This is a genomic window from Pseudobutyrivibrio ruminis AD2017 (genome assembly GCF_000424305.1).
Lineage (GTDB): Bacteria > Bacillota > Clostridia > Lachnospirales > Lachnospiraceae > Pseudobutyrivibrio > Pseudobutyrivibrio ruminis_B.
On the sequence record NZ_KE384162.1, the window covers coordinates 346,030 to 403,700 of the forward strand.

At 37.8% G+C, this 57,671-nt stretch carries 55 protein-coding genes, 1 tRNA gene and 1 other annotated feature; of the genes, 1 reads left to right on the plus strand and 55 read right to left on the minus strand.

Annotation, left to right across the window (positions count from 1 at the left end):
* Nucleotides 1-158: 158 nt before the first annotated feature.
* The 33 genes from G611_RS0111825 to G611_RS0111985 all read right to left on the minus strand — a co-directional run bounded on the left by G611_RS0111825 (nucleotide 159) and on the right by G611_RS0111985 (nucleotide 32,551).
* Nucleotides 159-1,166 (minus strand): NAD(P)H-dependent glycerol-3-phosphate dehydrogenase, encoded by a 1,008-nt coding sequence (locus tag G611_RS0111825; RefSeq protein ID WP_028243794.1) that lies wholly within the window; start codon nucleotides 1,164-1,166, stop codon nucleotides 159-161.
* 120 nt (nucleotides 1,167-1,286) lie between these two features.
* The gene (locus tag G611_RS0111830) at nucleotides 1,287-1,946 is read right to left on the minus strand and encodes a glycerol-3-phosphate acyltransferase (protein ID WP_036949208.1); all 660 of its coding nucleotides are present in this window, start codon (nucleotides 1,944-1,946) and stop codon (nucleotides 1,287-1,289) included.
* Nucleotides 1,946-3,271, minus strand: coding sequence for a ribosome biogenesis GTPase Der (gene der / locus G611_RS0111835; protein ID WP_028243796.1), 1,326 nt, complete (start codon nucleotides 3,269-3,271; stop codon nucleotides 1,946-1,948). Before der ends, G611_RS0111830 begins: the two co-directional genes overlap by 1 nt.
* 234 nt (nucleotides 3,272-3,505) lie before the next feature.
* Nucleotides 3,506-4,825, minus strand: a complete 1,320-nt coding sequence (locus tag G611_RS0111840; RefSeq protein WP_028243797.1) for a DUF512 domain-containing protein — start codon at nucleotides 4,823-4,825, stop codon at nucleotides 3,506-3,508.
* A complete protein-coding gene (locus tag G611_RS0111845; RefSeq protein WP_028243798.1) occupies nucleotides 4,819-5,178 on the minus strand; it encodes a YraN family protein in 360 nt (119 codons plus the stop codon). The genes G611_RS0111840 and G611_RS0111845 overlap by 7 nt, the downstream gene beginning before the upstream one ends.
* Nucleotides 5,179-5,191: 13 nt before the next feature.
* A complete protein-coding gene (locus G611_RS0111850; protein ID WP_028243799.1) occupies nucleotides 5,192-5,479 on the minus strand; it encodes an EscU/YscU/HrcU family type III secretion system export apparatus switch protein in 288 nt (95 codons plus the stop codon).
* An 8-nt stretch (nucleotides 5,480-5,487) separates the two neighbouring features.
* Complete coding sequence (locus G611_RS0111855) at nucleotides 5,488-7,368, minus strand: flagellar hook-length control protein FliK (RefSeq protein ID WP_028243800.1); 1,881 nt, start codon at nucleotides 7,366-7,368, stop codon at nucleotides 5,488-5,490.
* Between the two features lie 10 nt (nucleotides 7,369-7,378).
* Nucleotides 7,379-8,149, minus strand: coding sequence for a ribonuclease HII (locus G611_RS0111860; protein ID WP_028243801.1), 771 nt, complete (start codon nucleotides 8,147-8,149; stop codon nucleotides 7,379-7,381).
* 1 nt (nucleotide 8,150) lies between these two features.
* Complete coding sequence (gene lepB, locus G611_RS0111865) at nucleotides 8,151-8,765, minus strand: signal peptidase I (RefSeq protein ID WP_051195273.1); 615 nt, start codon at nucleotides 8,763-8,765, stop codon at nucleotides 8,151-8,153.
* A 72-nt stretch (nucleotides 8,766-8,837) separates the two neighbouring features.
* Nucleotides 8,838-9,677, minus strand: a complete 840-nt coding sequence (gene ylqF / locus G611_RS0111870; protein WP_028243803.1) for a ribosome biogenesis GTPase YlqF — start codon at nucleotides 9,675-9,677, stop codon at nucleotides 8,838-8,840.
* A 16-nt stretch (nucleotides 9,678-9,693) separates the two neighbouring features.
* Nucleotides 9,694-10,293, minus strand: a complete 600-nt coding sequence (lepB, locus tag G611_RS0111875; protein ID WP_051195246.1) for a signal peptidase I — start codon at nucleotides 10,291-10,293, stop codon at nucleotides 9,694-9,696.
* Nucleotides 10,294-10,392: 99 nt separating this feature from the next.
* The gene (gene rplS, locus G611_RS0111880; protein ID WP_028243805.1) at nucleotides 10,393-10,743 is read right to left on the minus strand and encodes a 50S ribosomal protein L19; all 351 of its coding nucleotides are present in this window, start codon (nucleotides 10,741-10,743) and stop codon (nucleotides 10,393-10,395) included.
* Between the two features lie 106 nt (nucleotides 10,744-10,849).
* Nucleotides 10,850-11,548 (minus strand): tRNA (guanosine(37)-N1)-methyltransferase TrmD, encoded by a 699-nt coding sequence (gene trmD / locus G611_RS0111885; protein ID WP_028243806.1) that lies wholly within the window; start codon nucleotides 11,546-11,548, stop codon nucleotides 10,850-10,852.
* Nucleotides 11,549-11,552: 4 nt separating this feature from the next.
* Entirely contained in the window at nucleotides 11,553-12,074 is a 522-nt protein-coding gene (gene rimM, locus G611_RS0111890) for a ribosome maturation factor RimM (RefSeq protein ID WP_028243807.1), read from the minus strand.
* A gap of 13 nt (nucleotides 12,075-12,087) precedes the next feature.
* A complete protein-coding gene (locus tag G611_RS0111895; RefSeq protein WP_028243808.1) occupies nucleotides 12,088-12,477 on the minus strand; it encodes a hypothetical protein in 390 nt (129 codons plus the stop codon).
* Between the two features lie 17 nt (nucleotides 12,478-12,494).
* Nucleotides 12,495-13,478, minus strand: a complete 984-nt coding sequence (locus tag G611_RS0111900; RefSeq protein ID WP_051195247.1) for an ABC transporter ATP-binding protein — start codon at nucleotides 13,476-13,478, stop codon at nucleotides 12,495-12,497.
* Nucleotides 13,471-14,616, minus strand: a complete 1,146-nt coding sequence (locus G611_RS0111905) for an ABC transporter ATP-binding protein (protein WP_028243810.1) — start codon at nucleotides 14,614-14,616, stop codon at nucleotides 13,471-13,473. Before G611_RS0111905 ends, G611_RS0111900 begins: the two co-directional genes overlap by 8 nt.
* 9 nt (nucleotides 14,617-14,625) lie before the next feature.
* Entirely contained in the window at nucleotides 14,626-16,173 is a 1,548-nt protein-coding gene (locus tag G611_RS15490; RefSeq protein ID WP_028243811.1) for an ABC transporter permease, read from the minus strand.
* Between the two features lie 13 nt (nucleotides 16,174-16,186).
* Entirely contained in the window at nucleotides 16,187-17,173 is a 987-nt protein-coding gene (locus G611_RS0111915) for an ABC transporter permease (RefSeq protein ID WP_028243812.1), read from the minus strand.
* A 188-nt stretch (nucleotides 17,174-17,361) separates the two neighbouring features.
* Complete coding sequence (locus G611_RS0111920) at nucleotides 17,362-19,623, minus strand: ABC transporter substrate-binding protein (RefSeq protein WP_028243813.1); 2,262 nt, start codon at nucleotides 19,621-19,623, stop codon at nucleotides 17,362-17,364.
* Between the two features lie 517 nt (nucleotides 19,624-20,140).
* Nucleotides 20,141-20,377, minus strand: coding sequence for a KH domain-containing protein (locus G611_RS0111925; RefSeq protein WP_028243814.1), 237 nt, complete (start codon nucleotides 20,375-20,377; stop codon nucleotides 20,141-20,143).
* 29 nt (nucleotides 20,378-20,406) lie between these two features.
* Nucleotides 20,407-20,649, minus strand: a complete 243-nt coding sequence (rpsP, locus tag G611_RS0111930) for a 30S ribosomal protein S16 (RefSeq protein ID WP_015549838.1) — start codon at nucleotides 20,647-20,649, stop codon at nucleotides 20,407-20,409.
* 41 nt (nucleotides 20,650-20,690) lie between these two features.
* Nucleotides 20,691-22,031 (minus strand): signal recognition particle protein, encoded by a 1,341-nt coding sequence (ffh, locus tag G611_RS0111935; RefSeq protein WP_028243815.1) that lies wholly within the window; start codon nucleotides 22,029-22,031, stop codon nucleotides 20,691-20,693.
* A 3-nt stretch (nucleotides 22,032-22,034) separates the two neighbouring features.
* A complete protein-coding gene (ylxM, locus tag G611_RS0111940; RefSeq protein ID WP_028243816.1) occupies nucleotides 22,035-22,370 on the minus strand; it encodes a YlxM family DNA-binding protein in 336 nt (111 codons plus the stop codon).
* A gap of 121 nt (nucleotides 22,371-22,491) precedes the next feature.
* Nucleotides 22,492-23,703 carry a threonine ammonia-lyase gene (ilvA, locus tag G611_RS0111945; RefSeq protein ID WP_028243817.1) on the minus strand — a complete coding sequence of 404 codons (1,212 nt, stop codon included), beginning with the start codon at nucleotides 23,701-23,703 and terminating at the stop codon, nucleotides 22,492-22,494.
* Between the two features lie 25 nt (nucleotides 23,704-23,728).
* A complete protein-coding gene (ftsY, locus tag G611_RS0111950; RefSeq protein WP_028243818.1) occupies nucleotides 23,729-24,658 on the minus strand; it encodes a signal recognition particle-docking protein FtsY in 930 nt (309 codons plus the stop codon).
* A 2-nt stretch (nucleotides 24,659-24,660) separates the two neighbouring features.
* Nucleotides 24,661-28,221, minus strand: a complete 3,561-nt coding sequence (smc, locus tag G611_RS0111955; protein WP_028243819.1) for a chromosome segregation protein SMC — start codon at nucleotides 28,219-28,221, stop codon at nucleotides 24,661-24,663.
* Between the two features lie 181 nt (nucleotides 28,222-28,402).
* Nucleotides 28,403-29,107 carry a ribonuclease III gene (gene rnc, locus G611_RS0111960; protein WP_028243820.1) on the minus strand — a complete coding sequence of 235 codons (705 nt, stop codon included), beginning with the start codon at nucleotides 29,105-29,107 and terminating at the stop codon, nucleotides 28,403-28,405.
* An 87-nt stretch (nucleotides 29,108-29,194) separates the two neighbouring features.
* Nucleotides 29,195-29,431, minus strand: a complete 237-nt coding sequence (gene acpP, locus G611_RS0111965) for an acyl carrier protein (RefSeq protein ID WP_028243821.1) — start codon at nucleotides 29,429-29,431, stop codon at nucleotides 29,195-29,197.
* Nucleotides 29,432-29,434: 3 nt separating this feature from the next.
* Nucleotides 29,435-30,457, minus strand: coding sequence for a phosphate acyltransferase PlsX (gene plsX, locus G611_RS0111970; protein WP_028243822.1), 1,023 nt, complete (start codon nucleotides 30,455-30,457; stop codon nucleotides 29,435-29,437).
* A gap of 95 nt (nucleotides 30,458-30,552) precedes the next feature.
* Complete coding sequence (rpmF, locus tag G611_RS0111975) at nucleotides 30,553-30,732, minus strand: 50S ribosomal protein L32 (RefSeq protein ID WP_028243823.1); 180 nt, start codon at nucleotides 30,730-30,732, stop codon at nucleotides 30,553-30,555.
* A gap of 1 nt (nucleotide 30,733) precedes the next feature.
* Entirely contained in the window at nucleotides 30,734-31,264 is a 531-nt protein-coding gene (locus G611_RS14855) for a YceD family protein (RefSeq protein WP_051195248.1), read from the minus strand.
* A gap of 90 nt (nucleotides 31,265-31,354) precedes the next feature.
* Complete coding sequence (locus tag G611_RS0111985; RefSeq protein WP_028243824.1) at nucleotides 31,355-32,551, minus strand: acetate/propionate family kinase; 1,197 nt, start codon at nucleotides 32,549-32,551, stop codon at nucleotides 31,355-31,357.
* 141 nt (nucleotides 32,552-32,692) lie between these two features.
* On the opposite strand from G611_RS0111985, the gene G611_RS14860 reads away from it, so the two are divergent.
* Entirely contained in the window at nucleotides 32,693-33,862 is a 1,170-nt protein-coding gene (locus G611_RS14860) for a nucleotidyltransferase family protein (protein WP_051195249.1), read from the plus strand.
* A gap of 32 nt (nucleotides 33,863-33,894) precedes the next feature.
* Here G611_RS14860 and G611_RS0111995 read toward each other — a convergent pair.
* From G611_RS0111995 to rpsB, 22 genes are all read right to left on the minus strand, one after another.
* Nucleotides 33,895-33,966 (minus strand) — tRNA-Glu (locus G611_RS0111995).
* 129 nt (nucleotides 33,967-34,095) lie between these two features.
* Nucleotides 34,096-35,112, minus strand: coding sequence for a UDP-glucose 4-epimerase GalE (galE, locus tag G611_RS0112000; RefSeq protein WP_028243825.1), 1,017 nt, complete (start codon nucleotides 35,110-35,112; stop codon nucleotides 34,096-34,098).
* 201 nt (nucleotides 35,113-35,313) lie between these two features.
* Complete coding sequence (gene rplT / locus G611_RS0112005; protein WP_028243826.1) at nucleotides 35,314-35,673, minus strand: 50S ribosomal protein L20; 360 nt, start codon at nucleotides 35,671-35,673, stop codon at nucleotides 35,314-35,316.
* 43 nt (nucleotides 35,674-35,716) lie between these two features.
* A complete protein-coding gene (rpmI, locus tag G611_RS0112010) occupies nucleotides 35,717-35,914 on the minus strand; it encodes a 50S ribosomal protein L35 (protein WP_028243827.1) in 198 nt (65 codons plus the stop codon).
* A gap of 17 nt (nucleotides 35,915-35,931) precedes the next feature.
* A complete protein-coding gene (infC, locus tag G611_RS0112015) occupies nucleotides 35,932-36,429 on the minus strand; it encodes a translation initiation factor IF-3 (protein WP_028243828.1) in 498 nt (165 codons plus the stop codon).
* Between the two features lie 27 nt (nucleotides 36,430-36,456).
* Nucleotides 36,457-36,578 (minus strand) — a sequence feature (ribosomal protein L20 leader region).
* A 51-nt stretch (nucleotides 36,579-36,629) separates the two neighbouring features.
* Complete coding sequence (locus tag G611_RS0112020; RefSeq protein ID WP_028243829.1) at nucleotides 36,630-37,448, minus strand: Cof-type HAD-IIB family hydrolase; 819 nt, start codon at nucleotides 37,446-37,448, stop codon at nucleotides 36,630-36,632.
* Nucleotides 37,441-39,606, minus strand: coding sequence for an RNA degradosome polyphosphate kinase (locus G611_RS0112025; protein ID WP_028243830.1), 2,166 nt, complete (start codon nucleotides 39,604-39,606; stop codon nucleotides 37,441-37,443). The genes G611_RS0112020 and G611_RS0112025 overlap by 8 nt, the downstream gene beginning before the upstream one ends.
* A gap of 8 nt (nucleotides 39,607-39,614) precedes the next feature.
* Nucleotides 39,615-41,138 (minus strand): HD domain-containing protein, encoded by a 1,524-nt coding sequence (locus G611_RS0112030; RefSeq protein ID WP_028243831.1) that lies wholly within the window; start codon nucleotides 41,136-41,138, stop codon nucleotides 39,615-39,617.
* A 16-nt stretch (nucleotides 41,139-41,154) separates the two neighbouring features.
* Nucleotides 41,155-42,291 carry a prephenate dehydratase gene (gene pheA / locus G611_RS0112035; protein ID WP_028243832.1) on the minus strand — a complete coding sequence of 379 codons (1,137 nt, stop codon included), beginning with the start codon at nucleotides 42,289-42,291 and terminating at the stop codon, nucleotides 41,155-41,157.
* A 7-nt stretch (nucleotides 42,292-42,298) separates the two neighbouring features.
* Nucleotides 42,299-43,318: a DUF5050 domain-containing protein gene (locus G611_RS0112040; protein ID WP_028243833.1), complete on the minus strand. Its 1,020-nt coding sequence runs from the start codon at nucleotides 43,316-43,318 to the stop codon at nucleotides 42,299-42,301.
* 18 nt (nucleotides 43,319-43,336) lie between these two features.
* Nucleotides 43,337-47,770, minus strand: a complete 4,434-nt coding sequence (locus tag G611_RS0112045) for a PolC-type DNA polymerase III (protein ID WP_028243834.1) — start codon at nucleotides 47,768-47,770, stop codon at nucleotides 43,337-43,339.
* A gap of 121 nt (nucleotides 47,771-47,891) precedes the next feature.
* Nucleotides 47,892-48,944, minus strand: a complete 1,053-nt coding sequence (gene ispG, locus G611_RS0112050; protein ID WP_028243835.1) for a flavodoxin-dependent (E)-4-hydroxy-3-methylbut-2-enyl-diphosphate synthase — start codon at nucleotides 48,942-48,944, stop codon at nucleotides 47,892-47,894.
* 49 nt (nucleotides 48,945-48,993) lie between these two features.
* Nucleotides 48,994-50,028: an RIP metalloprotease RseP gene (rseP, locus tag G611_RS0112055; RefSeq protein ID WP_028243836.1), complete on the minus strand. Its 1,035-nt coding sequence runs from the start codon at nucleotides 50,026-50,028 to the stop codon at nucleotides 48,994-48,996.
* Nucleotides 50,029-50,030: 2 nt separating this feature from the next.
* Nucleotides 50,031-51,182 carry a 1-deoxy-D-xylulose-5-phosphate reductoisomerase gene (locus G611_RS0112060; protein ID WP_028243837.1) on the minus strand — a complete coding sequence of 384 codons (1,152 nt, stop codon included), beginning with the start codon at nucleotides 51,180-51,182 and terminating at the stop codon, nucleotides 50,031-50,033.
* Nucleotides 51,183-51,206: 24 nt separating this feature from the next.
* Complete coding sequence (locus G611_RS0112065; protein ID WP_028243838.1) at nucleotides 51,207-52,010, minus strand: phosphatidate cytidylyltransferase; 804 nt, start codon at nucleotides 52,008-52,010, stop codon at nucleotides 51,207-51,209.
* A gap of 12 nt (nucleotides 52,011-52,022) precedes the next feature.
* Nucleotides 52,023-52,721 carry an isoprenyl transferase gene (locus G611_RS0112070; protein ID WP_028243839.1) on the minus strand — a complete coding sequence of 233 codons (699 nt, stop codon included), beginning with the start codon at nucleotides 52,719-52,721 and terminating at the stop codon, nucleotides 52,023-52,025.
* 68 nt (nucleotides 52,722-52,789) lie between these two features.
* Nucleotides 52,790-53,344: a ribosome recycling factor gene (gene frr, locus G611_RS0112075; RefSeq protein ID WP_028243840.1), complete on the minus strand. Its 555-nt coding sequence runs from the start codon at nucleotides 53,342-53,344 to the stop codon at nucleotides 52,790-52,792.
* 9 nt (nucleotides 53,345-53,353) lie between these two features.
* Nucleotides 53,354-54,049 (minus strand): UMP kinase, encoded by a 696-nt coding sequence (gene pyrH / locus G611_RS0112080; RefSeq protein WP_028243841.1) that lies wholly within the window; start codon nucleotides 54,047-54,049, stop codon nucleotides 53,354-53,356.
* Nucleotides 54,050-54,072: 23 nt separating this feature from the next.
* Nucleotides 54,073-54,846, minus strand: coding sequence for a polymer-forming cytoskeletal protein (locus G611_RS0112085; RefSeq protein WP_028243842.1), 774 nt, complete (start codon nucleotides 54,844-54,846; stop codon nucleotides 54,073-54,075).
* A 20-nt stretch (nucleotides 54,847-54,866) separates the two neighbouring features.
* The gene (locus tag G611_RS0112090) at nucleotides 54,867-55,781 is read right to left on the minus strand and encodes a polysaccharide deacetylase family protein (RefSeq protein ID WP_028243843.1); all 915 of its coding nucleotides are present in this window, start codon (nucleotides 55,779-55,781) and stop codon (nucleotides 54,867-54,869) included.
* A 110-nt stretch (nucleotides 55,782-55,891) separates the two neighbouring features.
* The gene (gene tsf, locus G611_RS0112095; RefSeq protein ID WP_028243844.1) at nucleotides 55,892-56,815 is read right to left on the minus strand and encodes a translation elongation factor Ts; all 924 of its coding nucleotides are present in this window, start codon (nucleotides 56,813-56,815) and stop codon (nucleotides 55,892-55,894) included.
* A 4-nt stretch (nucleotides 56,816-56,819) separates the two neighbouring features.
* Entirely contained in the window at nucleotides 56,820-57,551 is a 732-nt protein-coding gene (rpsB, locus tag G611_RS0112100; RefSeq protein ID WP_028243845.1) for a 30S ribosomal protein S2, read from the minus strand.
* Nucleotides 57,552-57,671: the final 120 nt, after the last annotated feature.

Genomic DNA, 57,671 nt, shown 5'->3' on the forward strand with positions numbered 1-57,671 from the left:
AAAATAACGTTATTTTGGGTTAATATTCTGTCAATATCTAGTCTAATCAAAATAAAAAACTACTAGATATTGTGTTGATAGATTTATACTACCACCACATTATCTAGTAGTCAATAGGTTCACAAACCACTAAATAAAGTTTAACAATTCAGACACATTTACCACTCTAATTCACTAGTCTCATCTTTTTTAGAACGTGTCATAAGCTCATAGCCCGCAGCCTTAACATCCATGCCATCAAATAATACTGCATTAACAATTTCTACAATTGGCATTTCAATATTATATTTATCAGCAAGCTTTTTAGCTGCCTTTGCAGAATAAACTCCTTCAACAACCATTGCAACCTTTTCCATAGCTTCATCTTTGGACATGCCCTGTCCTATATAAAAGCCTGCCATTCTGTTACGTGAATGCATAGATGAGCAGGTAACAATAAGGTCGCCTACACCTGTAAGACCTGATAATGTCTCTGCCTGGCCTCCCATAGCAACTGCAAGTTCAGAAATCTCTTTGATACCACGGGTAATGAGCGCGGCTTTAGCATTATCTCCAAAACCAAGGCCATCTGACATACCAGCAGCAAGTGCTATTACATTCTTAAGTGCTGCACCAACCTCAATTCCCTTAACATCAGGTGATGAATATACTCTGAAATATTTGTTCATAAAAAGGTTCTGAACAAATAGTGCTGTCTGTCTATCTTTAGAGCCTGCCACAACTAAAGTAGGCTTGAATACAACTACCTCTTCTGCATGGCTTGGACCTGATAGAACACATATCTTCTTATCAGCTCCGAGTACATCTTCTAATATCTCTGTTTGAGTATATAAGGTATCCTCTTCAATACCCTTTGTTACAGTAATAAAAATCTGATTTGAATTAACAAAATCTTTAACCTTTTCTGCAGTCTCTCTTGTAGCCTTTGAAGGAACTGAGAACAAAATAACATCTGCTGATTTAGCAGCAGATTCGATGTCGGCAGTAAACTCCATAGACTCTGGAAGCTTTACGCCCTTTATTTTATCACTGGTATGGGTATCGTTCATCTGGTCTACCTGTGACTGACGATGTGACCATACCTTTACCTCATGACCATTCTTATTAAGCATAACAGCCAGGGCAATGCCCCAGCTACCTGCACCAAGTACACTAATTCTTGCCATAAATTACCTCTAGTCTTTATAAAAATTACGCTGGTTACGGCAACAATCTCTATATTACTACGTCGCGAGATTTGCTCCTTTAGTAATATAGAGATTGTTACCTACCAGCTGCCCGTTATTTTACGCTCTTGTCTCCGGATGAAATGAAAATTTATTTTCGTTTCCTGCTAAAAGACGACCGATGTTCGCATGATGAAGCGCAATTGAAAGTGCTGATACTATACAGCAAATAATTACAACTTCTTTAAGCTGTCCACCTGGGTACTTTTCAGATAAAAGTCCAAGGCATGCTGCAACGATTATTTCAATTGCAAACGAAAGCTCACCTATAATAGAACCAAGTGATACATATCTTGTTAAAGCAACAAGACCAATAAATACAACTGCAGGAATAGGAATTCCCATTGGGAAAAGTGCAATAATAAAGCCTAAAGTAGATGCAACACCCTTGCCACCCTTAAAATGTAAATAACAAGGAAAATCGTGTCCAAGTACACAGCCCAAACCTGCATATACCATATAAATGTTTACGTTTTCTACGAATCTTCCAAATGTAAGCCAAACAAAAAATACAGCTACAACACATTTAAAGCAATCCCATGCAAGTGTAATAAGACCTGCAGGAACACCTAAGTTTCTCATGGTGTTAGTAGAACCTAAGTTACCACTACCAACCTTTGTCAAATCGATGTTCTTTGATTTACCGATGAAATATCCCATCAGAACCATTCCAAAACAATACCCAATAATAAGTGCTAAAATTCTCCCCACTACAGCCATTATTCATTTTCCTTTCTTTCTCTAATTATAAATTTTAAAGATGTACCTTCAAAACCAAAGGCATCTCTAATTCTATTTTCAAGATAACGAACGTATGAAAAATGCATTAAGTATTTTTCGTTAACGAAAATTACAAAAGTAGGTGGCTTAACTGCAACCTGAGTTGTGTAGAATATCTTAAGTCTCTTACCCTTATCTGTAGGTGGCTGCTGAAGTGCAACTGCCTCAGATACGATTTCATTTAGGACACCAGTTGCAACACGCATAGAGTTGTTCTCAATAACAGCATCGATAGTCTCGTAAATCTTACCAAGACGTTGACCACTCTTAACAGAAATAAATAAAATTGTTGCATAAGGCATAAATGAAAGAATCTGGCGAATCTTTGTTTCATGCTCCTTCATAGTCTTATCATTCTTTTCAATGGCATCCCATTTGTTTACACAAATAATTATACCCTTTCCACGTTCGTGAGCAATACCGGCAATCTTTGCATCCTGCTCTGTTACTCCTTCAGTGGCATCTATCATAATGATAACAACATCTGCTTTTTCAACAGAAGCTACAGCTCTAACGATTGAATAACGCTCTAAGTCCTCTTTGATTTTGCTCTTACGACGAAGTCCTGCAGTATCAATGAAGATATAGTCCTTGTGATTATAGCGAACCTTTGTATCTACCGCATCACGAGTAGTACCAGCGATATCAGAAACGATAACTCGGTCCTCACCACAAAGCTTGTTAATAAGAGATGACTTTCCTACATTAGGCTTACCGATAACGGCAATCTTTGGAGTATCATCCTCTTCCTCAGCACCTGTAGGCTCTGGGAAATAGCTACATACAACATCAAGCATATCACCAAAACCAAGACGTGAAGATGCGGAAATAGCAATTGGGTCACCAATTCCCAGATTATAGAACTCATAAACATCTGCCATATCTCTTTCAAAGCTATCTACCTTGTTAACAACAAGTACTACAGGCTTATGGCTGCGTCTAAGCATATCTGCAACCTTTGAATCACTATCCTGTAATCCCTGCTTAACATCCACAAGGAAAATAATAACATCTGCAGTATCGATGGCAATCTGAGCCTGTTCTCTCATCTGGGACAAAATGATGTCCTTTGAATCTGGTTCAATACCACCTGTATCAATCATGGTAAAATCATAGTTAAGCCATGAAATATCTGCATAAATTCTATCTCTTGTGACACCTGGTGTGTCTTTTACAATTGAAATACGCTCTCCAGCAAGTGCATTAAAAAGCGTAGATTTTCCAACATTTGGGCGGCCAACAATAGCCACAACTGGTCTTGCCATATCTTACCTCTTTCTTTCCTAGTCCGTAATCAGTTACGTTCACAAGCATTATAATTCTCCGTTCAGCAGAACGCTTCTCTTGAGAATCATAATAGCTTGTGAACTACTGATTACTCATCTATAAACTGTAGAACAAAATCTAGTTAACAATGTATTTCAATTCTGAAGGAGACATCAGTCGACATAAGAATTCGGAATCATTGTTAACGTGAGATTTTGAACACAGCGTAAATTTTATCGTCCGATTATCGCGTATACGAAGTCGCGACCGTCTGATTGTACTATACGTGTTTTAACTTGTAAAGTTTCCTCAAGCTCAGAAAGGGTAATATCATCAAGAAATACTTCTTCACCGCTTCTAAGCATTGTGCAGGATAAAAGAAGATTATCTCCCAAGTTTTTATCCTTAAGCTGTTTTATTAAATCCTGTCCAGTGATTAGTCCAGAAACTGTAATTTCTTCTCCGAAGAATTCATTTGTGATTGGAACAACATCAACAGTGACTTTATTAAACTTTTCAGTAATAATATCTGCTAGCTGTCTCATGAAAGGAGCTGCAAGCTTTCCTGTTGCAATAGTAACATGACGTTTTCTCATGAAAAGCGGCTTTTTGATGTCCTCTAAAGCGTCCAAAACCTCTTCATGCAAAAGGCGAAGCATTCCAACACCATTTTCAAGCTGGATAAAACCATCATATCTATCGGCTTCTGGAAGTGGTCTACCTGCTAAGATATACCATTCGTCAGATGCCTGAACAAAATGATTGCCGACACGTTGCATAGCAACGTCCTGCCAATGCTCAATCTGATCAATAACTTTTCCTGCTTCTTCAGCTGTATATGTTCTAAGTGGAAACAAACCATCTCTAAATTTAGTTATTCCAACTGGAACTACTGACATAGAGCCCATTACAGGAGCAAACTGAAGCAAATCAGATATAGTTCTATCTAATTCTTCACCGTCATTTAATCCAGGACATGCAACAACCTGGGCATTCATAGGAATCTCTGCTTCATAAAGCTTACGAATCTTATCTAAAATATCACCTGCAAATCTGTTGTGCAAAAGCTTTACTCTAAGCTCTGGATTAGTAGCATGAACAGAAATATTGATAGGCCCAAGCTTGTAGGCAATAATTCTATCTAAATCAGCCATCTTCATATTTGTGAGAGTTACATAATTACCCTGCAAAAATGAAAGTCTGGTGTCATCATCCTTGAAATACAGTGTATCTCTCATGCCAGGTGGCATTTGATCGATGAAACAAAAGGCACATTTATTTGAGCATGATTTGTAATCATCCATAAGACCATTACAGAACATTACTCCTAAATCCTCTCCCTCTTCCTTTTCAACAAAAACTGACGAAGTAGTGCCATCCTCATGCAACAGCTCAACAGTGATATTTGCATCATCCGAATAATAATGATAATCAAAAATATCAACTAAAGTAACATCATTTATTTTTGTAATTATATCGCCAGGAAAAAGGCCTGCTCTTTCAGCTGGGCTGCCTTCCATAACACTGGCTATTTTATGACTTGAATTTAACATACTGGTATATATTCAAAAGCATTCTTAAGATGCTTTAATTGTCCTTCCTCTATAACAACAACATCAAACCTAACATTAGTAGAACCACCATAGTGATTACTATACAAGTAATAATCAGCAACACGGCTGATTTTTCTCATTTTATTGAAATTAACAGCTTCAAAGCCGGAGCCTTTATTTCTGGAGCTTCGATATTTAACCTCAACAAAAACCAGATATTCATCATCCTTTGCAATGATATCTACCTCACCCATTTTACAATAAAAATTTGTTTTTAATATAGTCATTCCATTGGATTTCAAAAAATCTGCGGCAAGCTGTTCAAAATCATTACCTTGTCTTCTATTATTCAAATAAACCTCTATTCTAACCTAACTTTGCTTTAATCTTTTCCATGTCATTAACAAAAACTAAGATTTCAGCAACAACTTCATATAATTCAGGTGGAATGGCGTCACCTATATTAAGCTTGCTAAGGGTTTGAGCAAGCTCATTATCCTCATAGAAAGGTACATCCGCTTTTTTTGCTTCCTCTATGATTTGTTCTGCCACATAGCCCTTGCCTGAGGCCAGGATTCTAGGCGCAGAATCACCTGCTTCATAGGAAAGAGCAACTGCAGTTTTATTTTTATCAAAAGCTTTTTCCTCTGCCATAATTCACCTCATGCTCGCATATCAAAGCTGTATCTGTGAACGATTCCCTCTGTTTTATCATTAACATCCACGGGAACCTCCCCAAGGAAATCCTCTACAAAGCTTGTCTTTGGTTCACCACAAACCACCTCTGAAGAAACATTAAAGCCCTTTTTAGCAAGACGCTCAGTTAAAATATCAAGATTATCCTCGATAAGCTTCATAGACTGTTCGCTTGCCAAATTCCATTTGCAGCCAACATTTGCTTCCTTAAGGCTAATAAACACATCTGTAGGTCCAAGATATTCCATATCAAAATGAAGAAATGCTGTGATTTCTTCACCTGCTTCATAGGAGCTTTTCTTGTTCTGCCTTACATAAAGCATACTGTCAGTATTCTGATTATACATCTTAAGTGGAATCTGCACAAAATTATACATTTCGTTAGCAGAATTCATAAAGTTTATATTTTGTTTTATTTCATTTGTTTGATTCTTAATAGAATCAGAAGCCTTATTATTAAAGCTTGATACCAATCTCTCCAAAGCTTCTGTCTGCTTTAAAACTCTTTCGTAAAGCTTTGATATTTCCCCAGGCTTTGTAACATCCTTGGGCTCAAGGGCAAAGCTGTTTGAAATTATATTCTTAAGAAGTCCTCTATATAAAGGATTCTTCACAATATCATTAAGTGTTTCCTTTGGAATATCAGGATGATTATTTAGATAATCACTAATTTCTCTAAACAGCTGATTCACATCTGCATCAGCCTTAAGTGTACCATTTTCTGCAAAAACAAGATTATTGTCTTTTGGAAAATCTGGAAGATTATTAAGAAGCGTATTAAATGATAGTACCTGCTTTTCACTGGCAATATTATTTAATGTATTGGCTCCCGTTTCAAATTCAGCTACTGCTTTTTCGTTTATAATCTGTTGATTAGCCTCTGTTTTAGTATTTACTGATATATTTTCTTCTAATGTATTTGTAATTTCTATATTATTGGCCTGGGTTGCAGGATTTGGTACCTTAGGATCATTTAAAGCACTAAGCCCATCTGCTAATTTATCATTAGTAATAAGAATATCTTCTTGTAAAGCATCCTTAGATAATGTATTTACCTCAGACTGCTGATTAGGATTAACCTGAGTTTCTGGATTTACAGCTTGTCCTTCAGCATTTACAGCAGAAACCGTCTCCTGACCTACACCTACATTAACATTTTCATCAGCAATAAAAATTTCTTTAATGCTATTGTTGATGCTTATCACATCTGATACAGATAGCTCATCGGATGCCATCAACTCAGGCAACATATCAGAAATAACTTCAAAATTATTTGAAAGCACTGCTCTATCGCTGGCATAATTTTGGAACATATTAACATTTTCGGGCGTTAGAGCCATTTCATGCTTTGCCATAGTAACAAGTGTGGTAATATCAACCCCAGGATTATTAATCATGGCGCGATTCATCGCTGCAAGATTCTCTGGACTAATAGACATAGAATTTTGCATCATTGAATTAACCATATTAATAGTGCGCTCACTTGCGGCAAGATTAGCCATATCCAGAGCTTTTAAAAGTGTGGGATTAGCCTCTAGACCTGTTAAAGAAACAGGACGAATTTGTACGAGATTACCATCATTGCTTTTTACTTCAAAAAACACAGACTGACCAGGCGTAATGCTGACACCAGAATCAAGTCTTGCAGTCATAGTCTGACCATTTGCAAGGCCGATAGTTACCTTACCATTTTCCACAGAATTAACAGAACCCTCAAAGACCTCGCCTTCCTTAAAGGTGTCCGTAATGCTGCCAGTCAGCGACTTACTCTGACTCATCTTTGTCCTATCAGCAGCCTGATTTACATAATTTGAGTTGTAGGGATTCAGTCCTGTGTTAATGTTCATATGTCACCTATTAAAAATCAACAAAATTCCCAATAAAGGAACGTCTATGAATTGGGCAAGGGCCATATTCCTTAAGCGCTGCAATATGCTCTGCACTTCCGTAGCCCTTGTTTGATGCAAAATGATACATAGGATACATCTTATCGTATTCTACCATCATTCTATCTCTTGTAACCTTGGCAATAATGCTGGCGGCGCCAATAGATATTGATTTTGCATCACCTTTAATAATTGGAACCTGTTTAATATTTACACCAGGAATTGTAACCGCATCATTAAGTAGAATCTCTGGTTCTACTGTAGACTCTGCAATAGCCTGTCGCATAGCTTCGTATGTAGCCTGAAGAATGTTAATTTCATCAATACGCTTTTCTGAAACTACGCCTATACCTACAGAAACAGCTTCCTTCATGATAATATCATAAAGCTCGTCACGCTTTGCAGCAGATAGCTTTTTAGAATCGTTAATATAAAGGATGCTACAATCCTTTGGTAAAACAACGCACGCTGTAACAACAGGGCCTGCAAGTGGACCTCTACCAACTTCATCTATTCCACCGATATAGCTTACAGTATCCCAATACTGGTTTTCATATTCCTTAAGCTTTTCGATTCGTTCCTTTTCAATTCTAAGCTTTTCCATTCTCTTTTGGGCAACACCAATGATTTTGGAAACGCCAGGTCTTCCATCAGAAATATACTCCTCGATAAAATCTGGAAGGCCTTCTATAGGAACCTCTTTATATTCTTTTTGTATTTCAGTAATCTTCTTCTCGCTCATTTTATTCTATGTTATCAACTAGTCCAAATTCATTAAATGGATAAACTCTTACCCAAGCTTTTCCAACAATATCGCTTCCATGAATGTTTCCAACCTGTTCAAATCTGGAATCAGTACTATTGTTTCTGTTATCACCTAAAACAAAATATTCATCTGGTCCAAGTAGAATATCACTTGCCGCTAAACCAGAATTAAGAATAGTTTCTGTTCCATAAGTTTCATCCAAAGGCTCACCATTGATATAAATTGTTCCATCACTATCAATGTTAACTACCTCGCCAGGAAGTCCAATAATACGTTTAATGTAATATGTGTCTTCTTCGTACTGATAAGGGAATACAACTACATCATATCTTTCAGGATTATGGAATCTGTAGCTAAGCTTGTCAACAATAAGATTGTCACCATCTGATAATGTATCTTCCATTGAGGAACCACTAACAACTGTTCTTTGTCCAACAAAATGTGTAATGAGAAATACTATAGCAAAACAAACTAGCACATTAATAATTACGCTAACAACTTCTTTGCCCAAGGATTCTTTAGTGATGTTATCGTCATCATCCTTCTTAGCTTTAGCTTCATCAAAATCTGATAAATCCTCTACATCCTTCATGTTCTGTCTTGCCTTTTCAATGTCTCTTTTAATCTGCTGTTCTTCTTCGTTAAAGTCAATTACTTTCATGATTTATGGCCTTTCGAGTGATATTTTTCCTAAACTTCCGCTTCTAAATTCATCTATTAGTACAAAACAAGCTTTATCAAAATCTAACTCAGAACCTTTTTTGACAAAATTTCGTTTTTCAGCAATGCCTGTTATTATTTCATGATTTACTTTATCTTCATCTACATCATATCTGGCCTTTAAAACACCTGGATATTCCGATTTAAGAAAATCAGTAAGCTCAAGAGCTAATTCTCTTGTTTCGATAATGGCATCGTTAATAGAGCCAATAAATGCAAGATGTAGACCTACTATTTTGTCCTCAAACTTTGGCCAAAGGATACCTGGTGTATCTAAAAGCTCAACAGATTTGTTAAGCTTAATCCATTGCTTTCCTTTGGTTACGCCTGGCTTGTTACCAGTTTTAGCAACTGATTTACCAGCGAAAGAATTGATAAATGTAGATTTACCAACATTAGGTATTCCAACTACCATTGCTCTGACAGGACGATTTTTGATACCGCGCTTTCTGTCTTTTTCAAATTTGGCTGCACACACCTCATCTAAAGTAGCCTGTACACCCTTCATATTTTTTCTATCTCTAGAATCAAGCTCTACCGCGTAATATCCTTTGGATTTGTAATACTCAATCCATTTTTGGTTGGCAGCTCTATCAGATAAATCTGATTTGTTAAGTAAAACAAGTCTAAGCTTTCCATTTGCAAGAGAATTGATATCAGGGTTTGTGCTGGATACCGGGCATCTAGCATCTATTACCTCAATAATCAAATCTATAAGCTTTATATCCTCCTGCATCTGACGCTTTGCCTTGGTCATATGTCCTGGATACCATTGAAATTCCATAAGCACCTCTTAATCGTTATTTAAAAGGAAAGTCTAACCAAACCTTTCCTAGTATATCTTCTCCTGAAACGAAGCCAACGCTTTCGTATCTGGAATCTTCTGAAGAATTGCGATTATCTCCAAGCACAAAATACTGGTCATCCAATAATGTAATTGGTGAAGCTGCAATTCCTGGGTTATCTATTCTTTCCACCTCAAGATTTTCTTTGTATAGTTCGTCATTAAGGTAGATTCTTCCATTACTAATATAAATAGTATCACCTGGAATACCAATAACTCGCTTAACACTGTAGCTAGCGTTAACATTAGATTTAGGCTTAAAAGCAATAACATCTCCTGTTTTAGGTTCAGCGAACTTGTATGCAATAGTGTTTACAAGTAATATATCGGATGTTTCGTAGGTGGGTTCCATAGATGCATTAGAACATTCTACTTGTTTTCCAAAAGCAAGTACAACGCCAAATGCCAGCAAGACAACTGCTGCTATCTCTGCAGCGAATATAAGAACATATCGAACTTTATCAAAATTGATTTTTCTACGTCTTCTATTAAAATTAAGCCCGCTATTTCTACGGCGAAACAAGCTACTAAAAAAACTGCTAATTGATGTAATCATACTAAGTTTCCTACTTTTATTCTATAGTATAAATATACCGCACTTTGCAATAAAAATAAAGAACAGTCGCAAAACCTGCGACTGTTCGAACTTTCGAGACTAGATTCTCTCTTTAACCTTTGCCTTCTTACCTGTGAGCTCTCTGAGGTAGAATAGCTTAGCTCTACGAACTTTACCTTTTCTAACTACTTCGATCTTCTCAACGTTAGGGCTGTGAAGTGGCCAAGTCTTTTCAACACCAACACCGTTTGATGACTTACGAACTGTGAATGTCTCACGGTTGCTTCCGCCCTGTCTCTTAATAACTGTACCCTCAAATACCTGAGTACGTGTACGGTTACCTTCAACGATACGGCCGTAAACCTTAACTGTGTCGCCTACTGCGAACTCTTCAACTTCGCTCTTAAGCTCAGCTGCTTCGATGTTTCTAATAATCTCGTTTGCGTTCATTTTAAATCCTCCTAAACTGGCGACGTTCTTGATATTCCCTATTGAATAACAGCGGACCATCTCTTCTTTAGCAACTCATTAATAATAGCATGATTGTTTACTAATTTCAACAATCATTTTCAAGAAATTTTGCGTATAAATCAGGTCTTCTTTCCTTTGTACGTTCGATTGATTGCTCATGTCTCCATGCATCTACCTTAGCGTGATCACCTGATAATAAAATAGGTGGAACCTTACGTCCATTCCATGTTTCAGGTCTAGAATACTGAGGATATTCAAGTAGATTGTTTTCGAGTGATTCATCCTCACCTGAATCTGAATTAGTAAGAACTCCTGGAACCATTCTTGATATAGCATCAATCATAACAAGAGATGGAAGCTCCCCACCAGTAAGCACATAATCGCCAATAGAATAATACTCATCAACGATTTCCTCTAAAACTCGCTCATCAATACCTTCGTAATGGCCGCAAAGCAGGCAAATATCTTCTTCTAATGCAAGAGTTTTTGCTGCTGGCTGAGTAAAAAGCTGTCCCTGAGGTGTAAGATAAATACACTTAACGTGATGGCTTGCTTTTTCACAAACTGCCTGGTATGCATCATATATAGGCTGAGCCTGCATAACCATGCCTGCTCCACCTCCATAAGGATAATCGTCTACCTTTTTGTGCTTATCTAATGTGTAATCCCTAATATTAATGGCCTCGAAAGAAATGCAGCCTGCGTTTTTAGCTCTGCCAAGAATACTTGTGTTAAGTACTCCTTCAATCATCTCTGGAAATAATGTTAGTATATAAAACTTCATAAATCTATTCTCCTAACAATCCATCCAAAAGATGAATAATCATTTTATTGTTTTCCATATCTACAGCTTTGATACAGTCTTTGATTGCAGGAACAAGAACTGATGAGCCATTTGTCATTTCGATTTCATACACATCATTTGCACCTGTCTGCAGTACATCTGTAATCTCACCAAATTCTGTATTCTCATCTGTATCAAGATAAACCTTTACACCGATTAAATCTGCAATAAAGTATTCATCCTCTTTAAGCTCAACACGGTTTTCCTTTGTAACATAAAGACCACGTCCCTTATATTTTTCGATATCGTTAATATTGTCGATTCCCTTAAATTTAAGAATAACGATATTCTTCTGCTGACGAACGTTCTGAACCTCAAGCTCGATATAACCGTCCTTGCCTCCGTCCAAAAGTAAATGCTTCATGTTTTTAAAACGTGAAATATCGTCAGTTAAAGGAAAAACCTTTACCTCACCCTTAATACCATGAGTCTGTGTAATTGCTCCAACCTGATATAAATCTTCCAAATATAAACTCCTTCTAATGGGTAACCATTGTAAAAATAATGTAAATGACAAAGAGAACAAAAACAATGAGTGTTTCTATATATACTGTTTTTCTTTTCTTTAAAAGTATCTCTTCTGTCTTGTCAATCTCAGCCTGAATGTGAGATGGTATGACATACTCAGTAATATACTCTGAAAGTCCCTCTTTTGTCAAAACATCTTTTGAAAATGACCAATCAGCGGCAGGCACATACAAAGTAGTTGCATCAGATATTGTATTTTCACTTACTACAATGAATTCTCCTTCATTTACTTCTATATACACTTCAAGTCCCTCATTGCTGAGAGACTTGTAAGCCTTAAGAAGTAAATCTGAGTTTTCACAAGAAAATATTTTTCTTAAAAAATCAAATTTATCTTTCATATTTAAATTTCCTAATTTTATTTGTCATCATATAAGTGACATCTTACAACATGGCCGTTACCCATATCCTTTGCTTCTGGAGCAACTTCCTTACAAATGCCCATGCACTCTGAACATCTTGTATGGAACTTACATCCCTTAGGTGGGTTAGCTGGTGATGGGATATCACCCTCGAGAGGAACTCTGTCCTTCTTGTAATCAGGGTCTGGCATTGGAATAGCTGAGAACAATGCCTTTGTATAAGGATGAAGAGGATTTGCGAAAATATCCTCTGTCTTACCTGTCTCAACAAGACCACCAAGGTACATAACACCAACAGTATCAGAGATATGCTCTACTACTGAAAGGTCATGTGAAATGAAGAGGTATGTAAGACCTCTATCCTTCTGAAGCTTGCGAAGAAGGTTGATAATCTGCGCCTGAATAGAAACATCAAGAGCAGATACAGGCTCATCGCAAACAATGAAGTCAGGATTAAGAGCAAGTGCACGAGCGATACATACACGCTGTCTCTGTCCACCTGAGAACTCATGAGGATATCTATCCTTGTGATGCTCCTGAAGACCACACTCAGCCATTACCTTAGAAATGTACTCGTCGTACTCTTCCTTTGGAACTAAGCCATGCTCTCTAACAGCCTCTCCAATAATTTCACCAATTGGAAGACGTGGTGAAAGTGATGAATATGGATCCTGGAATACGATTTGCATCTTTGTACGAAGGTCCCTAAGCTCCTTCTTAGAATAATCGTATACTTCCTTACCATTAAATATTACATCACCATCTGTCTTTTCAATAAGACGAAGGATTGTACGTCCTGTTGTAGACTTACCACAACCTGACTCACCTACAAGACCCATTGTTGTGCCTCTTTCGATTTTGAAAGAGACATCATCAACAGCCTTAACCTCTCCAGTTACACCACCGAAGAAGCCACCCTTAATAGGGAAATATTTCTTAAGGTGATTGACTTCTAGAATATAATCTTTCTCGTTACTCATGTCTTTCACCCTCCTCTTTACATCTGTAGCATCTTACCATATGTGTGTCTGAAACATAATATTCCTCTGGAAATTCGCCGTTACAGCATTCCATACACATATCACATCTATCTTTGAAGTAACAATAATTTGGCATATTTACTGGGTTTGGAACAGAACCAGGGATTGAGTAAAGCTCATCAACCTTCTGTCCAACTACAGGCTTAGACTTCATAAGACCGATTGTATATGGATGTCTTGGGTCCTTGAAGATTTCCTGTGCAGTACCCTTTTCTACTACACGGCCAGCGTACATAACAACAACATAATCAGCCATCTCAGCAACAACACCAAGGTCGTGTGTGATAAGCATGATTGAACTGTTGATTCTGTCCTTAAGGTCACGAAGAAGGTCAAGAATCTGTGCCTGGATAGTAACATCAAGAGCTGTTGTAGGCTCATCAGCTACGATAAGCTTTGGCTCACAAGCTAAGGCCATAGCGATACATACACGCTGTCTCATACCACCTGAAAGCTCATGTGGATACATGCTGTAAACGCCTTCCTTATTAGCAATACCAACCATACCAAGCATTTCAATTGTACGTGCCTTGATATCCTCGTCGCTCATTTCTGGACGGTGAAGCTTGATAACCTCATCAATCTGAGCACCGATTCTAAATACAGGGTTAAGTGCTGTCATTGGCTCCTGGAAGATCATTGACATCTTCTCGCCACGCATGCTTCGCATAACTGAATCTGGAGCATTAACAACATTAATTACTCTATTTCCGTCATTGAATCTGATTTCACCAGAAACTGTCTGTCCCTGTGGACGCTGAACAAGCTGAAGCATTGAAAGTGAAGTAACTGACTTACCACAGCCAGATTCACCAACGATACCAACAGTTTTTCCCTGTGGTACGTTGAATGAAACACCGTCAACAGCCTTAACTGTTCCGATATCTGTGAAGAAGTATGTATGAACATCATCAAATTCAACACAGTTCTCAGGATTTTTCATCTGAGTTACATATTCTTCTTCTGGAATATGCTTTCTATTTCTCTTTGCCTCGAATTCCTTTGTAATCTTGCGATTTTCCTTCGCAATTCTACGAGATTCCTTGGCACTAATATAATTTACATTCTTTTTTGCCATTTCACACCTCTATCTCTTCATCTTTGGATCAAAGGCGTCACGAAGTCCGTCTCCGATAAAGTTAAATGCAAGTACTGTAAGAAGGATTAAGAATCCAGCTGGAATCCATACGAACCAGTAGTTAGTCATAACGTATGAATCTGTAACAGCATTGATGATATTACCCCAAGATGCTGCAGGATACTTAACTCCAAGTCCTAAATATGAAAGTGTAGACTCTGCAAGGATAACCTCACCTACACCCATAGATGCAAATACTACAAGCTGTGGAATAACATTAGGAATTAAGTGCTTAAAGATTCTTCTTCTAATGCTAATACCACAAGCTTCACAAGCAGTCATAAATTCCTGCTCACGAAGAGATAAAATCTGTCCACGTACTATACGAGCCAAGCTAACCCAACCGATAACACCCATGATAATACATAGGTAGAAAATACGAATACCGGCGTCTACCTTGTAGAAATCCATGATTGAACCAATAATAAGGTAAAGTGGCATTGTTGGGATACAATAGATAATATCTACAAATCTCATAAGAAGGTTATCTACCCAGCCTCCAAAGAAGCCTGCTGTACCACCGACGATAATACCAAGTAAAAGCTCTATAGCTACTACTACGAAACCGATAAGAAGGGAAATACGACCACCATACATAAGTCTTGCAAGTAAGTCCATACCATTTCCATCTGTACCAACTAAATGTTTTGCAGAAGGTGACTCAAACTGGTTAATAACGCTTGTAGACTTATATTTTGTAATAAGATACTGACCGTTCTTGTTAGAAACCTGATATTCTTCCTCACCATCTTCGCCTGCAAATTTAAACTCTGAAGAACCATTGTTAATAGCTTCTACAATAGCTTCTCTGAAATCAACTGTAAGAGTAACACCACTTTCAACTGCATTCATGCTATAGCCGCTGATATATGCTACTTCACTACCATCAGCCGCTGTAACTAATGCACCATTTCCATGCTCATCTACAGTGTATCTTTCATCGTCAGCTGCAAACATTGTCTCATCTGTTGCAAGAGCCTTAATAAGATTTACATTGAATGTACCTGAAAGCTTCTTAGATGAATCAACTGGTGTAACCTGAAGCTTTGCTGCAACAGCAAGTGTCTCAGCTCCACCTACCTTTTTAATTTCAAATGAATTCTCATCAAGCTCTACAAGAGAAAACTGCGAACCATCTCTTGTTTCAACAACATCCTGCTTTTTTGTAAGAGCAAGGATAAGCTTTGCCCCAATATCTGAAGGAAGCTCTACGCCATCAGCTGCAAAAACCTGGTAATCAGTGATAAGAGTTGCACCAGCATAGTCCTTCTTCATTTCTTCAGTAGTATAGAATACCTGACTCTGAGAATATGGAATAATAACTCCGCCTAAGAAAGCGAATAAAAACATACAAATTATAATTACAAGACCTGCAATAGCAAGCTTATTTCTAAAGAAACGCTTTGCTACCATCATTCCAGGAGAAAGTACCTGGACACGGTTAGCATCATCTAAAGCAAGCTCTTCTTCATTTTCAATATTTCTTACGTCTGCCACGATATCTCTCCTTTTAATTTACTCTAACTCTAGGATCTACTACAGCATAAAGAATATCTGCAATAAGGTTTCCTAAAAGAATTAAAACTGCAAAGAACAGCATATAGAACATTACAAATGGGATATCTCCCTGTACGATGCACTGATATGATGTATAGCCGATTCCTGGAATCTGGAACAGTGTTTCTGTAATAAGAGCACCACCAAATAATCCTGGAAGTGATGAACCAAGTAATGTAACGATTGGAATCAAGATATTTCTGAAAGCATGATAATTTACTACTCTCTTTTCAGAAAGACCCTTTGCTCTAGCAGTACGAATGTAATCTGCGCTTAAAACTTCAAGCATGTTAGTACGTGTGTAACGCATTAAGTAACCAACAGATACAATAGTAAGAGTAATTACAGGAAGAACCATGTGATATGCCATATCAAGAATCTTGCCGCCTACAGAAAGATTCAAATAGTTACGACCTACAATACCGTACAAATCAAAAATTCCAAGCTTAACTGAGAAAATGTATTTCAAAATTGTAGCAAAGAAGAAGCTAGGTAATGAAATACCAATAAGTGCAAATACGACTACAGAATAATCTACTGCACTATACTGCTTTCTTGCAGCAACAACACCAAGAGGAATAGCGATAACTATCTCAAGGATGAAAGATGCAAGACCAAGTGCAAATGAATACCAAATAACGCTTGAGAACTTCTCAAGTACTGGCATATTAAAGTACCAGCTGTCGCCGAAATCAAAGCGGATAGCCTTAGCCAACCATTTAAAGTAGCCCGGAACGATGCCAACGTCCAAGCCGTATGCAGCATTGAGCTGATCAATCCATTCCTGATAGCTCTTTGCACCAGGTTTCTGTGATAGCTGCATTGCTTTCTGTTCTACGAATGAAGTAGGCATTGCACGCATGATGCAATAGATAATCATAGAAACAAAAAACAATATTACTATCGATAATAATAGTCTTTTGATTACAAATTTTTTCATTATTGTAATTCCTTTCTTTATTTTTAGACCCCAATAAAGGTATTTTATGATAGGACAAAAAAACGTTTATAGAAAACGCCCTCAAACTCTCCAAAACTCCATCCCATCATAAAATACCTTTATCATAAAAATGTCTTCTTGGGGCCTAAGCCCCAAGAAGCAACTTAATCAATATCCAGTATTGATAATTATCTCATCTGAAGATTAGCAAGATCATCAAAGATGTCATAGAAAGGTGTTGCATCCTTTACTATAGTATCTGTGTTAACACGCTGTGTTGCGTATGTTACACAATTCTGTCTCTGGTAAATAGGAATCTCAACAGCGTAATCTACGATAAAGTCAAGACACTCCTTGTAAGTAGCCTTTCTGTAAGCCTGGTCAGCAGATGCTCTAGCATCCTCAATAAGCTTATCAAGCTCTTCAGAATAAATAGCATACTGGTAAGCTGAACCACCCTTGCTGTGGTATACCTGATACATATCAGGATCAGCTGTAGCACCCCAAGCTGCACACCAGATTTCAGCCTTCTGAGCTGAAAGTGTATCCCAAAGTACTGAAGAATCTGAAAGATCGTTAATAGTAAGCTCAAAGCCAATCTTAGCAAATGCCTCAGAAGCTGCTGTAAGGATACCAAATGATGGATGATCACCAGAACCCATACCAGGAATCATAGCTTCGTAAGAAAGCTTAGCACCAGCAGGAGCAGCTGTAAGCTTGCCATCCTCAACTGTGTAACCAGCTGCCTCGAAGTAGCCAAGAGCTGCCTGAAGAGCTGCATCATACTTCTCATCATCGCTCATACCATCTGAGTAGATTTCGTTGCCATCAACATCCTTAGAGAATGCGATTTCGTAATCTGGATCAGACTTCTGTGGAGCTGCCCATGAAGAGTTTGAAATTGGGTAGTTAATAACCTCTGCTGCCTCTCCATAGTAAGAATCAATAACTACATCACGGTATGCTGCGATAACTGTTGCGATAGCCTTACGTAAATCCTTTGACTGCTCGCTTGAAGGATCGTTACCAACCTTTACGTTAAGTGAGCACATACCAATGTAACCATAACCAAGGTAATCTGTAAGCTGAGTTGTGATTGTATCACCAACTAAGTCGTTCTCAGAGTTTTCAGAAGAAATCTGCTCTGATGTTGCCTTAGAGAATGAAGGCTCAGCGATATCTGCTGTACCCTGAACAAGTGCAGGAACCTTATCAGCTTCCTGTGTCTCCTTAAACTGAATCTCAGATACGCCAGGAGCACCAAGGTAGAAGTTCTCATTTGCCTCTAAGTAAGCAACCTTGTTTGAGTATTCCTTAAATGTGAAAGGACCAGCGCCAAGTGGCTTTGTTGTCTTTTCTCTGATTGATGAAAGATCATTCTTAGGGAAACCAAACTTGTTATTATCGTAATCATACTGTGCCTTGTCACCATAGTAATGCATTGGAGCGATTGGAAGTGCAAGCTTCTCAATTGCTGGAGCAGAGAACTCTGTAAGTGTAAGTGTCATTGAGTAATCACCAGTCTTAACAATACCAGAAATGTGGTCTGCAGACTCGCCAGTCTCAACACCAGTTGTAGACATTGTAAGAACATCTGCTGGGAATGAATCAGCGATTGTTACACTAGCAGCTTCCTTATCCATTGCTGAGAAGTTCCATCCGTACTGCTCACCGATTGCCATGAAGAAGTCTTCTGTAGTAGCGCCATCTGGAAGTTCAAATCCCCAAGCAGCAGCAGCTGTCTTAACATCATCTTTATCAGCAGCTGCACCAGCTTCTACCATGTAATCTACGATAGACTGTGTAAATGCTGCACCTTCGTTAGCGCATGCATCCCAGAAAGCCTTCTGCTGCTCTTCTGTCCAATTAGTAAAGTCTGTATTGTCTTTACCAGCAGCAGCGATAAGTGATGAAAGTGTTGAAACACCACTTCTATATTCTTCCATACCCTCTACAGGAAGTGAAGAGAATGTACCTGGTCCATCATAAGTTGGATCAGAGTATGCGTACATTGTAAAGATTAAGTCATCAATAGTAAGTGGCTCACCATCTGAGAACTTAATGTCATCTCTAAGTGTAATATCATAAGTAACTGTTCCATCTTCATTCTCTGTAATGTCAATCTTTGATGGTGTGTAGTAAGTGTACTCTGTACCGTTGTAATCTTCTTTGTAACCATCAATACCATCAAGAATGTACTGACCACCTCTTGTAGTTCTTGTTAATGAAATATTAACAAGCTTCTCCTCGATGTAACTATCTGGAACAGACTCAGCAAAAAATGGGCTGAACTTCTGGCTCATTGCGTCCCATGCAATAACAAGTGGAGTATCTGAGCCTTTTGAATCTCCACCCTTTGAAGCGCTGTCGCCACCCTTTGAACCACAGCCTACCATCGAAAGTGCCATAGCAGCTGCAAGAACAAGGGAAACTACCTTTTTCTTCTTCATAAGTAATCCTCCTGAATTATATTTATCTACATCTCTTCCCGAGAATGCAAACCCCTGTAAGTAAAACACAGATTTAAAAAGCATTATTATTCATAAAAATGCTTTTACGTAAAAACCTCTATTAAGAAAAGAAATTATTGGAATAATGTTGAACAATAAAAAATGAATCTTAATACATTAAGACGCCTTAATGTTAGCATTAAAAATTTCTCCCTTAAAAACATCTGTATCTCCCTGACAGACATCCCGTATACAAAACCCCATATCTTGTATAAAGTAGGTTTATTATAGTAAAAAAATTTCTAATATTCAACTTTTGTATATTTATGCATTTACAATTTATATTTAGTAATATTTATATAAAAATAGCGGTTTTTCGACGCATTTTATTCATTTAAACGCCTATCACCTTAAAGTGGTAAAGGATTGTATCCATAAAAAAACAATATTAAATGTTGATTATATAATTTGTCAGAATATAAAAAAAGGAGCCTGAATAAATCAGACTCCTTTGTCTTTAATTTACATCAATTATATCAACAATAACTTTCTTGTCAATCTTTGAAGCTGCAGCCTTAACAACTGCACGAATAGCCTTGGCGATACGGCCCTGCTTTCCAATAACCTTGCCCATATCAGAAGGAGCAACGCGAAGCTCTACAACGATAGACTTAGCGTCCTCTTTCTCTGTAACTACAACTTCATCAGGATTGTCTACAAGTGACTTCGCAATTACTTCAACTAATTCTTTCATCACTATTATCCTTTTCCTTTCGAGTTATCTTATTGAACGCCTGCCTGCTTGAAAAGTCTTGCAACTGTCTCTGTTGGCTTTGCACCGTTAGCAATCCACTTCTTAGCTGCCTCAGCGTCAACTGTAACCTCAGCTGGCTCCTGGTTAGGATCGTATGTACCGATCTCATCGATGTTTCTACCATCACGAGGTGCTCTTGCATCTGCTACTACGATTCTGTAGATTGGTCTCTTCTTCTGACCCATTCTCTTTAATCTAATCTTTACTGCCATTTTAATTTCCTCCTAAATAATAATACTTTAAATGGTCTTTGTTAAAATGGGAAACGCATACCACGTCTGCCTTTACCCATCATATTTGGCATCTGCTTCATCATTTTCTTCGATTGCTCGAACTGTTTAACAAAGCGGTTTACCTCTGCTATATCTAAACCAGCTCCAGCAGCAATTCTGTGCTTTCTGCTAGGATTTAGTAATTTGGGATTCTCACGCTCAGCAGGTGTCATCGATAAGATGATTGCTTCAATGTGAGCAAGCTTTTTATCATCAACAGCTCCTTCTATCTGAGCCATCTGACTAGCATTAATACCTGGCATCATACCAAGTATAGATGTAAGTCCTCCAAGCTTTTTCATCTGCTCCATTGATGTGAGGTAATCGTTGAAATCGAATGAAGCTTTCTTTACCTTTTTAGAAAGTGCAAGTGCTGCATCCTTATCGATTTCTGCCTCTGCCTTTTCAATGAGGGATAATACATCTCCCATTCCAAGGATTCGGCTAGCCATTCTATCTGGATGGAACTGCTCTAAATCTGAAAGCTTTTCACCCATACCAGCGTAAAGAATAGGCTTTCCTGTGACAGCCTTAATAGAAAGTGCTGCACCACCACGAGTATCACCATCAAGCTTTGTGATGATAACACCGTCAATGCCAATCTTTTCGTCGAATGTAGATGAAACATTAACAGCATCCTGACCAGTCATGGCATCAACTACCAAAATGGTATTGAGAATATCGATGTTTTTCTTGATAGACTCAAGCTCGTTCATCATATCCTCATCTATATGAAGACGACCAGCTGTATCGAAAATAACTACATCAAAGCCGTTCTTCTTAGCATAATCCATAGCTTCCTTAGCTATCTTAACAGGTTTTTCCTTATCTCCTAAGGAGAAAACCTCAACCTCCTGCTTCTTTCCGTTGATCTGGAGCTGTTCAATAGCAGCTGGACGATAAACGTCACAAGCAACAAGAAGTGGTTTCTTACCACGCTGCTTTACCTTACCAGCAAGCTTTGCTGTGGTAGTTGTTTTACCGGCACCCTGAAGACCAACCATCATAATAGTAGTGATGGCACCGCCAGTACCGAAAGTAATATCTGTAACGTCAGAGCCCATAAGATTAACAAGCTCTTCGTTAACAATCTTTATAACCATCTGTCCAGGGTTAAGACCATTCATTACATCAGAACCAATGGCGCGCTCTGTGACAGTATTTGTAAACTGTTTTACAACTTTGAAATTAACATCAGCTTCTAGAAGAGCCATTTTAACTTCCTTAAGTGCAGCTTTAACATCTGCCTCGGAAAGTCTACCTTTGCTCTTAAGGCTTTTAAAAACCCCTTGAAGCTTCTCTGAAAGAGAATCGAATGCCATATATTATAATTCCTCTAATATCATACTAGAAATACGGGAAATTTCAGTCAAAGTATTTTCATTAACATCTCCCGCTGTCAATTCGTTAATGCGAACTACATCTTTTCTGATGTTCATAAACTTATCAACAAGATGAAGCCTGTTTTCATAATCTGATAAAAGCTTGTCGCATCTTTTTAAAATGTCGTGTACTGCCTGTCTGGAAATAGAAAGGCTGTCAGCAATCTCTGAAAGAGATAAATCTTCATTGATGCTCATTTCATATACAGTGCGCTGATGTTCTGTTAAAAGCTCACCATAGAAATCATATAAATATCCTGATTTAATCTTATCTTCCATTGCTCTCCTCTTACGACCTCATATAATATACTATAATTAAGAAAAGGTGTCAAGCGTTTTTACTTGACACCTTTCCCTCATCCGCCCCTTCGGGGCACCTTCCCCCAGAGGGGGAAGGCTATTATAGTGAAGTTCTTACTATTTTTGGTCTGTAGCCTGCTTTGTCTAAGGCTTTTATGATCTGTTCCTTGTGGTCGGTGCCGAAAGCTTCAAGTGTAATGCGAAGCTCAACAGCTGCGGAACGATTGGTTGTAACAAACTGATTATGCTCAAGCTTGATAACATTTCCCTGCTCATCAGCAATAACCTGAGATACCTTTGCAAGCATACCTGGTTTATCTGGAAGTAAAACAGATACAGTAAATATTCTGTCTCTAAAGATAAGTCCCTGCTGTACAACAGATGACATTGTAATAACGTCCATATTGCCACCTGATAAAACAGAAACAACCTTTTTATCTTTAACACCTAAGTGATTCAAAGCAGCAACTGTAAGAAGTCCAGAATTTTCTACTACCATTTTATGGTTTTCTACCATATCAAGGAATGCAACAATAAGCTCATCATCATCTACTGTAATGATTTCATCGATGTTTTCCTGTAAGTATGGGAAGATATTGCTTCCTGGAGTTTTAACTGCTGTACCATCTGCAATAGTATTAACTGTTTTAAGAGTTGTAACCTGTCCCTTTTCAAAGGAAGCCTTAAGTGATGCAGCGCCGCTAGGCTCAACACCAATAACCTTAATCTTAGGATTAAGAAGCTTTGCAAGAGTAGAAACTCCTGTAGCAAGTCCACCACCACCGATAGGAACTAAGATATATTCTACAAGTGGAAGCTCTTTAAAGATTTCCATTGCAATAGTGCCCTGACCTGTAGCAACAGCTAAATCATCAAATGGATGAATAAATGTATATCCATTTTCTTCAGCTAACTTATAAGCATATTCACATGCTTCATCATAAACATCACCATGAAGAACTACATCGGCGCCATAGCCCTTTGTACGGTTTACCTTAATAAGAGGTGTTGTAGTAGGCATAACAATAGTTGCCTTTACTCCGTATTTGCTGGCTGCATAAGCAACCCCCTGTGCATGGTTTCCAGCAGATGCTGTAATAAGTCCCTTAGCACGTTCCTCATCTGACAATGTGCTAATTTTGTAATATGCACCTCTAAGCTTGTAAGCACCAGTAAGCTGCATATTCTCTGGTTTCAAATAAACTGTGTTACCGCATTTCTCACTAAAATAGTCGCTGTACACAAGCTTTGTTTCCTTTGTCACCTCTGTGACGATTTTTGCTGCCTCTTCAAATTTGTCCAATGTAAGCATAATCAAGTCTCCCTTTTTGTAAGCCTTAGCCTTCAGCGTAGAATAATGCGTCTACGAATTCATCTGCGTTGAATTTCTCTAAGTCGTCAATAGTTTCACCAACACCAATGTATTTTACTGGCAATTTTAACTCAGATTGTATTGCAATTGCAATACCTCCTTTTGCAGTTCCATCTAATTTTGTAAGAACAATACCAGAAATATCAGTAACCTCAGAAAATTCCTTTGCCTGAACTAAAGCATTTTGGCCTGTTGTACCATCTAAAACAATAAGTGTTTCGCGGTAGGCCTCTGGAAACTCTTTTGAAATTGTATTATTAATCTTAGAAAGCTCATTCATAAGATTCTTTTTGTTATGAAGTCGACCTGCTGTATCTACTAAAAGTACATCACAATCTCTAGCCTTAGCAGCATGAACAGCATCATACACAACAGCCGCTGGATCAGAGCCCTCTGGGCCACCAACAAATTCAACACCTGCTCTGTCAGCCCATTCCTTAAGCTGATCAGATGCTGCAGCTCTAAATGTATCAGCTCCGGCTACCATAACCTTTTTACCATTTGCTTTGAGCTTGCCGGCAAGCTTACCTATTGTAGTAGTCTTGCCAACACCATTAACTCCAATAACAAGCACAACTGATGTCTTTTTCTCAAAATCAAAAGCTGTTTCCCCAAGAGCCATCTGTTCTTTAATCTCGTTGATAAGAAATTCCTTACATTCAGATGGTTCCTTAATATGTTCCTTTTTAACAGCATCTCTTAAATCATCAAGAATCTTTTCTGTTGTGCGCACACCAATATCGCCCATAATAAGAACCTCTTCAAGCTCTTCATAAAAATCGTCATCGATATTGGTAAATCCATTGAAAATATAATCCATGGATTTTATAAAATTGTCCCTTGTCTTTGTCAGCCCTTTTATAAGACGCTGCCAAAAGCTAATTTTTTCTGCCATAATTAATCATCCAACTGTGACTCAATAAGATTTACAGAAACAAGAGCAGATACACCCTTCTCCTGCATTGTGATACCAAACAATCTATCAGCTGCGTTCATAGTACCACGTCTATGAGTAATAACAATAAACTGTGTGTTCTTTGTAAGCTTGTGTAAGTAACCTGCAAATCTATCTACGTTTGCATCATCTAAAGCCGCCTCAATCTCGTCAAGAAGACAGAATGGTGAAGGCTTAAGATTCTGGATTGCAAATAATAGTGCAATAGCTGTAAGTGATTTCTCACCACCGGACATCTGCATCATATTGATAAGCTTCTTTCCTGGTGGCTGTGCGTTAATGATAATACCTGTCTCAAGCAAGTCTTCCTCATCAACAAGGGCGAGGGAACCATGTCCACCACCAAACAGCTCCTTAAAGGCCTTATCAAATTCTCTTTGGATATCCTTAAATCCTTCAGCGAACTGCTTTCTCATTCCTTCATCAAGCTCATCGATGATACGAACAAGAGAAGCCTCAGCCTCAACCAAATCGTCATGCTGTCCCTTAAGGAAGTTGTATCTTTCAGATAGTTCCTTAAATTCCTCAATAGCATTAACGTTAACGTTGCCCATCGAACGGATTGCATTTTTGATTTTAGCTGCATCCTTTTTCATCTGATCTAAATCGTTGTACTCAGGATCCTTAAGCTCTTCTGCAGAATGATATGTTAATTCGTATTCATTCCACATGTAGTTATTCTGACTAGAAATTGCATCAGCAATCTTTTCATGCTGAGAATCTAATCGGTAGATTTCCTTGTCCAAATCAGAGATTCTATCCGAAATCTCCTGACGCTGTTCAAAGAAGTTCTTATGAGAGTTGTTTAACTCTTCACGCTTAGCAGTTGCCTCTTTGATTTCTTCCTCAAGCTGTCCAAAGGAATCATCTGATGCAGCAATCGTAGCCTTAATCTCTTCGATTCTTTGCTTTTTATTTTCTGTTTCTTCTTTTGTAGAAGCAGCATTTTCTTTGATAGAAGCAATATCTCCATCGCACTTTTCAATTTCTGAAAGTACACGATCGATATTCTGCTGAACAAAATCTACCTTCTGTCTAGCGTTAGCTTCTTCAATCTGAACCTCAGACATTGTTCTGTTAACAGATGTCTCCATGTAGGTCTTTTCATCAACTTCATCAGAAAGCTTTTGGATTTCAGCCTTAAGTTCAGCTTCTCTATCCTCAGATTCTTTCTTTTCGAATTCGATTTCCTTCTTGCCAGAAGCGATTTCAGTAAGCTGTGACTCTAATTCTTCGCTTTCCTTTGATAATCCTTCGTAAGCAGTTAAGCTTTCCTTCTTTTGTTCGTTAGCTCTATCAAGACCAAGCTTTGCAGTATTAAGAGCAATAGCTGCAGCGTTAAGCTTTGTAGTGTTTTCTTCTCTGTCTGCCTCAAGCAATGATGCAGCAGTTTCGATTTCACCAGCTCTGTTCTTAAGCTCTTCCATCTCAGTAGATATTGTATCAAGCTTCTTTTCTAGCTCTTCGATTTCTCTGTTTCTACCAAGAAGATTAGATTTGTTCTTGAAGTGACCACCAGTCATAGAACCACCTGGGGCCAAATATTCGCCATCAACAGTAACAATATGAATACTGTAATTATTCTTCTTTGCAAGTGCTATAGCTGCATCGATGTTATCTGTAACAACAACACGTCCTAAAAGATAAGCAACAACACCTTCAAATTTGCTATCACAGCTAACAAGCTCTGAAGCAAGACCTAGAACACCCTTTTCCTTTAGAACCTCAGTCTTTTTGAAATTACCTCTACCATCTACAGATGTAAGAGGAAGGAATGTGGCACGGCCAAGCTTGTTTTCCTTAAGAAAGGCAATAAGCTTTTTAGCACTTGCTTCATCAGCTGTAACAATATTTTGAATGTTACCGCCAAGTGCTGTTTCGATGGCCATTTCATATTTCTTTTCTACATGGATTAAGTCAGAAACAACGCCCTCGATACCATCGATTTTGCCTTTCTGCTCCATAATCTTTCTTGTAGAATTACCATAACCTTCATAGCGCTCTGCAATATTCTTTACAGATTCAAGTCTTGTCTGAACGCGAGCTAATTCATCCTTTTTAGCCTGAAGCTTTTCAGTATTTTCTCTGCCCTTATTCTTCCATTCAACAGCCTTTGCTGAAAATTCCTTATCCTTATCCTGAAGTGAAAGAAGCTCTTCCTGTGCCTTCTTAAAATCTTCTTCAGCTAAAGTAACAGCTACATCTAAATCTTCTTCTCTTGTTTTTCTCTCAAGGAGTCGCTGGTTAAGCTTTGCCTTACGGATATTAGTCTGCTCAAGCATTGTCTCAAGACGCTGTTCCTTAGACTTAATGGATGCTCTGTTGTTAAGCAATTCCATAATAGCTTTGTTATCGGCTTCGATTTTTTCGTTATTAGTATTAATTGCAGCCTGTAACTCGCTATAATTATTCTTAACAGCTGTAAGTCTTTCTACTGCCTCTTCTAAAGTCTTATCTAACTCTTCCTTTTCCTTCTTAAATTCATCTAATTGAGACTGTTTCTCGGCTTTTTCAGCTTCGATTTCAGAAACTCTGGCAGCTAAGCTTTCGTCTGTTGCATTAGCAGAACGAATCTGCTCCTCTAAAAGAAGGATTTCGTTTTCAAGCTTTCCTTTAAGAAGTGTTGAATCAGATTGATTCTTTTTTAAGGTTTCGATTTGCTCATCTAAGCCAGAAATCTGTTCTTCTAAGGAATCATATTTGGTACGAATTTCTTCCTGAGCAATCTTGCTTTCTTCCATATTAGCTTTAGCAAGATTAGTGTTCTTCTCAACCTCGTTTAAGGCAGCTGTAAGTCTATCTACCTCTAACATGAAGGAATTAACATCAATTCGCTTTAATTCCTCTTTATATTTTAAATACTGCTTTGCATCCTCTGACTGCTTTTCAAGTGGTCCAATTCTTCGTTCCTGTTCTGAAAGGATGTCGTTAACACGAACAAGGTTTTCTCTTTCGCTCTCAAGCTTCTTAACAGATGCTGCCTTACGCTTTTTATATTTAACAATACCTACAGCTTCATCAAAAAGCTCACGTCTATCCTCTGGCTTACCAGATAAAATCTTTTCAATCTGGCCCTGTCCGATGATAGAATAGCCTTCTTTACCGACACCAGTATCATAGAAAAGCTCAGAAACATCCTTTAATCTACAAGGTGTTCCATTTAAAAGATATTCGCTTTCGCCTGAACGATATACTCGTCTGGCGATAGTAACCTCTTCATAATCTACCGGAAGAACATGGTCAGAATTGTCCATTGTAAGGGCTACGTAAGCATAAGAAAGTGGCTTTCTAGCCTCTGTACCAGCGAAGATAACATCCTGCATTGATGCACCTCTAAGCTGCTTGGCAGACTGCTCACCAAGAACCCATCGTACGGCATCGGCTACGTTACTCTTACCAGAGCCGTTAGGACCTACAATGCCTGTGATACCGTTATGAAATTCAAATTTCATTTTGTGGGCAAAAGATTTAAAACCGTATAATTCTATACTTTTAAGATACATTATTCACTCCTATAGTCTGCTTAGAAACGGGAATTTTTAGCTCGCTTGTTACGAATACAATAATTCATACTCTTTCAGTCGCTAACATGCTCCTTGCAGAGTATAAATCATTGTATTCTACAAGCTATTTATAGCTTTACCATTTCGTATTCCAAGCTCGTTTAATTTTTCATAACCACGATTAGATGATGTTAATCGCTTCCTCCTGGTGAAGGCGGACGAGGCCTTCGTAGGCTGCTTCTTGTTCGGCAGCTTTTTTAGTACGGCCCTTGCCTTGGCCTAAGACCTTATCGCCGACTACAGCTTCAACTGTAAATTCTTTAGCGTGGTCTGGACCTTTTTCTGATATAAGGTTGTATGTAAGAGGCTCTTTATATCTGGCCTGAACAACCTCTTGTAAGCTTGTTTTGCTATCATAGAATAGCTGCTTATGTTCAATATCATTAAGTACAAATCTGTGGATATATGCAGAAGCTGGTTCCATTCCGCCGTCAAGGAACATAGCTCCAATTGTAGCTTCGAAAGCATCAGATAATATTGATTTGCGGTTACGTCCACCAGTCATATCCTCGCCCTTTGATAAATAAACGAAATCTCCAAGATTAATTTCCTTGCAAATGTAGGCTAAGGTAGGCTCGCAAACAATGCTAGCTCTAAGTCTAGATAACTTGCCCTCATTCAAATCAGTATAATTTAGATACAAAAACTTGCTAGAAACAATTTCAAGAACAGCATCACCTAAAAACTCTAATCTTTCATTATCGCTAAACTTTGGCATATGATGCTCGTTTGCATATGAACTATGAGTAAGTGCCTGCTTTAGTAAGCTTTCGTCTCTAAACTCGTAACCGATAATCTTTTGAAAATCTTTTAAATTAGTATTCAATAGTATTACCTCCTGAGTTTAAAATAGTGTCCAGCCATCTGGACACAAAATGTGCAAGCACAGTTTAGCTGCACTTGCACTAAATAATTATTTATTTGCAACTGTCTTCTTGATGAGCTCTACTGCATCGCCAACTGTAGAAAGCTTCTCTGCAGCATCTGTATCAACTTCAATGTTAAGCTTTTCCTCAACACCCATGATAATCTGGAATACATCAAGTGAATCTGCTCCAAGGTCATCAACAAATGTTGTCTCAGCTGTGATTTCAGCAGCATCTACATTTAATACCTCTGCAATAATCTCTTTAAGTAAATCGAATTCCATATTTTAATCCTCCTTTTTATTTTCTAAAACAATATTGTCACGAATAAGCTCATTTATCTTCTGTTCTTTAAAAGTTACACACTGGAAGATAGTGTTTTTAACCTCTCCAGCCTTGGCACTACCGTGTGTCTTAACAACAAGTCCCTTTAAACCAAGCAATGGAGCTCCGCCATATTCACTAGCATCAAAGGCTTTAAGTGTTCCCTTTAATGCTGGAAGCGCCAATGCAGCACCAATCTTAGATCTAAGAGTACTCATAAGACCACCCTTAATAACAGAAACAAGTGTGCCAGCTAAACCTTCATATAATTTTAAGATGACATTACCAACAAAGCCATCACAGATAATTACATCTGCATCACCATTTGGAATGTTTCTAGCTTCTATACTACCAATAAAATTAATATCAGTACATTCCTTCAAAAGAGGCATAGTTTCCTTAACTAAGGCATTCCCCTTTTCCTCTTCTGCACCAACATTAACGATAGCAACACGTGGATTCTTAATTCCTACAACCTTTTCCATATAGATGCTTCCCATTTTAGCAAACTGAACTAAATGGCTGGCTCTACAATCCACGTTAGCTCCTGAATCTGCGAGGAAGGCTACACCTGTCTTAACTGGGAATAAAGTTCCAAAAGGTGCTCTTTCAATACCACGAATACGGCCTACAATTCCAAGTCCGCCTGTTAAAAGTGCCCCAGAATTACCAGCAGACACAAAAGCATCTGCCTCATTATCCTTAACCAAATGAAGGCCGACTACCATTGATGAATCCTTTTTACGCTTAATAGCAGCAACAGGATGCTCTGCTGTTTCAATAACCTCAGTAGCATTTTTTATTTCTATTTGATCTTTTGGGTAGGAATACTTTGCCAATTCAGCATTGATTTCATCTTCCTTTCCTACCAAAATAACCTTAATATCTTTTTTTAAATTTACTGCATCTACAGCACCCTTTACCATCTCTAAAGGAGCATTATCTCCACCCATGGCATCAAGTGCAACAACTGTTAAATCACTCATATGAAATCCTTTCCATGCATGCTTATAAAAGTATATATGATATATGAAAATATTTCAAATAAAAAACCTCTCGGCAGCACCGAGAGGTTTTGCAATTAATCAACTGCGATGATTTCTTTTTTGTTGTATGAACCACAGTTCTTGCAAACTCTGTGAGGAACCATAAGCTCGCCGCACTTGCTGCACTTAACAAGAGTAGGATTGCTCATCTTCCAGTTTGCTCTTCTTTTATCTCTTCTTCCCTTAGAAGATTTGTTCTTTGGACAAATAGACATGCTATTTCACCTCCTTAAAGCTATTAAAGACATCTAAAAATTGTGCCATTCTAGGATCTAAAACTGTATCATCACAACCACAAGGTTCAATGTTACGATTCTTACCGCAAACTGGGCAAATGCCCTTGCAGTCATCCTGGCACAATATCTTTGCCGGGAAATTCACTAAGATCTCGTTTAAAATGAGTTCATCTACATCTATTTCTTCGCCTTCGGCAAAGGAATAAGGTCCAAGGTCCTCATCTGCAACAACCTGTCCCTCAGAAACTTCAACAGTCTCATCAACAGAAACAGGAACATTAAAAGTCACATCTGATAAGCATCTGTCACACTGTCCTTTAACAGTACTGTTAGTACTGAAGGTAATGTGAAGCTTACCCGAACCAATCATAGATAAAACTACATCAAATGGCTCTATGTGATTGATAGAAAAATCACTGCCAAGATAAGAAAAATTACTTATATCACATGTTCCAGCAAACTTCTTACTTTGATCAGGTAATGAAGTAATATCTTTAATAGAAATCTTCATAAATATCTCCTATCCACACTTGCACAATTATACTAAGCTTTATATTTCTTGTCAAATATTTTTTCAAAATTAACAACGCAATTAAGAAAATTATTTTCCTGATACGATTGCAGCTGTATCTCTAGCAATCATAACCTCTTCGTTTGTAGGTACAACATATACCTTAACCTTAGAAGCGTCAGAAGAAACAAGTCTCTCCTCACCAGCTACATCATTTCTTGTATCATCAAGCTCAACGCCCATGAATCCAAGATGATCACATACAGCCTTTCTAAGGCCTGCATTGTTCTCGCCAAGACCAGCTGTGAAGCAGATGATGTCTGCGCCGTTCATAGCTGCTGCGTATGCACCAACATACTTAGCAATACGATATGCAATCATATCCATAGCAAGCTGTGCTCTCTCGTTTCCTTCTGCAGAAGCTGCGATAAGGTCACGGAAGTCTGATGAAATACCAGAAACACCAAGTGCACCTGATTCCTTGTTAAGTACGTTCATAACACCTGCGAAATCAAGACCTTCCTTCTTAGCCATGAATTCAACAGCTGAAGGATCGATATCACCTGAACGTGTTCCCATAACAAGACCTTCAAGTGGTGAAAGACCCATTGAAGTATCTACAGACTCACCATTTAATACTGCACAGCAAGATGCACCGTTACCGATGTGGCAAACAATAATCTTAGAGTTCTTAAGATCACATCCGTCCAACTCAGCTACACGCTTAGAAACATAGCTGTGGCTTGTTCCGTGGAAGCCGTAACGACGAACGCCATACTTCTCATAATATTTGTAAGGAACTGCATACATGTATGCTTCCTTAGGCATTGTCTGGTGGAATGCTGTATCAAAAACACCAACCTGTGGCTTACCTGGCATAAGCTCACGACATGCATTGATACCAATAATATTTGCAGGATTGTGAAGTGGAGCAAGATCGTTGCACTCTTCTACAACCTTAATCATTTCGTCTGTAATAAGAGCTGACTCAGCGAACTTCTCACCGCCGTGTACTACTCTGTGACCTACAGCATCAATTTCATCAAGTGATGCGATAGCACCTGTCTTGTCGTTTGTAATAGCATTAATAACAGCTGCTACAGCCTCTTTGTGTGTAGGCATTGGGATTTCTGTTGTCTCCTTACCTAGACCAGCCTTCTGGTATACGATACGTCCATCGATACCGATTCTCTCGCAAAGACCCTTGCAAAGTACCTGCTCGCTCTCAGAATCAATTACCTGATACTTAAGAGATGAGCTACCACAGTTGATTACTAAAATCTTCATAGTAAAAAATCCTTTCTTGTCGAAATTTTTCTTTCTTTAAAACTTTTTCTCATAACTAGTACATTATAACACTAAATGGTATCATCTCAACATAATTTTCATGTATAATGTACATAATAATAGTTTTTTCGGAGGAACAAAATGGTAGTTGGAATAGTTGCGGAATATAATCCATTTCATAATGGGCATAAACTCCAATTAGATTACGCGAAAAATGTATTAAAAGCAGATACTATTATAATTGCTATGTCTGGTTCTTTTACTCAAAGAGGTGAAATTGCCTGCTTCGATAAATACATCAGAGCTGAGGCAGCCCTGTTATGTGGAGCTGACATTATATTAGAAATACCAACTATTTTTTCTACAAGCTCTGCAAAAGAATTCGCATCAGCAGGAATTAGCCTTTTAGCCGCAACAGGCATAGTTGACACTATACTTTTTGGTGCAGAATGTGACGATGTGAATCTGTTTATGAATAGTGCAAACAAGCTTATCGAACTAGAATCAAACGGAACTCTTGATAATGATATAAAAGCAAGCCTTGCTTTAGGTGAAACATATGCTGTAGCTCGTTCTAAGGCCCTAGAAAGCTATATTCCATCAAATCTGATTAATTCGCCAAACAATATATTAGGATTGGAATATTGCCGTTATATAAGAGAAAACAAGCTAAATATGAACATCGCAATATTAAAAAGAGCTGTTAATGAATACAATTCCAAAAAACTTACCGGAAAAATCAGTTCAGCTTCTGCTATCCGTTCACATTTATATAAATATAACCTTATAGAAGCTGTTCCAGAATTAACAACGGACATTTACAACAATAATGTTTCACTAATGCCTGATGATATTTCTCAAATGCTACATTATAAGCTACTTTCAACAAACGACTTCAGCATATACTTAGATTGCAACGAGGACCTATCAGATAGAATTAACAAATCAAAGGATAAATATATTTGTTTCACCCAGTTCTGCGATTTATTAAAATCAAAAAATAACACTTATTCGAAAATAAGTCGTGTCCTTTGCCACATTCTACTTGATATTACCTGGGATGAATTTAATAGCTTGAAGGAAAAGGGTTACATAAAATATCTTAGAATGTTAGGCTTCAGTAAAAACGGAAGTAACGTTCTTGGTCAGATTAAAAAATCAAGCAGCCTTCCATTAGTTACTTCACCAAATGAAAATGTATATCATACAGATTTATATTCAAGCGATATCTACAGAGCAATATTAACCTCAAAAACCAAAGAAATAATACCTACAGAATATACCAGAAAATTCACATTAAGAAATGTATAAAAAAAGCACTCGAATTATCGAGTGCTTTTTAGCAGTTCCTAGCGGAATCGAACCGCTGTTTTCGCCGTGAGAGGGCGACGTCTTAACCGCTTGACCAAGGAACCATATTTGTTTTTGTCGCTTGCGACGCTGTTAATATTACTATGGATTGAAGGATAAGTCAACAGGTTTTTTGAAAATTTTTCATCCGCCCCCAAAAGGGGCACCTTCCCCCTACTTAGGGGGAAGGCATTTTAGTCTTCGTAACCGTTAGGGTTATTCTTCTGCCATCTCCATGAGTCAGCACACATTTCCTTAATACCATATTCAGCTTCCCAGCCAAGTTCCTCCTTAGCCTTTGTAGCATCTGAATAGCATGTAGCAATATCGCCAGCACGACGTGGCTTAATTGAATAAGGAATCTTAATACCGTTAGCTTCCTCAAAGTTCTTTACGATGTCAAGTACTGAGTATCCTACACCAGTACCAAGGTTGTAAATCTTAAGACCAGCATTTTCTTCAATCTTCTTAAGAGCCTTAACATGTCCCTTTGCAAGATCAACTACATGAATGTAATCACGTACGCCAGTACCATCTGGAGTATCATAATCATTTCCAAATACACCAAGCTCTGGAAGCTTACCAACTGCAACCTGTGTAATATAAGGCATAAGGTTATTTGGAATTCCGTTAGGATTCTCCCCCATTGTTCCTGATGGATGAGCACCAATTGGATTAAAGTAACGAAGAAGAACTACATTCCATTCGTTATCAGCCTTCTGCATATCAGAAAGAATCTGCTCAAGCATTGACTTAGTCCATCCATAAGGATTAGTGCACTGTCCCTTAGGGCAATTTTCTGTAATAGGAATCTCCGCTGGATCACCATATACAGTTGCTGATGAAGAGAAAATGATATTCTTGCAGTTGTGCTTACGCATCACATCTACAAGTGTAAGTGTACCAGCAATATTATTTTCATAGTATTCCCAAGGCTTAGCTACTGATTCTCCAACTGCCTTAAGGCCAGCGAAATGAATACAAGAATCAAGCTGCTCCTTCTCAAATACTTCATTTAATCTATCTCTATCAAGAATATCTCCTTTATAGAATTTTACAGGCTTGCCTGTGATAGCTTCTACTCTCTTAAGAGACTTTTCTGATGAGTTGCTAAGATTATCGTAAACTACAACATCATATCCTGCCTGCTGAAGCTCTACACATGTGTGGCTGCCAATAAACCCTGCACCACCTGTAACCAATATAGCCATAGTTTTATCCTCCTTGAAATAATTTCAGTAAATAGATTAACAGATATCGACCGATAATAAAAGGCGATAAGAATTAAATAATTACCAAAAATAACCAACAATTACTCAAAATTTTGGAAGTATGTATTAACATCTGAATATTTACATAAAAAAAACTCTTACCAGACAAAGTCTGATAAGAGCATTTTCATCATGTTAAGATTAAGCTGCAACCTTAGACTTTGCAACCTCAACGAGCTTTGCAAAACCTTCTGCATCGTTAACTGCCATCTCAGCAAGCATCTTTCTGTTCATCTCAACACCTGCAAGCTTAAGACCATACATGAACTTAGAGTATGAAAGTCCATTGATACGAGCTGCAGCATTGATACGAGCGATCCAGAGCTGTCTGAACTGTCTCTTTCTCTGCTTTCTACCAGCATAAGATGATGTAAGGGCACGCATAACTGACTGCTTTGCAACACGATACTGCTTGCTTCTAGCGCCTCTGTAACCCTTTGCTAACTTTAATGTTCTATTATGTCTTTTCTTAGCGTTTAATCCGCCTTTAATTCTTGCCATTTTAAATTCCTCCTAACCAAAAATCAATTACACAACCAACATCTTAGATGTATGGAAGTACTTTCTTCATGTTCTTTACATTTGTTGAATCAACGATAGCTGACTGACGAAGATTTCTCTTTCTCTTTGTAGTCTTCTTGGTTAAGATATGGCTCTTGTATGCCTTGTTTCTCTTAAGCTTTCCTGTTCCTGTTACCTTAAAGCGCTTTGCAGCTGCTCTTCTTGTCTTCATCTTTGGCATGATAAATTCCTCCTGTATTACGATTTCTTTTCTGTAAGCACCAGACTCATACTACGGCCTTCAATCTTTGGTGCCTTTTCCACTACTGCAACATCTGCAAGTGCCTCTGCAAAATCGTCTAAGATGTGCTTAGATGACTGCATATGTGCCATCTCACGTCCACGGAAACGAAGTGTAACCTTAACCTTGTCACCTTTCGAAATGAACTTTTTAGCTGCATTTACCTTTGTGTTCATATCATTAGCATCAATGTTTGGAGACATTCTTATTTCCTTAACCTCAACAACATGCTGCTTTTTCTTGGCTTCCTTTTCCCTGCGTGCCTGCTCGTAACGATATTTACCGTAATCTACGATTTTGCATACTGGTGGATTTGCCTTAGGTGAAATCTTTACTAGGTCTAAACCTTCATCATCGGCAATCTTCTGTGCCTCTCTAGCTGACATAATGCCAAGCTGTTCCCCATCAGAGCCAATAACGCGAACTTCTTTGTCGCGAATCTGCTCATTAATCATTAATTCGCTAATGGTACTACCTCCAAAAAATAAAAAAAATAGTGGATACAGAATATCCACCATAAATCATCACAAACAAGGTTTGTGTGAAGTATAAACCCGAGTCACTATTTAGTGCTAAGGTGAGAGTGGATACTCTACTTTGTTTTCACAACATTGATAATTTAACACATAACCAAAAATACGTCAACAGTTTTGTGCTAATTTAATATAAATTTATAAATAACCTCTGCTATAGCTCCATTATTATTATCATTTACAGTAACATAATCAGCAATAGCTTTGAGCTCTTCCCTAGCATTTGCAACGGCAACTCCAATACCAGCTGCTTTAATCATACTAATATCGTTTCTTTCGTCTCCGACGGTAACAATATCTTCTATTGAAATGCCTAAGTGGTTAGCAAGCTTTACAACACCATCACCCTTTCCAGTGCCCTTTTTGATATATTCCAAAAAGGCATAGTGTGAAAAGAAGCTTTCGAATCTGTCTCCATATATATCCTCATGATTATCCTTAAAGGCCTGAAGATTTTCTGGATGATCGTAATCAATTGCTATAAGCTTTGTAATATTCTTATCTTTAAGTTCATTAATATCAGAGAGATATACAAGCTGTTCTTTTGATAACTTCTTATAACTTTCTACGAATTTGTTATCGTTAAAAGTGTATATATGCTCAGCATCAAAAGTAACGCATGTAAATCCGCTTTTTAATACTTCGGTAATGACCTCTCTTGCGTCATCATTATTGATGTAATCCCCAAACAAGGTATCATTTGTCTTCATTGTGGTACCGATGACTCCCTGATGTCCAAGGATATAGACGTTATCTCTCATAAATTCGTCATATACTGAAAGAATTTCTCTAAGGGCATGATTTGGTCTGCCTGTATTAAAAGCAAATATATGACCAGCATCTAAAAGTGCTGTGATAGCATCAATGTTTTCCTTTGAAATAGTTTTGTCGTCATTAAATAGTGTGCCGTCCATATCAACGGCTAATATCTTTTTACTCATCAATAACCTCATTAGCCAGAATCGGTGTAAAGGTTCTCTTTTTTATAAAATCAACTTCTGGCTCATTATTTCTTTTTGCCTCACGACAGAAGGTGTCCTGAGCGCCTATGGCCTTTTTTGAACGAGGCGGCTTTATTCTAACATATGATGAGTCATCTGTCATCTCATAAGCTTTTAATGTATCTGATAACTGAACATCCAAAATATGCTTAACCTTAAGCTTTAATGTCTCATCCTCAACTGGGAAAATAATTTCCACACGTCTATCAAGATTACGAGGCATCCAGTCTGCTGAGCCCATATAAATATCCTCTACTCCATTATTATAGAAGTAGAAAATTCTTGCATGCTCAAGATATGTTCCAACAATAGATGTGACGTGAATATTTTCACTAACTGATGGAATACCAGTTTTCAAACAGCATATACCTCTTATGATAAGCTGAATCTTAACTCCGGCTCTGCTGGCCTCATATAGCTTTTCTATAATTTCCTTATCACACAGGGAATTCATTTTTGCAATGATTCTAGCTTCCTTTCCCTCTTTTGCATGACTGATTTCTCTGCTTATAAGACTGATAAATGTATCTCTAAGCCAAAGAGGTGCTACTACTAGCTTATTCCAGCTTGCAGGCTCCGAATATCCAGAAAGCATATTAAATACGGCTGTTGCATCCTCTCCATAGGTTTCGTTGCAGGTGAACATACCGCAATCTGTATAAAGCTTTGCTGTAGAATCATTATAGTTGCCAGTTCCAAGATGAACGTATCTTCTGATTCCATCCTCTTCACGACGTACAACAAGGGCTATCTTACAATGAGTCTTTAACCCTACAAGACCATATATTACATGCACACCTGCCTTTTCAAGCTTCTTTGCCCATATAATATTATTTTCCTCATCAAATCTGGCCTTAAGCTCAACTAAAACTGTAACCTGCTTTCCATTTTCTGCAGCATGAGCAAGACTTGCTATAATAGGTGAATTACCACTTACTCTGTAAAGAGTCTGTTTAATGGCAAGTACCTGTGGGTCGTATGCTGCCTGGGTGATAAAATCTACAACAGGATCAAAGCTTTCATAGGGATGATGTAATAATATATCTCCTTTTTTTATTTCATCAAAAATCTTGTCGCCTGAACGAAGTCTTGGATTTTCCTGTGGCTTAAAAGTAGCAAGGCGCAAATCATCCCTGCCATCTATTCCATATAATTTCATTAAAAAGGTTAAATCTATAGGACCTTTTATTTTATAAATATCAATTTCATTTACTCCAAGATTCTTCTTTAATATAGAAAGAAGCTTTTTGTTAATAGTCCCTTCTACCTCCAGTCTGATAACCTCACCCCATTGACGAGACTTAATCTGCTTTTCGATTTCAAGAAGCAAATCCTCTGCACCCTCTTCATCAATAGAAAAGTCTGCATTACGCATAATTCGATATGGAGATGCTGCAACTACGTTGTAATTTAAGAATAGCTTGTCCATGTTGCGCTCGATAATCTGCTCCAGCAAAATAAAGCAATCGTGATGCTTTTCATCTGAAGGAAGTGCAACGAATCTAGGCAATACAGATGGAACCTGAACAGTAGCAAACTCTACATCATCATTGCTTTGACCAGCAACTGTGCTTCCCTTTTTCTTTTCGATTAAGGCAGCAATATTTAAGGATTTATTTCTGATTAATGGAAATGGTCTTGATGCATCAAAAGCCATTGGCGTTAAAACAGGGTAAACCTGACTCATAAAAAATGAATCAATGAACTTAAGCTGCTGCTCATTCAAATCCTCGTATTTATCATAAATGATAATTCCATTTTCCTTTAGGATAGGATTGAGATGCTTGCCAAAGATATTGTACTGCATATCCACAAGCTCTCTTGTTTTTTCATTTATTGCGATAAGCTGCTCGGTAGGAGTCATTCCAGCAATATCAGGCTTTGTGTAGCCAGCGTGCTCCATATCCTTTAGTGAAGCTACTCTTACCATAAAAAATTCATCAAGGTTAGATGAGGTAATGCTGACAAATTTAATACGGTCCAAAATAGGCAACTCCTTAACCATTGCCTCATTTAAAACTCTAAGCTCGAACTTCAACCAGCTTAATTCTCTATTATCGTAGTATTTTGGGTCTGAAATATTAATATTATCTGCCATATTTCCTCCTAAAGCTTATCGTTTTCTTTAAGAACAGGTTTAATAGAAAAAATATCTGCAAAGAAATCTGCATTCTTTTTAAATAAACCTTTTTCAAGGGCAAGTGAACTATTAGCTTCAATAGATATTACAAGCTCTCTATCCTTAACCTTCATAGAAACATTTTTGATTTTCTGCTTGTGAGACCTGTCTAAAGCATTAGCAACCTTTAATATTGAAAGCAGCTTAAGTATTATCAAATACTCTTCTACCGTAAATCTATCTGAAAGATTCTCGTAAGGTTCTACAGGCTTTCTGTTGAATTCAACTGTAGTTGCAATAAGCTCTCTTTCCTTATGAGTAAGGCCTAAGATTTCAGAAGACATAATGATTGCATAGGAACAATCTGCAGCCTCCGCAATTGAAATATATTTACCACAATCATGTAAAATCGCTATGCATTGAATAAGAACCTTTTGTCTTTTTCCCATTCCATGATATTTTTTCATGGCATCAAATATTTCTGTAGAAAGCTTGTATAAAGCCTTTAAGTGTGGCTGATAGCTACCATATCTTTTAGCAATAGCCCATGCAGCAGAAATAATATCATTGTCAAAATCATGAGAGGCTGTAAGCCATTTCTTTGAATAGCTATGGTTATAAGCCATACCTTCACAAACAGATACACCAGGTGCATATACAGTTGAAGGCTTGAGAGTTTCTGCCAAAACCTTATATAGCATAACCGTAGGCTCTACAAAGCTTACATTGTCTAAATAAACATCATTCTCAACCTCAAAAGTTTTTATGTAGGATTTATTAATCTTATTTAAAAAATCCAGATAGTCCTTAGTCTTAACCTTCTTAGAAGAAAAGCCTGATATTTTTTCAGCTATAGTACTAACCTGAACGCCCAAAAGAATCATGTACTTTGGCTGGATTTCATTTAAAAACATGGTTTTAAAAACCTCAAGCTCCTTGTACATCATTTCATAGGCCTGCTCAAAGGAATTGACTGATGAACTACCTAACTTCTTGAGATTTTCACTAATTGAAACAGTACCTAAAGACAAATGTTGAGTTGTAACTATTTTTCCTTTTGAAAATAAAGTGATTTGTAGAGAAACGCCTCCAATATCTATCATGACAGCACTATCACTGATTATTTCTTCGAAATCCTCAATGGCAGCTGCGGCCTGATATCCCAAAAATCTCTGTTCTGAATTTGATAAAACTGTAACTGAAAAACCAGTATGAACCTTGATTTGTTCTAGAACAATTAAAGAATTGTCTGCATGCTTGATGTTAGGACCAGCAACAACTGAAAAACTGTCTACCTTATAGCTTTCCATTGTTCTTTTCATATCATTTAAGACCCTGCAAAGCTTGTCGCAGGTTTCAGGCATAATTCTTCCAACAGAAAGAATATCCTTAATGATATCAGATGAAATCTTAAGGGTATCAATAGTTTTGATACCCTTTTGCTTGCTTATTTCAAAGACCTTCATTGTGGTCTCGTATGAACCTATGTAGATACTAGAAAATAATTTCATACCTTCCCCCATTTATTTAATAATTGCCAAGTACTCGTAAGCTAACGCACTCCTCGTAAAGTCCTGTAAGTGCATTTCTTACTGCCTCGTCGTCAAGATTACCGTCAATATCTATAAAGAATCTGTATTGCCAATTAACCCCTTTTATTGGTCTGGATTCTATTCTATTCATATTGATACCGTTAAAAATAAGATTTGATAAAATTCGATACAAACTTCCTGGTTCGTGAGAAAGCTCTATGCAAAGACTGATTTTGCCAGCCTTTTTAAGATATTTCTTATCCTTAGAAACGATAATAAATCTAGTCTCGTTATTTTTATCATCCTGAATACACTCTTCTAATACATCAAGATTATAAAGTGTAGCATTGTATACGCTTCCAATGGCAGCCTGAGAAACGTCATTATCGTCTCTTATTTTCATAGCTGACATCGCTGTATTTCTTAAATTCATTACATTCCAGTCGCTATGATTGGTTCTAATGTAATCAACACACTGTGAAATAGCCTTTGGATGAGAATATACTGTTTTAATATCGTCTATAGTTGCACCTTTTACGCCCAAAAGCGCATGATCAACCTTTAAAATATATTCCCCTATAATGGCAACATCATATTCTGAAAGCAAATCGAAGTTTTCTTCTACCGAACCAGCTAAGCTGTTTTCTATTGGAAGAACTGCATAATCCGCCTTACCATCATTAATAGCATCCATAGCATCACGCCATGAATCTACATGAAAGCTATCCTTAAACTTTTTATCAAAAAAAGAATTCATTGCAATTTCAGAATATGCACCCTGAACACCTTGAAAGCATACAACTGAATCAGAATAATCAAAGTCATCATATGCTTTAAAACCAGGCTCATAGCTTCCACCATTTTCTCTAAGAATAGCGAATTGCTTTTTGCGGCTAATGGACATTATCTGGGTAAATAATTCATGAACAGCTTCAACATTAAATGGGTCTTCAACGTAAGATGTAAGCCTTTTTAGTTTCTCATCTTCCCTCTGCTTATCAAAAACCTTTTTACCGGTAGCAATTTTATATTCTGCAACCTGACAAGCAAGCTCCATTCTTTTTGTAAAAAGATTGAGTATTTCCTTATCTACTTTATCAATATCTTCTCGTACTTCTTTTAAGTCTCTCATAGGTCTCCTAGTCATCAAGTGGTAAAATAGGCGGATTAAAAAGGCCTACCTCTGTACTTCCAATAGGCGAATGGAAGGTTGTACCTGATAAGTAATCTGCAAAATAAACGTATTTACTAGTAATATTAATATGATTATATTCACCCTCTGCAAGCAATATTTCTGCTCCAGTGGTTAAATCAACTCTGTATATTCCATCAGGATTACCCTTGATGGATTGATAATATAGATAGTTGCCGGCTATATTATAGCTTGATGAACCGTAGGTAGTGATACCTGTTTTTCCTTCACCTGATAATGAGCTTCTGAAAATACGGTTGTTTTCATCAAGATTCATGTAATAGACGTAATTGTTTTCTATTAATGGCATCCAAAGATTTTCAGCTGAAACGAAAGCTGAATCCTTGGTATCCAAATTCATAGCATGAAGATTATGGTCATGCTCCACACCTGAATAATATAGCTTGCCATTATAGATACATCTAGGGTCAATAGAGGATTTAGTTAGCTGTTCTCTTTCTGAACCATCTATTTTGACCGTATAAACTGATGTGGCGTCCTCAGCATCATAATGATAATAAACGATTTTATTACCACAAAGTGCAGCCTCACTGCAATTGGCATCATCTAAGATAATAACTTTGCCATTTCTTTTAGTCATTCGACATAAGCTTTCGGTGTTAACATTCAAAAATCCCATTTGAGAATTATCTCTGTTACCATTTCGGCTGTAATAAAGATAGTGAGAATCAGAATTAATAAAATAAACGCTATCATTTGCCAGTATTTCAATATCTGATTCATCAGGATTCATTTTGTAAATTCTAGAGTAATCGTTAGGATTTGCAAAATATACCACTCCGTCATATTCACAGAACAGGCCGTTGCCATATAGGTTTCCTATGGTGTTTCCAACAGTGCCTTCTTCATTGAAATATGTAACGGTGTTAATGTATTTGTAATAACCAAGTCCTACTACAATTCCAATCGCTACTACTAAAATGATAATCCTTTTTACTACCTTCATTTAACTGCCCTCCCCAAATTAAATATTGAAAAAGTCCGAAAGTGAAAGCTGATTAGATTTTGGTAAATCCTTTACGATTCCAAGCTCTATCATTTTATCAAGTATTGTTTGTGAAACCTTTCCTCTATCTCTGATTTCATCCTGTGATAAGAACTTGCCTTGGCTTGCTGCAATCTGAAGCTGCTCAGCAGCCTTATCACCCATTCCTGAAATAACATTGAAAGGAGGAAGTAGCTTCCCATCTACTATTTTAAAGTATCTTGAGTCAGATTGGTATAGGTCCATAGGTAAAAATTCAAATCCGCGGGCATACATTTCCTGGCAAAGACGAAGGGCTATAAGAATATCCTTATCAGTGGCAGATAAATCTGACTGTGATTTATAATATTTAATTTCCTGCTCGCATCTGGCCTTACCAAGACAACATTTTTCGTAATCAAAACCACCTGCTCTGATTGAGAAGAATGCAGCATAGTATGCCAACGGATAATTAATCTTACAATATGCAACACGCCAAGCCATCATAACGTATGCAGCAGCATGTGCCTTAGGGAACATGTACTTAATCTTTTCGCAGGAGCCGATGTACCAATCAGGCACGCCGTGCTCTTGCATATGCTGCTTGTAGGTTGGCCATTCATCACATTTGCCTTTAGCAACAACACCCTTACGAACTCGCTCCATGATGGTGAAGGATTCCGCTGGATCAAGTCCCTTATGAATAAGATAAACCATGATATCATCACGGGTGCAAATAGCTTCTGTGATGGTTGCGACGCCATTTAAGATAAGGTCCTGGGCATTACCTAACCATACATCAGTACCATGGGCAAGTCCTGCGATTCGAACCAAATCAGTAAAGTACTGAGGCTTAGCCTCAACAAGCATCTGCATAGCAAAATCAGTACCAAACTCAGGGATTCCAAGTGTTCCAAGTGGTGTTCCCATAATATCATCTGGCGTGATACCAAGTGCTTCTGTACTTTGGAAAAGTGACATAACTCCCTTATCATCTAAAGGAATCTTTGTAGCATCAATTCCTGTTAAATCCTCTAATCGCTTAATCATGGTAGGATCAAGGTGTCCTAAGATATCAAGCTTAAGCAGGTTAGCATCAATCTTATGGTAATCGAAATGGGTAGTTACAATATCAGTATCCTTATTGGCTGGATGCTGAACTGGAGTAAAGGAATAGATATCCTCACCGTTTGGAAGAACTACTACACCACCAGGATGCTGACCTGTTGTAGATTTAACACCTTCAACTCCCTTAGCAAGACGTTCGTTTTCAGCACGACGCTTTCTTATACCACGCTTTTCAAAATATTTTAAAACATAGCCAACTGCGTTCTTATCCGCAAGTGTAGAAACCGTACCGGCCTTGAAGGTCTGGCCATCACCAAAAATAACTTCTGTATATTTATGAGCCTTTGACTGATATTCGTTGGAGAAATTCAAATCGATATCAGGCTCTTTATCACCCTTGAATCCAAGGAAGGTTTCGAATGGAATATCAAATCCATCCTTAGCAAGAGGCTTGCCGCATTTAGGACAGATTTTATCTGGCATATCTACTCCAGAAAGTCCCTGGTTAACAATCTCCTGCACCTCTGGTCCATCAAAATCTACATAGAAGCAATTAGGACATCTGTAGTGAGGTGGCAATGGATTAACCTCTGTAATACCAGCCATTGTAGCTGCAAAGGAAGAACCTACAGAACCACGGGAGCCTACCAGATAGCCATCCTCGTTAGACTTCCAAACCAGTTTCTGAGCGATAATGTACATAACGGAATATCCATTACCGATAATAGAATTAAGCTCTCGTTCAAGTCGCTCTTCTACTATTTTAGGAAGCTCAGGTCCATAAACCTCATGCGCTCTGGTCTCGCAAATTCGTCGTAAATCCTCTTCTGAATGCTCAATGACAGGAGGACATTTATCTGGACGAACTGGATGAATACGCTCGCACATATCTGCAATCTTGTTTGTATTTTCTACGACAACCTCATGTGCTTTTGCAAGACCTAGGTATGCAAATTCTTCAAGCATTTCATCTGTTGTATGAAGATAAAGTGGGGCCTGCTGGTCAGCATCATCAAAGCCCTTATTTGCCATGATAATACGTCTGTATACTTCGTCCTCTGGATCTAGGAAGTGAACGTCACAGGTTGCAACAACAGGCTTATGTAATTCATCTCCAAGTGCTACGATTTGCTTGTTAATATCCTGCAAATCCTTTACCGAATTTATATTTTCGTATTTGCTCTTTTCTGAGCGAAGCATAAATTCATTATTTCCAACAGGCTGTATTTCAAGATAATCATAGAAATTTGCTATACGCATAATTTCTGATTCATCCCTGCCATCTACTATAGCATCGTATAATTCTCCTGCTTCACAGGCAGAACCAATAATAAGTCCCTCTCTGCATTCTTCAAGAAGACTCTTTGGAACTCTAGGATGCCTGCTGAAATAATAAAGATGTGATTCAGAAACCAATCTATAAAGATTGATTCTTCCCAAATCGTTCTTAGCAAGAACAATACAGTGATTGCTTCGCATCTTTTTTATCTGCTCTGGGCCTGGCTTACTATGAGCATTAAGCTCAGTAAGTGTAAATATGTTTTCAGCTTCAAGCTTAACAATAAACTTTTCGAAAATCTTAGAGGTAACCTCAGCATCATCTACCGCTCTGTGATGATGTTCGTTAACAAGATTTTCAGCCTTACAAACAGCATCAAGATTAAATCTTGCCATATTTGGATGTAAGTATCTGGCCATCTCTACTGTATCTACATGTGTATAGTCGTATTCAAGGCCAAGCTGTTTGCAATTATATCGAATAAAGCTGGTATCAAAGCCTGCATTATGAGCAACAAGAACTGTTCCCTTACAAAATTCCATGAACTTAGGAAGAATAACATCAATTGTAGGTGCATCCTCTACCATTTCATCTTTAATAGATGTAAGCTCTGTAATCTTGTATGGAATTGGAACCTCTGGATTTACAAATTCAGAAAATCGATCAACTACCTGGCCGTCAACAATCTTTACAGCACCAATTTCGATAATCTTACAGGTCTTAGGATTAAAGCCTGTTGTCTCAATATCGAATACGACGTATTCTCCTCTAAGAGATTGACCTCTATCGTTGGTTACAATTTGTTTTGTATCATCTACAAGATAGATTTCACAACCGTAAATTACCTTGAAGTCTCCAAGCCCCTTCATATGATCCGCATCACAGAAGGCCTGAACAACACCGTGGTCTGTAATAGCAAGAGCCTTATGTCCCCATGCCATTGCACGATTAATAATAGTAGTGATTTCTGATACACCATCAAAATCAGACATTTTGGTATGACAGTGAAGCTCAACACGCTTATCTACAGCGGTGTCCTGTCTTACTACTCTAAAATCTCTAATCTTTTGAATAGAATTGATACGACCAACAGTAAGCTCCTTTGAATATATGTCTTCATCAAGCTTACCTGCAAACTTGTAGAAGTCGCCAACCTTAAGAACCTTTTCAAGCTCTCTACCCTGGTCTGCATCACTAAAGAAAAACTTAACAGAAATAGAATCTGTGAAATCTGTTACCGCACCGGTACCAAAATAACCGCCCTTTTTAGTTTCTCTAAACTCTAATGCTGTTAACTGACCACGAATAACAATAGGACCTATCTGTTCGCCATTGATATCCTCCATGGCAGTGGCATTTTCAAGTATCTCATTTCCATAGATAACATCCGGGTCATCAGATTTAGTAAGAGGCTTGATAACCTTAATTGGCTCGTCATCCTTTTCAGAAGACTTTTCCTCCTTGTCATCAGAAGACTTAGCCTCTTGCAGCTTTTCTTCAACAGCAATGCTTCTGGAATTAATAGCAGCAATTTTGTTTTCTATTTCCTGTATAGCGTTTTCAAGATATTTACTCTTTACTGGTTCCTTATAATCAAAATCAATTACAATATTCTGATGGCATCTACGACAAATAATAGAATGAAGAACATCGAAAAGCTCATGCTCCTTTTCTCGTCCAATAACTGTATCTTCGATAGTTACCTTAAGATGGCCATCCTCTGTAAAATCTAAATCAGCTTTTTTGTATATGTTAAAAAGAAGAGCACTTCTATCTTCCAGCTCTTCTAAAATGCTATCGTTATATGATTTTAATAAATTAGATGGTGTGTACTGACTTGAAAGGTCAAATTCTTCTAGAATTTTGATAGTAACACCATTGTTGGGAAAGAATTGTTTCTTGATGGATTTTTCCAAATGCCAGATGCGGCGTTTTGGAATGAGCGTATTAAAGGTAACGTATATACGAATGTCATCTTTGTTACGCCCAGTACTAACCTTTGTAACTGTAGCATCACTTAAGGCAGTCTCAAGGTCAGTTTCCGCATCCATATTTGGAAACACATCATAAAAACTCATTTGATCCATAACATATCTCCAGGGTATAGTCCGGGGGTTACGCTATCAAACTAATTATTACTTCGTCGCGAGATTGGCTCCTTCAGTAATAATTAGTTTGACAGCTACCCCCTCACTTAATACTTTACGATTATGGGCGAGGCCAGGCGATAAGTTCTTGACGGAGAGCTTCTAGAAGTTCGCCTTCTGGGAGCTTTTTAACTACCTCGCCGTGTTTGATGAGAAGGCCTTCTCCAATGCCACCGGCTACACCGAGGTCGGCTTCCTTGGCTTCACCTGGGCCATTTACTACGCAGCCCATAACAGCTACTTTAATATCTAAATCAGAAAACTCTTCAACGAGATTTTCTACTTTGTTTGCAAGACCAATCAAATCGATCTGAGTACGTCCACAGGTTGGACAAGATACAACTTCGATTCCGCCTTTTCTAAGTCCAAGTGTACGAAGAATAAGCTTAGCTGTTTTGATTTCTTCTATAGGGTCTCCTGTAAGGGATACTCTGATAGTATCACCGATGCCCTGTGAAAGAATCATTGAAAGGCCGCAGGCACTTTTAATGTTACCAGCCTTAACTGTTCCAGCTTCTGTAATACCTACATGAAGTGGATGAGTTGTTTTGTCTGCAATAAGCTCATGAGCCTTAACGCACATCATAACATCAGATGATTTGATACTGATTACAAGGTTGTCATAGCCCATGTCCTCGATAATCTTTACCTTATCAAGGGCTGACTCAACCAAACCTTCTGCAGTAACTCCACCGTATTTTTCAACTAAGTTCTTTTCAAGGGAACCTGAATTAACGCCAACTCTAATAGGAATATTTTTAGCCTTAGCAGCATCTACAACAGCCTTGATTCTTTCCTCACTACCAATGTTACCTGGGTTGATTCGGATTTTATCAGCACCGTTTTCAATAGCTGCAATTGCAAGTCTGTAGTCAAAATGTATATCAGCAACAAGAGGGATATTAATCTGTTTTTTAATTTCTGCAATAGCCTTTGCTGCTTCCATATCAGGAACTGCGCAACGAATAATATCACAGCCTGCTTTTTCAAGTGCCTTGATTTGAGCAACTGTAGCAGCTACATCCTGTGTCTTTGTATTTGTCATAGATTGGATGAGAATTGGATTACCTCCACCAATAACTCTATTTCCAATTTTTACTTCTGTAGTCTTCATAATACACCTCATCCGTCAGCTTCGCTGACACCTTCCCTTAAAAGAAAGGCTATAATAATTTAATAATATCGTTATACATAACAACTATCATTAAAAGCATCAATAAGCCAAAGCCAACAAGGTTAATTCCATTTTCAATTTCAGGATTCAACTTCTTGCCTCTAATTGCTTCAATAATGATAAGTAAAATTCTGCCTCCATCCAAAGCAGGGAATGGAAGTAAGTTCATAACACCTAAGTTTGCAGAAAGTAAAATCGCAATAGATGTCATGTTAATAAATACATAGAAAGCTCCACTTGTAATTGACTGGTCATATACAGATGATATCGTAGTAACAACACCTACCGGACCAGATACTTCATCTACGGAAACCTGTCCTGTAAACAACATCTTCAAGCTTGATAAAGTAACATATATCTGATACTTAATCTCGTAAAAAGAATACTCTATAACGCCAAGCGGAGAAACCTTTTTATACTCTGTATTCTTTGTGATACCAAGCATCTTTCTTCCTGTTTCCTCAGAGTATTTAGGCTTGATTGTTGCAGTATGCTTTTCTCCATCTCTTTTATATACAACCTTATAGTTGTCTTCATTAGGATGTAAAAAAGTATAAATGCTTATTTCATTATAAAAATGAACATGATAGCCATTTATGCTAATGATTTTATCTCCAGCCTGAAGGCCTGCTTCTTGAGCCGGCATATTCTCCATAACACTAGAAATAGTTGTATCATTAACTCCGATTGATGCTATGTAAACAATAGATAAAATAAATGCCAAAATGAAGTTGAAGAATGGGCCGCCAAAAACAATTTGGAATCTCTCCCATTTGTTTTTCTGATTAAAAGCTCTATCGCTATCGCTTTCTTCATCTTCACCTTCCATAACACAGCTTCCGCCAAATGGAAGTGCTTTGAGACAATACTTTGTCTCTCCCTTTCCCCAAGAAAAAAGTGTTGGTCCAAGTCCAAGTGTGAATTCGTTAACCTTTACACCACACTTCTTTGCAAAAAGAAAATGCCCCAATTCATGGAAAATAATAATAAAGCTAAATATAAGTATAGCAAGTATTATTTTCATTATTACCACCTGCTCTCAATAAAGTCGTAAGTCATTTGCTCAGTCTCAAGTACTTGCTCGATTGTAGGACTCTGAATAAAATCTACATTAATCATCGATTCAGAAACGATTTCAGGTATCTCTAAGAACTTAATCTTGTTATTTAAAAATTTAGCAACAGCTCTTTCGTTTGCTGCATTGAATACTGTTGGAACATTTCCGCCGGCATCCATAGCATCATAAGCTAACGATAAGCCATAGAATGTTTCCATATCAGGCTTTTCAAATGTAAGTGTGCCAACCTTAAATAAATCAAGAGGCTCAGCATATAAAGTCTTTCTATTTGGATAAAACAGTGCGTAAAGAATAGGAAGTCTCATATCAGGAGTTCCCATTTGACCAATTACTGCTCCATCCATAAATTCTACTGCTGAATGAAGAATGCTCTGTGGATGTACAACAACCTCGATTTGGTTAAGATTAACTCCAAAGAGCCACTTAGCCTCCATAACCTCTAAGCCCTTATTAATCATAGTTGCAGAATCAATAGTGATTTTTGCTCCCATTGACCAATTAGGGTGCTTAAGTGCATCTTCTAATTTAACATTTTCAAGCTCTTCTAATGTTCGTCCTCTAAATGGCCCGCCAGATGCTGTAAGTAATATCTTAGATATTTCGTTATGTCTTTCACCATTTAAAGACTGGAAAATAGCGCTGTGCTCACTGTCTACTGGAAGAATTGAAACACCCTTTTGTTTTGCAAGTGGCATAATGATATGTCCTGCTGTAACAAGTGTCTCTTTGTTAGCCAAAGCAATTGTCTTACCTGCATTAATAGCTGCGATAGTAGGCTGAACACCAATCATACCTACAACAGCAGTAACAACAGTATCCGCCTTATCATATGTAGCAACAGCAATAAGACCTTCCATTCCATAGACAATCTCAATATTATCCATGTCTGAAAGTCTTGTCTTTAAATCTTTTGCCAATTCCTCGTTTGCAATAGAAACAAGGCTTGGCGTATATTTTCTGATTTGTTTTTCAAATAAATCGATATTCTTTCCACATGACATTGCAACAACCTGTAAGTCATCTGGGTTCTGTGAGACTATATCAAGAGTCTGTGTTCCAATAGAACCTGTAGACCCTAAAATAGCAAGCTTCTGTGACATTGAATCCACCTCTAATCGTTAATTTTAAACATAAAAATAATATGCTAAAAAGAAAATAATTGGTGCAGTAATTATCATACTGTCGAATCTATCTAGAACACCACCGTGTCCTGGAATAAGCTTTCCGTAATCCTTAATCTCAAAATTACGTTTGATAGCTGATGCTGCCAAATCTCCTACCATAGAGATAAGTGCACCTACACCTGAAATAATAACAAGTGGAAGAATTACAAAATCGTCAATATGAAATGCTGCAGAAATTGCAACACAATAAATAGCTGTTAAAAGCATAGCGCCTAACACTCCACCTACAGCACCCTCAATGGATTTCTTAGGTGAAAGTAATGGTGACATTTTATGCTTACCAAATAAAACTCCGACGCAATAAGCAGAAGTATCAGAACCCCAAGAGCACAAAAAGATAGCCCATACTATAAACTCTCCACCAGGAAGCATTCTTGTCTGGTAAAGGAAAGAAAGCATAACACCAACATAAAACAGACCAAAAAATGAAGCCATAATCTGGTGACTGTGATATTTAGGATAGCCAAAAACAAATACTGCTAAAAGTAAAATTAAGAATCCAAGGAAAATAACCATATTATCCTGACAAAACTTAAATTTTAGATCCATGTAATAAGTAATGCAGGCTAAATATCCTAGTATTCCTGGAAGACTTTTCTCCACTTTAAAAATTCGATATAGCTCAAACATTCCTATTAATGAAAGAATAAGCATTGTTGCTAGTAGAACATTCCCTCCAGTACATATAAAAACAAGGGCAAGAGCCACAAGAATTATCCCACTAATCAAACGTGTAGTAAACATAAGATTTCCTTCCTATATTCCGCCAAAACGACGGTTTCTTTTATCATATTCTTCAATAGCTTTTTTCAACTCTTCTGGTGTAAAATCAGGCCATGCAACAGGTGTAAAGTAAAACTCTGCGTAAGCCAATTGCCATAATAAATAATTTGACAATCTTTGTTCTCCTGATGTACGAATCATAAAATCAGGATCAGGTATATCTCTAGTATCTAAATAGCTAGAAAATAACATTTCATCTATATCATCTATTTCTACTATGCCATCTTTTGCATCCCCTGCAATCTTTCTGATTGCTCGAGTCATCTCATCTCTACTTCCATAATTTATAGCAATTGTAAGTGTTAATCCTGTGAACTGAGATGAATACTCTGTAAGTTCAGCAATGCTGGCTCTTAGTTTGTCATCTAACTTAGATAAATCTCCAATGAATCTGACTCTTAGATTATCCTTTTTTGCAGTTTTCATGCAAGTTTTGATATATTCTCCAAGCAGCTTCATTAAAGCTTTTACCTCATCATCTGGTCTAGACCAGTTTTCGGTAGAAAATGCGTACATTGTGACGTATTTAACGCCTAAATCATGGGCTGCTCTACAGATTGTTTCTACATTCTTAGCACCAACAGTATGGCCATAAGTTCGTGGCATTCCTTTGGCTTTAGCCCATCTTCCGTTACCATCAAGAATTATTGCAATATGTTCTGGTACGTTCATAGCACCTCCAAAAAATAATAATAAATTGAAAAGGGCACAATAACTGTGCCCCTTAATAAGATTAAAAATTAAACTGTCATGATTTCCTTTGTCTTAGCTTCAACAGCCTTGTCAACCTCAGCGATGAACTTATCTGTCATCTTCTGGCACTTATCTTCAAGGTCCTTGATTTCATCCTCAGAAACACCTTCGTCCTTTGAGTGCTTCTTTAGTGTATCAATTGCATCTCTACGAATATTTCTGATAGCAACCTTAGCATCCTCACCATGCTTCTTAACGTCCTTAGCTATTTCCTTACGACGCTCTTCTGTAAGCTCTGGGAAAACAAGACGAATAAGCTTTCCATCGTTTGTAGGATTGATTCCAATATCAGACATATTGATTGCCTTCTCAATCTCCTTTACAAGAGATGGTTCCCATGGCTGAATCTGAATAAGACGTGGCTCTGGAACAGAAATATTAGCAACCTGTTGAAGTGGAGTTGGAGCTCCATAATAATCAACAGTAATCTTGTCTAAGATATGTGGATTAGCTCTTCCAGCACGAATTGTAGTGAATTCGCTTTCTAGATTATTGTAGCTCTTTGTCATTTTCTCTTCGTATGTTGAAAGTATATTATCCATTAATCCTCCTTAAACAGTAACAACTGTTCCATTAAATTTTCCTGTAATAGCTTTTACTATTGAATTCTCTTCATTTAGAGAGAATACGTACATTGGCATCTTCTGCTCCATTGCAATGATTGAAGCAGTCATATCAACAACCTGAAGCTTCTGATCGATAACATCCTGGATGCTGATTTCATCATAACGCTTAGCATCTGCATTCTTTGCTGGATCACTATCGTATACACCGTCGATAGATTTAGCAAGTAAGATAACATCTGCTTCTATTTCAACTGCACGAAGTACTGTAGCAGTATCTGTTGAGAAGTAAGGATGTCCTGTACCACCTGCAAAGAAAACAACCATATTTCTTTCGAAATACTTATTGGCTCTATCCTTTGAATAAAGCTTTGAAACATTGCCGCATTCAAAAGGTGTAAGAACTGATGTCTTCATTCCTTCTGTTCTGAAGATTTCAGAAACGTATACACAGTTCATAACTGTAGCAAGCATTCCAATCTGATCAGCTTTTGTTCTGTCGATTTTCTCTGATGAGCGACCTCTCCAGAAGTTTCCGCCACCAATAACAACGCCTACCTGAACACCATCATCAACAAGTTTTTTAACCTGCTTAGCTACCATTACACATGTAGCTTCATCAAATCCAAACCCCTTATTACCTGATAATGCTTCTCCACTAAGCTTTAATAATACTCTTTTCATTTGCCAAAAATCCTCTGTTAAAATTAAATATTGAATACGCTGTTAACATCAACGTCAGCATAGCTCTGTGAGCAGAAACCTTCGATAACTGCACCATTGTTAATCTGTACTGAACGAGACTTGATGTTACCCATAACAACAGCTGATGTATCAACAACAACAGGACCGTTAACATCAATATCACCCTTAACAGCACCCGCAATAACTGCTGATGTAGCTGTAATGTTACCAATGATTACAGAACCAACACCAACCTTAGCTGTTCCTGATGTAACAACCTCTCCTTCAATCTTAGCAGCATCTGCAAAGAATTCAGAAGACTGTGAATTACCATTTACCTTACCTGTAATAACTAATTTACCATTACATGTAACATCACCAACGATTTCACCCTGTACTTCGATTGAACCAATTGATTCAACATTACCTGTAATTTTCATACCAGCAGTAATAACTGCATTCTCATCTGAAGCCTGAGTTCTGTTCTCAGCCACATTTCCCATAACATCCATTGTCTTAGGTGCCTCCATTTTAGTTTCTTTTCTTGTGTCGAAGAATGATTTCTTCTCTTCTTGAGGCTCCATAGTTGTTGTAGCCTCAGGCTTGTTTGCAACTGGTGTCTCAACCTTCTTTGTAACCTGTTCAAGAAGACCGTCAAGCTTATTAAGCTCAGATTCAACATCAATATCCCCATCAAGAGTGTTAACCATAACCTCTTCGCTAGGTGCCTCTTCTGTACCAGCCATTTCATCTAAAGCATCATTGAAATCCTCTTTGAAATCTTTAAAAAAGCCCATAACATTTCCTCCAATATTATTTATTGTACAACATTTACATGTTGTATAATTGTTGTTTCATCTGTGATTGGTAAAATCATCGCTCCCTGTTCCTGTAAAGACTCTATCAATCCAGGTAGAGCTTCTACTGTTGCATTCTTATTTGACGCATCATGCAACAATACTACAGACGATTTGTATTTTACCACATCCTTCATTACATTATCAATAAGCTGTTCAGAAGTAAATGCTTGAGATGTGGCATCTCCTGATGCAACATTCCAATCAAAATAAACAGCGCCTTGTTCATTTAAATAATTAATAAAGGTAGACATGCTAGTACTACTAACTTTATTACTGCTTCCACCTGGAAATCTGTAATATTTTGTATCCACACCTGTTGTATTTAATATAAGGTCATGAATCTTCATATAATCAGCAGCAAAAGCTTCACCAGATGAATATATGTCCCCAAAATTATGACTATACGAATGCATGCCAATGGTATGGCCATCATCCACTATACGTTTATAATCATCACCATATAATTCCAAATCCTTGCCACATACAAAGAATGTAGCCTTAACATTGTAGTCATCTAAAATATTAAGTATTTCTTCTGTGTTGGAACTTGGACCATCATCAAAGGTAAGATAAACCTTAGGAATATCGCCTTCTTCGGCAATATTGTCGATATCATCAACCTTGTATACATCATCTAATATACTATCATCAACCATTTCATTAGAATCAGCGACATCAGTTGATACATAAACCATTTTTGATATTTCTTTCAATTCACGCTTGAGGGAGATAACCTGATAGCACAATACTCCCAAAGTCGTAAAGGTAATAAGCATAAATGAAAGAATAGTTGTAACAATAAATCTTTTCATGCGAGCAACACGTTTCCGCTTAGCGCGTTGTCTCTCCAATTCCTCGTTTAATTTTTCCAAAACAACCCCTCCCCATTGAAAATTCCTTTATTATTTTATCACAACGTAATCGCAAGATAAAGGTAAAAAAATAAAGAGCCCACAAAATGTGGACTCTTTTAAAATCATGATTAAAGCTGAGCTGCAACTTCTGCTGCGAAGTCTTCGTTCTTCTTCTCAAGACCTTCACCAGTCTCAAAACGAACAAAGCTCTTAACTGTAATCTCAGAACCAGTTTCCTTAGAAACCTGCTCTAAGTACTTAGCTACTGTCTGCTTTCCATCTTCAGCCTTAACATAAACCTGATCAAGTAAGCAGATTTCCTTAAGTTCCTTAGAAACACGGCCTTCGATCATGCCGTTGATAACCTTTTCAGGCTTCTGAGATTCCTTAGGATCGTTCATGATCTGAGCAAGAAGGATTTCCTTCTCATGTGCAATATAATCAGCAGATACCTCATCACGAGATACATACTTTGGATTAAGAGCAGCGATCTGCATAGCAATGTTTGTAGCTGCTTCCTTAGCTGCGTCGCTCTCTGCGCCAGCCATGTTAACGATAACGCCGATACGTCCGCCACCGTGAGTATAAGAAACTACGAAACCATCAGCTGTAACCTTCTCAAATCTTCTAAGAGAAAGCTTCTCACCGATTGTAGCAACCATCTCGATGTGTACGTCGTTAACTGTCTTTGATGAATCCTCTGCCCATGGCTGAGCTAATAACTCATCAATTGTCTTAACATCTGACTTAAGGATCTGGTTTGCAACCTTCTCTACATAAGTCTGGAACTTTTCGTTCTTAGCAACGAAGTCTGTCTCAGAGTTAACCTCAAGAACAACTGCTGTGTTGCCTTCTACAACAACCTTGCAGATACCCTCTGCTGCGATACGAGATGCCTTCTTTTCAGCCTTAGCTGCACCGTTCTTACGAAGAAGCTCGAAAGCTGCATCCATATCACCATCGCACTCAGAGAGTGCCTTCTTACAATCCATCATACCTGCGCCAGACTGCTCGCGAAGGTCTTTTACCATTGCTGCTGTAATAGCTGCCATAATCTTATGCCTCCTCTACTGATTCTGCTGATTCCTCAGCAACTTCGTTCATCTCACCCTGCTTTGCTTCGATAACAGCATCTGCCATCTTTGCAACGATAAGCTTTACTGCACGGATAGCATCATCGTTACCAGGGATTACATAATCAAGCTCATCAGGATCACAGTTAGTATCACAAACACCTACAAGTGGAATACCAAGTGCGTGTGCTTCCTGGATACAGATGTGCTCCTTCTTAGGATCGATAACAAAGATAGCGTCAGGAATTCTGTTCATTTCCTTAATACCGCCAAGAACCTTTGTAAGCTTCTCCTGCTCCTTCTTAAGTCCTGTAACTTCCTTCTTTGGAAGAAGATCGAATGTTCCGTCTGCTTCCATCTTCTCGATTTCCTTAAGACGTGCAATTCTTGTCTGAACTGTCTTAAAGTTTGTAAGCATACCACCGAGCCATCTCTCGTTTACATAGAACATACCGCAACGCTCTGCCTCAGATGCGATAGCGTCCTGAGCCTGCTTCTTTGTACCAACGAAAAGGATTGTGCCACCCTGCTGTGCGATATCGAAGATAACATCGTAAGCATCGTCTACCATACCTACAGACTTCTGAAGGTCGATAATGTGGATACCATTACGCTCTGTGTAGATGTAAGGAGCCATCTTAGGGTTCCATCTACGTGTCTGATGTCCAAAGTGAACACCTGCCTCAAGTAACTGCTTCATTGAAATAACACTCATTTTAATACCTCCTGGTTTGTTCTTCCGCATGATTCTTCCTAACAAAAACCCTGCCTACAATAGGTTGGGAACCAATGTTAGTCCTCACGCGTGTATTTTCAACAGCCCTTATAATTTACC

Coding starts and splice junctions, on each gene's coding strand:
- G611_RS0111825 (WP_028243794.1), bottom strand. CDS start 1,166: ATGGCAAGAATTAGTGTACTTGGTGCAGGTAGCTGGGGCATTGCCCTG.
- G611_RS0111830 (WP_036949208.1), bottom strand. CDS start 1,946: ATGGCTGTAGTGGGGAGAATTTTAGCACTTATTATTGGGTATTGTTTT.
- der (WP_028243796.1), bottom strand. CDS start 3,271: ATGGCAAGACCAGTTGTGGCTATTGTTGGCCGCCCAAATGTTGGAAAA.
- G611_RS0111840 (WP_028243797.1), bottom strand. CDS start 4,825: ATGTTAAATTCAAGTCATAAAATAGCCAGTGTTATGGAAGGCAGCCCA.
- G611_RS0111850 (WP_028243799.1), bottom strand. CDS start 5,479: ATGGCAGAGGAAAAAGCTTTTGATAAAAATAAAACTGCAGTTGCTCTT.
- G611_RS0111855 (WP_028243800.1), bottom strand. CDS start 7,368: ATGAACATTAACACAGGACTGAATCCCTACAACTCAAATTATGTAAAT.
- G611_RS0111860 (WP_028243801.1), bottom strand. CDS start 8,149: ATGAGCGAGAAGAAGATTACTGAAATACAAAAAGAATATAAAGAGGTT.
- lepB (WP_051195273.1), bottom strand. CDS start 8,765: ATGAAGGATGTAGAGGATTTATCAGATTTTGATGAAGCTAAAGCTAAG.
- ylqF (WP_028243803.1), bottom strand. CDS start 9,677: ATGGAATTTCAATGGTATCCAGGACATATGACCAAGGCAAAGCGTCAG.
- lepB (WP_051195246.1), bottom strand. CDS start 10,293: ATGATTACATCAATTAGCAGTTTTTTTAGTAGCTTGTTTCGCCGTAGA.
- rplS (WP_028243805.1), bottom strand. CDS start 10,743: ATGAACGCAAACGAGATTATTAGAAACATCGAAGCAGCTGAGCTTAAG.
- trmD (WP_028243806.1), bottom strand. CDS start 11,548: ATGAAGTTTTATATACTAACATTATTTCCAGAGATGATTGAAGGAGTA.
- G611_RS0111895 (WP_028243808.1), bottom strand. CDS start 12,477: ATGAAAGATAAATTTGATTTTTTAAGAAAAATATTTTCTTGTGAAAAC.
- G611_RS0111900 (WP_051195247.1), bottom strand. CDS start 13,478: ATGAGTAACGAGAAAGATTATATTCTAGAAGTCAATCACCTTAAGAAA.
- G611_RS0111905 (WP_028243810.1), bottom strand. CDS start 14,616: ATGGCAAAAAAGAATGTAAATTATATTAGTGCCAAGGAATCTCGTAGA.
- G611_RS0111915 (WP_028243812.1), bottom strand. CDS start 17,173: ATGAAAAAATTTGTAATCAAAAGACTATTATTATCGATAGTAATATTG.
- G611_RS0111920 (WP_028243813.1), bottom strand. CDS start 19,623: ATGAAGAAGAAAAAGGTAGTTTCCCTTGTTCTTGCAGCTGCTATGGCA.
- G611_RS0111925 (WP_028243814.1), bottom strand. CDS start 20,377: ATGAAAGAATTAGTTGAAGTAATTGCGAAGTCACTTGTAGACAATCCT.
- rpsP (WP_015549838.1), bottom strand. CDS start 20,649: ATGGCAGTAAAGATTAGATTAAAGAGAATGGGTCAGAAGAAGAGACCA.
- ffh (WP_028243815.1), bottom strand. CDS start 22,031: ATGGCATTCGATTCTCTTTCAGAGAAGCTTCAAGGGGTTTTTAAAAGC.
- ylxM (WP_028243816.1), bottom strand. CDS start 22,370: ATGGAAGATAAGATTAAATCAGGATATTTATATGATTTCTATGGTGAG.
- ilvA (WP_028243817.1), bottom strand. CDS start 23,703: ATGCTTACATTGGACAAATTTGAAGAGGCAGCAAAAATCGTCACAGAG.
- ftsY (WP_028243818.1), bottom strand. CDS start 24,658: ATGGCAGAAAAAATTAGCTTTTGGCAGCGTCTTATAAAAGGGCTGACA.
- smc (WP_028243819.1), bottom strand. CDS start 28,221: ATGTATCTTAAAAGTATAGAATTATACGGTTTTAAATCTTTTGCCCAC.
- acpP (WP_028243821.1), bottom strand. CDS start 29,431: ATGGAATTCGATTTACTTAAAGAGATTATTGCAGAGGTATTAAATGTA.
- plsX (WP_028243822.1), bottom strand. CDS start 30,457: ATGAGTGATTTAACAGTTGTTGCACTTGATGCCATGGGTGGAGATAAT.
- rpmF (WP_028243823.1), bottom strand. CDS start 30,732: ATGTCTATTTGTCCAAAGAACAAATCTTCTAAGGGAAGAAGAGATAAA.
- G611_RS14855 (WP_051195248.1), bottom strand. CDS start 31,264: ATGAAGATTTCTATTAAAGATATTACTTCATTACCTGATCAAAGTAAG.
- G611_RS0111985 (WP_028243824.1), bottom strand. CDS start 32,551: ATGAAGATTTTAGTAATCAACTGTGGTAGCTCATCTCTTAAGTATCAG.
- G611_RS14860 (WP_051195249.1), top strand. CDS start 32,693: ATGGTAGTTGGAATAGTTGCGGAATATAATCCATTTCATAATGGGCAT.
- galE (WP_028243825.1), bottom strand. CDS start 35,112: ATGGCTATATTGGTTACAGGTGGTGCAGGGTTTATTGGCAGCCACACA.
- rplT (WP_028243826.1), bottom strand. CDS start 35,673: ATGGCAAGAATTAAAGGCGGATTAAACGCTAAGAAAAGACATAATAGA.
- rpmI (WP_028243827.1), bottom strand. CDS start 35,914: ATGCCAAAGATGAAGACAAGAAGAGCAGCTGCAAAGCGCTTTAAGGTA.
- infC (WP_028243828.1), bottom strand. CDS start 36,429: ATGATTAATGAGCAGATTCGCGACAAAGAAGTTCGCGTTATTGGCTCT.
- G611_RS0112020 (WP_028243829.1), bottom strand. CDS start 37,448: ATGAGTAAAAAGATATTAGCCGTTGATATGGACGGCACACTATTTAAT.
- G611_RS0112025 (WP_028243830.1), bottom strand. CDS start 39,606: ATGGCAGATAATATTAATATTTCAGACCCAAAATACTACGATAATAGA.
- G611_RS0112030 (WP_028243831.1), bottom strand. CDS start 41,138: ATGAAATTATTTTCTAGTATCTACATAGGTTCATACGAGACCACAATG.
- pheA (WP_028243832.1), bottom strand. CDS start 42,291: ATGAGAGACTTAAAAGAAGTACGAGAAGATATTGATAAAGTAGATAAG.
- G611_RS0112040 (WP_028243833.1), bottom strand. CDS start 43,318: ATGAAGGTAGTAAAAAGGATTATCATTTTAGTAGTAGCGATTGGAATT.
- G611_RS0112045 (WP_028243834.1), bottom strand. CDS start 47,770: ATGGATCAAATGAGTTTTTATGATGTGTTTCCAAATATGGATGCGGAA.
- ispG (WP_028243835.1), bottom strand. CDS start 48,944: ATGAAGACTACAGAAGTAAAAATTGGAAATAGAGTTATTGGTGGAGGT.
- rseP (WP_028243836.1), bottom strand. CDS start 50,028: ATGAAAATAATACTTGCTATACTTATATTTAGCTTTATTATTATTTTC.
- G611_RS0112060 (WP_028243837.1), bottom strand. CDS start 51,182: ATGTCACAGAAGCTTGCTATTTTAGGGTCTACAGGTTCTATTGGAACA.
- G611_RS0112065 (WP_028243838.1), bottom strand. CDS start 52,010: ATGTTTACTACACGTTTGATTAGTGGGATAATTCTTGTGGCTCTTGCC.
- G611_RS0112070 (WP_028243839.1), bottom strand. CDS start 52,721: ATGAACGTACCAGAACATATTGCAATAATTCTTGATGGTAACGGAAGA.
- frr (WP_028243840.1), bottom strand. CDS start 53,344: ATGGATAATATACTTTCAACATACGAAGAGAAAATGACAAAGAGCTAC.
- pyrH (WP_028243841.1), bottom strand. CDS start 54,049: ATGAAAAGAGTATTATTAAAGCTTAGTGGAGAAGCATTATCAGGTAAT.
- G611_RS0112085 (WP_028243842.1), bottom strand. CDS start 54,846: ATGGGCTTTTTTAAAGATTTCAAAGAGGATTTCAATGATGCTTTAGAT.
- tsf (WP_028243844.1), bottom strand. CDS start 56,815: ATGGCAGCTATTACAGCAGCAATGGTAAAAGACCTTCGCGAGCAGTCT.
- rpsB (WP_028243845.1), bottom strand. CDS start 57,551: ATGAGTGTTATTTCAATGAAGCAGTTACTTGAGGCAGGTGTTCACTTT.